At 46.2% G+C, this 56,619-nt stretch carries 41 protein-coding genes; 22 read left to right on the forward strand and 19 right to left on the reverse strand.

Features of this window, described 5'->3' with window-relative positions; genetic code table 11:
- From OEY64_08820 to OEY64_08875, 12 genes are all read left to right on the forward strand, one after another.
- Positions 1-1,285: tetratricopeptide repeat protein (locus OEY64_08820; GenBank protein ID MDH5543049.1), on the forward strand; the 1,285-nt coding region annotated here is incomplete at its 5' end.
- Positions 1,286-1,463: 178 nt separating this feature from the next.
- Positions 1,464-3,557 carry a tetratricopeptide repeat protein gene (locus OEY64_08825; GenBank protein MDH5543050.1) on the forward strand — a complete coding sequence of 698 codons (2,094 nt, stop codon included), beginning with the start codon at positions 1,464-1,466 and terminating at the stop codon, positions 3,555-3,557.
- A gap of 28 nt (positions 3,558-3,585) precedes the next feature.
- Complete coding sequence (locus OEY64_08830; protein MDH5543051.1) at positions 3,586-4,314, forward strand: gamma-glutamyl-gamma-aminobutyrate hydrolase family protein; 729 nt, start codon at positions 3,586-3,588, stop codon at positions 4,312-4,314.
- The gene (gene ald, locus OEY64_08835) at positions 4,311-5,417 is read left to right on the forward strand and encodes an alanine dehydrogenase (protein ID MDH5543052.1); all 1,107 of its coding nucleotides are present in this window, start codon (positions 4,311-4,313) and stop codon (positions 5,415-5,417) included. The genes OEY64_08830 and ald overlap by 4 nt, the downstream gene beginning before the upstream one ends.
- Before the next feature lie 89 nt (positions 5,418-5,506).
- The gene (locus tag OEY64_08840) at positions 5,507-6,652 is read left to right on the forward strand and encodes a mechanosensitive ion channel family protein (protein ID MDH5543053.1); all 1,146 of its coding nucleotides are present in this window, start codon (positions 5,507-5,509) and stop codon (positions 6,650-6,652) included.
- 102 nt (positions 6,653-6,754) lie between these two features.
- Positions 6,755-7,306, forward strand: a complete 552-nt coding sequence (locus OEY64_08845; protein ID MDH5543054.1) for a tetratricopeptide repeat protein — start codon at positions 6,755-6,757, stop codon at positions 7,304-7,306.
- Positions 7,307-7,310: 4 nt separating this feature from the next.
- On the forward strand, positions 7,311-7,757 hold the full coding sequence (gene aroQ / locus OEY64_08850) for a type II 3-dehydroquinate dehydratase (protein MDH5543055.1): 447 nt from the start codon (positions 7,311-7,313) through the stop codon (positions 7,755-7,757).
- Positions 7,758-7,761: 4 nt separating this feature from the next.
- Positions 7,762-8,844 (forward strand): aminopeptidase P family protein, encoded by a 1,083-nt coding sequence (locus tag OEY64_08855; GenBank protein MDH5543056.1) that lies wholly within the window; start codon positions 7,762-7,764, stop codon positions 8,842-8,844.
- Between the two features lie 160 nt (positions 8,845-9,004).
- Positions 9,005-9,622, forward strand: coding sequence for a TetR/AcrR family transcriptional regulator (locus OEY64_08860; protein ID MDH5543057.1), 618 nt, complete (start codon positions 9,005-9,007; stop codon positions 9,620-9,622).
- Positions 9,623-9,646: 24 nt separating this feature from the next.
- Positions 9,647-12,067 (forward strand): MMPL family transporter, encoded by a 2,421-nt coding sequence (locus tag OEY64_08865; protein MDH5543058.1) that lies wholly within the window; start codon positions 9,647-9,649, stop codon positions 12,065-12,067.
- Positions 12,068-12,098: 31 nt separating this feature from the next.
- A complete protein-coding gene (locus tag OEY64_08870; protein ID MDH5543059.1) occupies positions 12,099-12,926 on the forward strand; it encodes an outer membrane lipoprotein-sorting protein in 828 nt (275 codons plus the stop codon).
- Positions 12,927-12,930: 4 nt separating this feature from the next.
- Entirely contained in the window at positions 12,931-14,319 is a 1,389-nt protein-coding gene (locus OEY64_08875) for a DUF1302 family protein (protein MDH5543060.1), read from the forward strand.
- A gap of 47 nt (positions 14,320-14,366) precedes the next feature.
- Here OEY64_08875 and OEY64_08880 read toward each other — a convergent pair whose 3' ends face one another.
- Positions 14,367-16,415 (reverse strand): TIGR00300 family protein, encoded by a 2,049-nt coding sequence (locus tag OEY64_08880; GenBank protein ID MDH5543061.1) that lies wholly within the window; start codon positions 16,413-16,415, stop codon positions 14,367-14,369.
- A 294-nt stretch (positions 16,416-16,709) separates the two neighbouring features.
- Between OEY64_08880 and OEY64_08885 the strand changes: the two genes are divergently transcribed.
- The 3 genes from OEY64_08885 to OEY64_08895 all read left to right on the forward strand — a co-directional run bounded on the left by OEY64_08885 (position 16,710) and on the right by OEY64_08895 (position 21,741).
- A complete protein-coding gene (locus OEY64_08885; GenBank protein MDH5543062.1) occupies positions 16,710-17,471 on the forward strand; it encodes a hypothetical protein in 762 nt (253 codons plus the stop codon).
- 492 nt (positions 17,472-17,963) lie between these two features.
- Positions 17,964-19,559 (forward strand): tetratricopeptide repeat protein, encoded by a 1,596-nt coding sequence (locus OEY64_08890; GenBank protein MDH5543063.1) that lies wholly within the window; start codon positions 17,964-17,966, stop codon positions 19,557-19,559.
- A gap of 91 nt (positions 19,560-19,650) precedes the next feature.
- A complete protein-coding gene (locus tag OEY64_08895) occupies positions 19,651-21,741 on the forward strand; it encodes a PAS domain S-box protein (protein MDH5543064.1) in 2,091 nt (696 codons plus the stop codon).
- A 40-nt stretch (positions 21,742-21,781) separates the two neighbouring features.
- Here OEY64_08895 and OEY64_08900 read toward each other — a convergent pair whose 3' ends face one another.
- A complete protein-coding gene (locus OEY64_08900) occupies positions 21,782-23,929 on the reverse strand; it encodes a penicillin acylase family protein (GenBank protein MDH5543065.1) in 2,148 nt (715 codons plus the stop codon).
- A gap of 404 nt (positions 23,930-24,333) precedes the next feature.
- Here OEY64_08900 and OEY64_08905 point away from each other — a divergent pair, with 404 nt between their 5' ends.
- The 5 genes from OEY64_08905 to OEY64_08925 all read left to right on the forward strand — a co-directional run bounded on the left by OEY64_08905 (position 24,334) and on the right by OEY64_08925 (position 28,339).
- Complete coding sequence (locus OEY64_08905) at positions 24,334-24,543, forward strand: YjfB family protein (protein MDH5543066.1); 210 nt, start codon at positions 24,334-24,336, stop codon at positions 24,541-24,543.
- Between the two features lie 87 nt (positions 24,544-24,630).
- A complete protein-coding gene (locus tag OEY64_08910; protein ID MDH5543067.1) occupies positions 24,631-25,017 on the forward strand; it encodes a DUF2784 domain-containing protein in 387 nt (128 codons plus the stop codon).
- 60 nt (positions 25,018-25,077) lie between these two features.
- Positions 25,078-25,278, forward strand: coding sequence for a type II toxin-antitoxin system VapB family antitoxin (locus OEY64_08915; GenBank protein ID MDH5543068.1), 201 nt, complete (start codon positions 25,078-25,080; stop codon positions 25,276-25,278).
- On the forward strand, positions 25,275-25,679 hold the full coding sequence (locus OEY64_08920; GenBank protein ID MDH5543069.1) for a PIN domain nuclease: 405 nt from the start codon (positions 25,275-25,277) through the stop codon (positions 25,677-25,679). The genes OEY64_08915 and OEY64_08920 overlap by 4 nt, the downstream gene beginning before the upstream one ends.
- A 245-nt stretch (positions 25,680-25,924) precedes the next feature.
- Positions 25,925-28,339: an ATP-binding protein gene (locus tag OEY64_08925; protein ID MDH5543070.1), complete on the forward strand. Its 2,415-nt coding sequence runs from the start codon at positions 25,925-25,927 to the stop codon at positions 28,337-28,339.
- A gap of 47 nt (positions 28,340-28,386) precedes the next feature.
- On the opposite strand, the gene glpK is transcribed toward OEY64_08925, so the two are convergent.
- Both glpK and mgtE read right to left on the reverse strand, forming a co-directional pair.
- Positions 28,387-29,868, reverse strand: a complete 1,482-nt coding sequence (glpK, locus tag OEY64_08930) for a glycerol kinase GlpK (protein ID MDH5543071.1) — start codon at positions 29,866-29,868, stop codon at positions 28,387-28,389.
- A gap of 80 nt (positions 29,869-29,948) precedes the next feature.
- A complete protein-coding gene (gene mgtE, locus OEY64_08935) occupies positions 29,949-31,259 on the reverse strand; it encodes a magnesium transporter (protein ID MDH5543072.1) in 1,311 nt (436 codons plus the stop codon).
- A 188-nt stretch (positions 31,260-31,447) separates the two neighbouring features.
- Between mgtE and nhaA the strand changes: the two genes are divergently transcribed.
- Together nhaA and OEY64_08945 are read left to right on the forward strand one after the other, a co-directional pair.
- The gene (nhaA, locus tag OEY64_08940) at positions 31,448-32,629 is read left to right on the forward strand and encodes a Na+/H+ antiporter NhaA (GenBank protein ID MDH5543073.1); all 1,182 of its coding nucleotides are present in this window, start codon (positions 31,448-31,450) and stop codon (positions 32,627-32,629) included.
- A gap of 57 nt (positions 32,630-32,686) precedes the next feature.
- Positions 32,687-33,268, forward strand: a complete 582-nt coding sequence (locus tag OEY64_08945; GenBank protein MDH5543074.1) for a carbonic anhydrase — start codon at positions 32,687-32,689, stop codon at positions 33,266-33,268.
- Between the two features lie 140 nt (positions 33,269-33,408).
- Here OEY64_08945 and OEY64_08950 read toward each other — a convergent pair whose 3' ends face one another.
- The 15 genes from OEY64_08950 to OEY64_09020 all read right to left on the reverse strand — a co-directional run.
- Positions 33,409-35,946: a CHASE domain-containing protein gene (locus OEY64_08950; GenBank protein ID MDH5543075.1), complete on the reverse strand. Its 2,538-nt coding sequence runs from the start codon at positions 35,944-35,946 to the stop codon at positions 33,409-33,411.
- Positions 35,947-36,758: 812 nt separating this feature from the next.
- Complete coding sequence (locus OEY64_08955) at positions 36,759-37,763, reverse strand: porin (GenBank protein ID MDH5543076.1); 1,005 nt, start codon at positions 37,761-37,763, stop codon at positions 36,759-36,761.
- 160 nt (positions 37,764-37,923) lie between these two features.
- Positions 37,924-38,412, reverse strand: a complete 489-nt coding sequence (locus tag OEY64_08960) for a chemotaxis protein CheX (GenBank protein MDH5543077.1) — start codon at positions 38,410-38,412, stop codon at positions 37,924-37,926.
- 46 nt (positions 38,413-38,458) lie between these two features.
- Complete coding sequence (locus tag OEY64_08965) at positions 38,459-38,974, reverse strand: chemotaxis protein CheD (protein ID MDH5543078.1); 516 nt, start codon at positions 38,972-38,974, stop codon at positions 38,459-38,461.
- A gap of 4 nt (positions 38,975-38,978) precedes the next feature.
- Complete coding sequence (locus OEY64_08970; protein MDH5543079.1) at positions 38,979-40,040, reverse strand: chemotaxis response regulator protein-glutamate methylesterase; 1,062 nt, start codon at positions 40,038-40,040, stop codon at positions 38,979-38,981.
- Positions 40,030-40,941: a protein-glutamate O-methyltransferase CheR gene (locus tag OEY64_08975; protein MDH5543080.1), complete on the reverse strand. Its 912-nt coding sequence runs from the start codon at positions 40,939-40,941 to the stop codon at positions 40,030-40,032. Before OEY64_08975 ends, OEY64_08970 begins: the two co-directional genes overlap by 11 nt.
- 144 nt (positions 40,942-41,085) lie before the next feature.
- Complete coding sequence (locus OEY64_08980; GenBank protein ID MDH5543081.1) at positions 41,086-43,176, reverse strand: methyl-accepting chemotaxis protein; 2,091 nt, start codon at positions 43,174-43,176, stop codon at positions 41,086-41,088.
- The gene (locus OEY64_08985; GenBank protein ID MDH5543082.1) at positions 43,173-43,688 is read right to left on the reverse strand and encodes a chemotaxis protein CheW; all 516 of its coding nucleotides are present in this window, start codon (positions 43,686-43,688) and stop codon (positions 43,173-43,175) included. Before OEY64_08985 ends, OEY64_08980 begins: the two co-directional genes overlap by 4 nt.
- Positions 43,689-43,813: 125 nt before the next feature.
- Positions 43,814-46,381: a methyl-accepting chemotaxis protein gene (locus tag OEY64_08990; protein ID MDH5543083.1), complete on the reverse strand. Its 2,568-nt coding sequence runs from the start codon at positions 46,379-46,381 to the stop codon at positions 43,814-43,816.
- A gap of 13 nt (positions 46,382-46,394) precedes the next feature.
- Entirely contained in the window at positions 46,395-46,934 is a 540-nt protein-coding gene (locus OEY64_08995; GenBank protein ID MDH5543084.1) for a chemotaxis protein CheW, read from the reverse strand.
- Positions 46,935-46,967: 33 nt separating this feature from the next.
- Positions 46,968-49,256, reverse strand: coding sequence for a chemotaxis protein CheA (locus OEY64_09000; GenBank protein ID MDH5543085.1), 2,289 nt, complete (start codon positions 49,254-49,256; stop codon positions 46,968-46,970).
- Between the two features lie 16 nt (positions 49,257-49,272).
- Positions 49,273-49,743, reverse strand: a complete 471-nt coding sequence (locus OEY64_09005; GenBank protein MDH5543086.1) for a response regulator — start codon at positions 49,741-49,743, stop codon at positions 49,273-49,275.
- 299 nt (positions 49,744-50,042) lie between these two features.
- A complete protein-coding gene (locus OEY64_09010) occupies positions 50,043-51,443 on the reverse strand; it encodes a sigma-54 dependent transcriptional regulator (GenBank protein ID MDH5543087.1) in 1,401 nt (466 codons plus the stop codon).
- Positions 51,444-51,445: 2 nt separating this feature from the next.
- Entirely contained in the window at positions 51,446-52,588 is a 1,143-nt protein-coding gene (locus OEY64_09015) for a hybrid sensor histidine kinase/response regulator (GenBank protein MDH5543088.1), read from the reverse strand.
- The coding region (locus OEY64_09020; protein MDH5543089.1) for a PAS domain S-box protein at positions 52,585-56,619 on the reverse strand (4,035 nt) is incomplete at its 5' end. The genes OEY64_09015 and OEY64_09020, both read right to left, overlap by 4 nt.

Here is a 56,619-nt window from a genome sequence, read left to right on the forward strand (position 1 = left end):
AATATCCGAATATTTGCCAACACCAAACCAGGAGATAGGCAACCTTAGAATTACACAAGCCAGGGAGATGATCGCAAAAGGGGCCAATCCTGAAAATCCACAGGTAAAAGAACTTCTAAGAGATGCTATCGATAATTTTCAAACCGCATTTTCCAAAGCATCGCAGCTAAAACCGCTTGACCCCTACAAAGATACCGCTCCCGACAAAGAGGCAACCGCAAAGATCGCCAGCGATATCTTCAGGCTAAATCTGAACGCCGATTTCGGGCATGGGAACGATATTGTTAAAAAACTGAGCGGACTTGCAAATGAATCCTTGAAAAACAGCACCGGCATTGATCCCGAACAGCTGCACCCGTCACAAACTATCAGCCTTGGTCTTGGCGCGCTTGACCGCGGCGATTATGAAGAGGCTGAGAAACTTCTCTTCATGGCGGCTAAAAATCGGGACTATTTTTCCGATGCCACACATGAAATAAACTACTTGGGAACCAGAGTGAGAAGAGAAAAGGGGGAGGATGAAGCCATAAAACTATACAACAGACTACTCACCTTAAATCCTCCAAACAAAGCGGCCGTTTACTTTAACCTGTCCGTAGCATGGAACAGGAAAAAACAGAACGCCAATGCCACCGGAGCGATCGTTAAAGCCATCTACATTGACCCTACCCTCCCGCTGGATAACTCCTTTTATCAAAGTCCGGAGATCTTCGAAGTTCTAAAAAACATTATTCATGCCATAAATGAAATCGAAAAGAATTCCTCAAATATCACCGTTCCGGCTGAAACAAAGATCTACTATGAAATTGTTGAGAAATTCGAGGAGCTTATTCATGTCAACAAGGGTGAAGCTTTCAAATATCTCTATCAAATTGTGAACAGCACTCCAGGATTTTTCAAGAATTCCCGAACTTATGTCAACACTCACTTAACGAACTTGATGGGGCTTGCATACAGTAAATTTTCTGCCATTCAAAGGCCCGATGCTCAAAAATTTGCCAAATTCCTTTTTGCCGCGATAAATTATGGAAAAAAATTGAGCATTCCGCAGAATTCAGTCACATGTGGGAATCTGCTCTCTCAGGTGATGGAGATACTATACACTTCCGCCGATCAGGCGGAGGCCGCATACTTCCTGTCGCAGGCAATTATCATCGACCCCGACTTTATGAAAAAACCCGATTTCTACGCAAGTTCGACTTTTGTAAATCTTGCCAAGGAGATCCATAAAAAACTTTCAAGCGTAAAAGTTGAAAAACTGGTCATATCCGGCGAAACTGCATGACTGTACAGTAACGTTTGGAAATCCGCGCAAGTTGCATCCAAGCTCCCCCCGCTAAAATCCCTATCCATTCATAAAAACCGCACTAATTGCTGTAGAATACTTCGAGTAAGCAATAACTTGGTTTTGGCGGTCATGTTGCCGCAAAAACCTGTTAAATATCGATTTAGCATGAGGGATTATGGGCGCTGGGAACGAAGCTGTGGACGCGGAAGATCCTTTATCGGATTACCTCGACAGCAAAATCAGGCTTTTTATCAACGACAAGGCCATCCTTTCCCAAACCAAGCAGTTCCTGCTCGCTTTGAAATTCACGAACATCGAGGTAACCAATGTGGATCCGTCTTACACCGGAGCGCTTAACCAACTCCTGCCGTTGATGATGAAAGATACCGACCTGATACTGGTAAACTCCCCGACCGCCGTGAGAGCCGGAAGAACCACGATAAAAAAGAACATCCTCGTTTTCTTTCACGATTTTAAACGGTTGCTGGAAGACAGGTCAAAAAGAGATTCAATGACTTTGATTTCGAAATGCGTTCCGATATTTTCCGAAGCCTCGCTCCAGCAAATAAGGGAACAGCTAGTCGTCAATCTCTCCAAGTTCGGAGTCTCCAGCGCGTTCATTTTGAAGCAGCAGGAATCGCTGGTCGGCTTGAACCCCGGTGAACAAAAGGAGAAGAAAAACCAGCAGATGGTTGAAAGGTTCAATGAGATAAAAACCTACCTCATCGAATATTTTAACAAGGATCAGGACGCAGCGATTCAGAACATCAAATCCAAACAGAACGAAGTCGAGCTTTCCAGGAAAAAACAGGAAGCCGACAATCAAATGAAGAAGGGGGCCGAACTGAAAAAGGCCGGAAGATTTGAAGAAGCTATTGACTGCTACAGAAAAGCAATCGAATTGTACCCCGATGATCCAGAGGCATATATGGAAAGCGGGAGAGCCTATACGAGGGTGCAAAAATACTCAAGCGCCATGACCCGATTCAAACAGGCTTCGGAAGTTTCAGAAGACCTGCCAACGCCCAACAAGGAGATCGGAAACCTGATAATCTCACAGGTAAAAGAAAAGATCAGAAAAGGGGCCGACCCCGAAAGCCCTGAAATAAAAAAGTATTTGAACAGCGCCGTGCAGAATTTTGAGTCCGCCATGAAAAAAGCTGAAGGGCTTAAAAAACTTTCGCCGGACGACAGCAGAGAACCGAGCATCGAAGCAGTATCGAAAATAGCGGGTGATATCTTCAAAATGAATTTGGGGACACTTCTTGGTAAAGACCATGAGATGGTTCGTAAAATCGGCTCGCTGGCCCATAAAACATTAAATAACGCCGCTGGAGGAAATCCCGAGAAACTTCATCCTGCCCAGCAGATCACTCTCGGGCTTGGAGCTTTGGAAGCCGGGAACTACCAGGAGGCCGAAAAACTCCTTTTCCTTTCCGCCAAGGATGAAGAACATCTTGCGGACGCCGCCGAGGAAATTAATTTTCTTGGAACCCGCCTGAGGAGGGAGAAAGGGGCTGGAGAGGCTATTCGTCTTTATAAAAAATTGCTGGAGTTGAGTCCTCCAAACCAGGCTCCAATTTATTTCAATCTTGCTGTTGCCCTGAAAAAGATGGAAAACACGCTTGATTGTGCCGGTTCAATAGTGAAATCAGTTGTTCTTGATCCTGACCTGCCAAATGAAAACGCATTTTACCAAAGCCCGGAAATTTTCGAGTTACTGAAAAAGATCATGAATCTGTTTTCACAGGCTGAAAAAAATTCGGCCCAGGTTGAGATATCGCCCGAAAACGCCGCCTTTTACAAATTCGTGGAAAAACTCGAAGCCCTTTCCCTGAAAAATATGGATGAGGCAATAAAATTCCTTTACCAGATAGCCATGAAGATGCCTGCCTTTTTTAAAAATCCGAAAATCTATCTAAATAAAAGGATCATGGAGCTAGCCACCACCGCGGAATCCAGATTTTCTAAAGCCGCCAACGCTGATGCAAAAAAATTCGCCGAATATTTGGGATCTTTCATGGCACAAAGGGATCAGGCCAAATTCCCGCAGAATTTCGTGAACGCAATGCATTTTCTTGCGCTCACAAGAGAAGAATATTTCAAAAACAGCAATGAAGCCAATGCCTCCTATTTTTTAATACAGGCTTACATGAGCGCTGAAGAGCTTTTGGGAAAGCCGGACTTTTACGCAAGCCCGGTTATCGTCGGGATCATGAAGACCACCAGAACCAAACTGGTAAACGTTAAAATAGACCAGCTCGGATAATTCCTTCTAAAAGGTATAGAATTTAGACATGGGTGTAAATATTGGGATCACTTCCGATACCGGTACGTCGCCAAAACCGGTTCACAGGAAACATGAATACTTCTGGATCAAAAAGGACCTCGCCGAATCCGTTTTCAAGGCGGGCGGCATACCTTTCATAATTCCAGCATGTGGAACAAAGATTGAAGCTGAACAGATAATGAATTCTCTTGATGGCCTCGTCATATCGGGCGGCAATTTTGACATTGACCCCGCGCTTTACGGCGCAAAAAGGAAAAAAGTTTCCAACATCAGAAAAAAGGAACGTACCATTTCGGAGATACTCCTCCTTTCGGAAGCAATAAGGCAGAACAAACCTGTCCTCGGAATCTGCGGAGGTGAACAGCTAATCAACGTCCATTTCGGCGGAACGCTTTACCAGGATATTCCAAGCGAAATTCCGGGAGCGCTTGATCATGTTCAAAAAACACATTTCAGCAAAACATGTCACGCCGTCAGTATCGAGAGAGGAACACTCCTCGCCGAAATAATGGGAGTTACATCGGCAAAGGTGAACTCTACCCATCACCAATCGATAAAGGACGTTGCCGCAGGTTTGACAGTATCCGCAATGTCTCCCGATGGGGTGATAGAAGCGATAGAAAAGCCGGGCGACCTGTTCCTGCTCGGTGTTCAATGGCACCCGGAATTCCTGTCGGGCGACGACCGGCAGATCGCCCTGTTTAAAACGCTAGTCGGAGAGGCAAAGAAAAAATGATCATCGGAGTTCCAAAAGAGATAAAACCGGATGAATACCGCGTGGGAATAATCCCCGCAGGTGTAAGACAACTGGTTCTTGCGGGGCATACCGTACTTATAGAAGAGTCTGCCGGCGTAGGGAGCGGATTCCCCGATTCCGCCTATATCTCCGAAGGGGCAGAAATTGCAGAAAGCCCAAAGGATATCTGGTCGCGCTCGGACATGGTCATCAAAGTGAAGGAACCTGTCGAACCTGAATTTGAATACCTTCGAGAAGGATTGATCCTGTACACCTACCTGCATCTGGCGGCTGACAAAGAGCTTACCGAAGTTTTAGTAAAATCTGGAATTTCCGGCATAGCCTATGAAACGGTTCAGGAGAGAGACGGAAGTCTGCCGTTGCTGAATCCGATGTCGGAGATCGCGGGTAGGATGTCAATTCATGAAGGGGCGAAATTTCTCGAGAAGGAAAAAGGGGGGCGCGGGATTCTTCTTGGTGGGGTGCCGGGCGTCCCCTCCGGCCAGGTTGTTATTTTGGGGGGAGGCCTTGTAGGCCTTAACGCCGCAAAAATGGCGGTCGGTCTTGGGGCAAGGGTTACTGTGATTGATATTTCGCTACCCAGGCTCCGCTATCTGGACGATATCTTTGCCAACAAGATCGAAACACTTCACTCAAACCCCCATACGATAAGAGAAAGCGTATCAACCGCAGACCTGCTGGTTGGAGCAGTCCTTATTCCTGGCGCAAAGGCGCCGATGCTGGTAACCCGCTCGATGGTCTCCCGGATGCAGCCAGGTTCGGTGATAGTTGATGTTTCCGTTGACCAGGGGGGGTGTATAGAGACATCCCGCCCGACAACCCACCATGATCCGACATACACCGTAGACGGCGTTACTCATTACTGCGTATCGAACATGCCTGGGGCCGTTCCCAGAACATCAACCATCGCGCTGACCAACGCCACATTCCGATATGCCTATGATATCGCTCAAAAAGGTTTTGAAAACGCCATGCGGAATAGCGAAACTCTCAGGAAAGGGGTGAACACTCATAAGGGAAAACTGACATATGAACAGGTTGCTGTCTCGCACGGTTTAAAATACACCCCATTCGAGATATAGGCTCACCCCTCATTACCGCTTGGCTACCCGCTGTTTCTTGCGTTACAATCACATAAGATATTTTGCATACGTTTTCAAAAGGTTTTCATATGGAGCAATTTGATTTATCATTTCCGACAGATACTCTGCTTGCGTATAAGATCGTCGGGATAGAGGTGAAACTGCTCGCATTGAGCTTTATCATCCTCTTTATTACCTTTATCGCAAGGCGTTTCATTGTCAATAAAACAATGTCGGTCTTGACAAAAATCGCCGAAAAAACCCCCACCAAGTGGGATGATGATCTCGTTGTAATTTCGAAAGGGCCTTTGTCCGCATCTATCATGGTGGTCGGCGTATGGATCGCGCTTTCAATACTTCCTCTGCCAACAGCGCCGATCAATATCGAAATATTCGTTCAGCGAACAGCCAATCTCGCTCTGATACTTATTTTCACGCTGTTCTTTTTCAAGGCGACCGATATCATTTCCCAACTCCTAAAGGAGAAAGCCTCCGATCCCAAACACTGGATGGATACGAGTCTCGTGCCTCTGATAATTCTCACTATCAAGGTATTTGTCGGCGTGGTCATCGTTGTATTCATTTTTCAAAACCTCGGCTACTCCGTCAGCGCCCTTGTCGCCTCGCTCGGTATCGGCGGTATCGCGGTAGCGCTCGCCGCGCAGGGAACGCTTGCGAATTTTTTTGGCAGTCTCATGATCATGATAGACAGGCCGTTCCGTATCGGGGACTGGATACAGGCGGAAGGAGGAACCTATGAAGGAATAGTGGAAGAGATAGGCTTTCGCTCCACTAAACTGAGGACATTCGAAAAAACCGTCCAGGTGATACCAAACGACAAACTTGCGGCAATGGTTCTTGAAAACATGGATCGGAGGAAGGATCGGAGCCTAAACATAAGGCGTATCAAAATGACTATCGGCGTAGAGTACAAGACTGCGCCCGAACAGATAGAGAAAGCGGTCCTGGCTATCCGAAATATCCTGAAGGAGAGCCCAAGGGTTGATGACAGGCAAATCTATGTATATTTCTCCGGGTTTGGTGACTCCTCGCTCAACATATTCATCTATTTTTTCGCCAACTCCACGATCTGGCGGCAATGGCTGGAAACACGACAGACGATATGCTTTGATATCATGAAAGTATTTAAGGAACTCGGAATTGTAATGGCGTTCCCGACACGTACCATCTACCTGGAAAAATCCGACGATTTTCCGGACATTATCAATGAATGACCATCTCTCGGCAAGCTCCGGCTCCGTTCTCAATTCCACCGCATCATGCAGTGGCCATGGTACCTTATCAAAACCCAAACGGTATGATAGATTTATGGAAGTATGAAAACCAAACTTGCGAACTGGCGTAAAACACAGGGATATCTCGACCAGCTTATAAGCCTTTACGGAAAGATGATGGTGGGCAAACCACGTTCATTCATCTTCCTTCCTTTGGCGGACAGCTGTATAAAAGCCGGACGATTAAGGCTCGCCAACGAAGTTATAAACAGGGGGCTTTCGCATCATGCCGGCCTCACTTCAGGACTGCTCATGAAGGCCCGTATAATGATGGCTCAGGGGAAGCACGAAGCGGCAGAAAAAATGATATCCCCGATAATCGAAAAATCTCCCGACAACTTTCTCGCTCGAAAACTTATGGCGGAAACTTGCCTGAAGCTGAATAAACCAGGAATCGGCATCCAGCACCTTGAGCATGTGCGTAAAGCCGCCTGCGGAACCGGCATACGCGAGGATCTTTTTCGCATGCTTGAGGATGCCAGCCGGAAGAGGAACACTCCTGCGGAGGAGACAGGAGGGAACAGCAAGCAAAATATTGTAAATACTCTGGAACGGTGGCTCACCAATGCCGGAAAAATGATGATAAGGGAGTAAAGATATGAAAAATGTCCTGGTAATCAATGGACCTAATATAAATCTTCTTGGAAAACGTGAGCCGTCGATATATGGAAGCGCCACATATGAAGATCTTTGCAAAGACCTCCTGCGCGACGCCAAAGAAAAAAACCTCGGCCTTGAAATATACCAGTCGAACCATGAAGGGGAGATAGTCGACAAGATACAGGAAGCCTCGGAGAAAACCGACCTCATAATAATCAATGCCGGAGCCTATACCCATACAAGCGTGGCGATAAGGGACGCGCTGGCAGCGGTTTCAATACCGATAATCGAGGTGCATATTTCAAACATTTATAAAAGGGAAAACTTCAGGCATCATTCGTACCTCTCTGAAATAGTCTCCGGTATAATTGCCGGGTTCGGAACGAATTCCTACTTTCTTGCATTAAATGCCGCCTCAAGGATGCTCTCTAAATCAGAAAGCTGAAATTATGAAAACCGCCTCAATTCATCGTAAGAGGACGGCAAAACTCGTTAAAGAACTTTCGCTTCTCGGCCTTGACGCCTTTGTTACATTCAATATGAAAAACATAAGATATCTCACCGGTTTCACCGGCACTTCAGCGGCAGTAGCAATCGCCGACGGCAAACCGCTGTTCTTCACGGATTTCCGCTATGCCACTCAGGTAAAAAAAGAGGTGACATCAATGAAAACGGTGATCGTGAAATCCACATGGCACGATGTAGCGAGCTACCTAACTTCCAAAAAAGCGAAAACGATCGGCTATGAGGGGAACTCTCTTACAGTCGATGTGCTCACTTCCCTGAAAAAACTTCATAAGGGGCATTGGAGAGGGGTTCAGCCGGTAGAAAAGCTTCGCACTATAAAGGATGACCTTGAAATTAAGCTGATAGAAAAGAATTTCAGAATACTGGCAAAGGTCTTCAAAATGATCCCTGAAATGATACAGCAGGGCCGTATGGAGCGGGATATCGCATCCGAGATGGAATTCCGGCTCCGCCAGGCCGGAGGCGATGGAAAAGCCTTCGAATTCATCATCGCTTCCGGGAAACGCTCCGCGCTTCCACATGGCGTGGCTGGAATAAAAAAGATATCCAAAGGGGACAACATAACCGTCGATTGGGGTTGCGTGCTGGGAGGGTACCATACCGACAATACCCGTAATTTCTCCCTAGGCAAACCAAAAGCGGAGTTTTTGAAAATTCATGAGATCGTCCTGGAGGCCAACCGGCGGGCCACTGAAAAGGTGGCGCATGGTGTACCGCTAATGGAGATCGATGCGGCCGCCAGAAACTTTATTGCCGGAGCAGGATTTGCCCATCGCTTTGGACATGGTACCGGACATGGTGTCGGCCTCGATATTCATGAAACTCCGACAGTCGGTCCCCGTGCCGAAAATGTCATTGCTGAAGCGGGCATGGTATTTACGATAGAACCCGGCATATATCTCCCCGGCGTCGGGGGGGTAAGGATCGAAGATATGGTATTGGTTACAAAAACCGGTTGTCGCGTCCTTTCTCGCTCCATTCCTCAAGAGATCACATACATCTAAATCGATCTCTTACCGCCTCGCTTTTCGCTGTTTAAAAGAAGGTGTAGAAGTGTTTTTAAATTATCTTGACCTTGTGGCTTCGAAGGCATAATATTTAACCATCTGGTTATACTAACTGGTTAGTTAAGAATTTACCTTTTCGGAGCCGCAACTGAAGATTATGAAAAAAGAAGAAAAAAACGACAGCGTGACAGAGAAGATCCTTGAAACGGCGCGAGCAGTTTTCGCTGAGAAAGGATTTGACGGCGCACGCGTGGATGAAATTGCCCAAAAAGCAGGGGTAAACAAGGCTACGATCTATTATCACATTGGCGACAAGGAAAAGCTCTATAACAGTGTCATTAAAAATTCCATTACTGCGATGGCCGAATCCATGGAAGAAAACGCCAAAGGAAACGAAGAGATAACTAAAAAGCTCCGCGCCCATATCCTCTCTCTTTTAAAAACCACGGGCAGCGCCAAGGGCTTTTCCCAACTCATGCTAAGAGAGGTAGCTTCCGGCGCAAACCGTATTTCGGATGATCTTATCGACCAGATGTTCAGAACATTCTTGGCGACATCGGGGATACTCGGTGAAGGCGCAAGGAAAGGAGAATTGATAAAAGTAGAGCCAATGGTTCTTCACATGATAATAATGGGGAGCACGCTATTCCTTCATGCAAGCGCCGGGTTAAGACAAAAAGTGGCGAAAAGAAAAAATCTGGAGCAGGCTACTCTACCCATTGAAAAACTTGCAGAACAGCTAGCTGATTTTTTTGTAGACGCGCTTAAAAAATAAATTTTGCCAAAACAGGAGAAATAAATGCATTTGTATCGAAAAGCTATTGAGAACTGGTTCGAACAGCTCACAAAACTTGTTTACAAAAAGAGGTTAACCACTATCTTCCTTATTCTGGCACTCGTAGGGGCAATCGCCTCCAATCTCCCAAACCTGAAAATTGATACCGAAACTGAAGGGTTCCTCCATGAAAACGACCCGACGCGAAAAGTCTACAACGAATTCCGCGACCAATTCGGCAGAGATGAACTGATAGTACTGGCACTCCACCCAAAAGATGTTTTCGACATTACGTTCCTTTCCAAACTGCAAACCCTGCACAAGGAGTTGGAAGACAGCGTCCCGCACCTTGATGACGTAACCAGCCTCATCAACGCACGAAACACGCGAGGAGAAGGAGATCAGCTCATCGTGGAGGATCTCCTTGAGAACTTCCCGCAATCGCAAAATGATATAACTGAATTAAGGGAGCGTGTGCTGTCCAACCCACTCTACAGGAACACCATGATTTCCGAAGATGGAAAATTCACCACTTTGATCATCAAGACAAGCGCTTTTGCCCCCTCAGACAATACTGGGGACATGCTTGGAGGCTTTGAAGATACCAAGACGCCCGAAATCGGAACAGCGCCTAAAAGAAAATTCCTCTCGGCGGAAGACAACAGGGAAACCGTAAACAAGGTGAAGGAAATTATCGCAAAATACAAAAGTCCTGACTTCCCGATACTGATTGCCGGGTCACCCGTCATGACGAATGACCTGAAGGCCGCAATGATGAAGGATATGCAGAAATTCATGAAACTGCTTGTCGTTATCATCGCTATTTCTCTTTACGCTCTTTTCCGCCGGAAAACCGGCGTTCTAATACCTCTTATCATCGTGATCCTTTCGCTCCTTTCAACACTTGGCTTGATGGCACTCTTTGGAGCCGCTATCAAACTGCCTACCCAGATACTTCCATCTTTCCTCCTCGCGGTCGGCGTGGGCGCGTCTGTCCATGTGCTCGCCCTCTTTTTCAAGGAATTCGATCACGGAAAAAGCGAAGAAGAGGCCGTTGTATTCGCAATGGGGCACTCCGGTATTCCAATTTTTATGACATCGCTTACTACTGCCGTTGGCCTTGCCTCGTTCGCCACAGCGGAGGTCGCGCCGATAGCTGATCTCGGTCTGTTTGCCGGTATCGGCGTTATGTTTTCTCTTCTATACACAATAGTCCTTATCCCGGCCTTGATATCCATTCTTCCCGTAAGCAGAAAGAGCACTGAAAATGAAATAGAGCGGCACGCGTTTATGGACGGCATTCTCAGAAAAACCGCCGACTTTGCCACCGGAAATGCAAAGGCGATACTTTCTGTCAGCGGAGTGATCATAGTCCTGTCGTTAATATCCGCATCCGGAATCAGGTTCTCGCATAATCCGATGGCGTGGTTCCCGAAAACATGGGAAATAAGGAAAGCTACTACCGAAATAGATACCAATATGAGAGGCACCACATCGCTTGAGGTGATCCTTGATACCGGAAAGGAGAACGGGCTCCATGATGTCGAATTCCTGAACAAACTGCAGAATATGGAAGACAGATTCTCAAAACTGGACAGAGGGGAGCTGTTTGTCGGCAAGGTGATCACTCTTGTCGACATGCTTAAGGAGATAAACAAGGCTTTGAACGAAAACAGGAGTGATTTCTACAAGGTCCCGCAGGATAGGCAGTTAATAGCCCAAGAACTCCTGCTGTTTGAAAACTCCGGCTCGGATGACCTGGAAGATATCGTCGACTCCCAATTCAGCAAGGTACGTTTTACGATGAAACTTCCCTGGATAGATTCCGTAGCGTATTCCAGGTTCATCAAGGAAGTTGAGGCTGAATTTGAAAATGAATTCAAAGGACTCGCGACTGTCGAGGTTACAGGTCTCGCCACTCTGCTGGGGAGAACTCTCGGAGCAGCGGTTACAAGCGCCGGAAAAAGCTACCTGATCGCTTTCGCGATGATAACCATAATGATGATACTTTTGGTTGGCGATATCCGTATCGGTTTGTACAGCATGATCCCGAATCTCTTTCCAATAGTGGTGGCCCTTGGGATAATGATCCCGTTTGGCATGCCGCTCGATCTTTTCACAATGCTTATTGGAAGTATCGCCCTAGGACTTGCGGTAGACGACACCGTCCACTTCATGCACAATTTCCGCAAATACTATCACGAGAAGGAAGATGTATCAGACGCCGTAAGGCGGTCGCTGCACACAGCCGGAAGGGCAATGCTTGTTACCACAATAGTGCTTTCAACAGGATTTTTCATTTTCATGTTCGCGTCGATGAACAACCTGTTCAACTTCGGCTTTCTAACCGGCCTGACAATTATAATGGCGCTTGTCGCGGATTTCCTCATCGCGCCGGCATTAATGAAGGTGATAGACAAACCGGGAGCAGGTTATGACAACTAAACCATACGAATATTCAAAAGGAGAATCCGTAATGAAAAAAGCAATCTCTTTACAAAGGTTCCAAACACCTCTTTATTTAGCGGCGTTTTTTGCTCTACCCATGTTGCTAGGATATCCTGCCGCTTCCCACGCGGAGACCGCCGCGGAGATCATGCAGAAGGTGGAGGATCGCGACGAAGGGGACAACAGCATCGCCGAAATGGAGATGGTACTTATAGACAAAAGGGGGAATGAGAGGATTCGCAAAATCAAGAGCTTTACCAAGTTTAAGGGGAAAGACAGACAGCGGATCATGTTTTTTCTGCATCCTGCCGATGTCAAGGGAACAGGCTTCCTTACCTACGACTATGACGACCAAAAAGTCGATGACGACCAGTGGCTCTACCTTCCCGCGCTTCGCAAATCGAAACGTATCGCATCCAGCGACAAAGATGGTTCCTTCATGGGCTCCGACCTCACATACGCAGATATGACTTCGCGAAACCTCGGTGATTACGAATTCAAACTCATCAAGGAAGATGCCGTGGAGGGGAAACCGGTATGGATAATCGAATCCAATCCGAATGAAAGAGCAATCGAAGAAACCGGGTATACGAAGTCGATACTTTTCGTAAGGAAAGACAACTATGTCGTTATCCGGGGCAAACATTGGGTCAAAGACGGCAACAAGGAAAAATACCTGGATGTTAAAAAACTTGAGCAGATAGATGGGATCTGGGTGACAACGGAAATTCACGTTACGACAAAAAAAGGAAAAAATACGCTTCACAAAACCGTACTCAATTTCAGCAACGTGAAATATAACCAGAATTTCCCCGAAGACATCTTCACTATTAGAAATCTTGAAAAGGGACTTTGATAATATGACATTCAGCAAAATTTTTGCATTTGCATTAACAGCGGCAATCTTCAGCACGACATTCTTTATCAACACCGCGTTTGCGGAAGAAACGGAAACCGCTGGTAATGAAGACCTTCTTGGAGGTTTTGATGACGACACTTTTGACGGCACCGAAAATGTTTCCGGCGATTCAAAACCGAAAAAAAAGCTGGAGTGGCTCGATATCACCGGTCAACTGCTTCTCAGCTCTTCCTATAACTATTCCCACAAGGAACCTTCGACAGGGAAGACCGATTTTCGAGGTCTCAGCAGAATGCGTGCGGCGCTATTATTGGAATTTACTACCATCCTCCCGAACGAATGGAAGGGATTCGTGAGCGGAAGCGGTTTTTACGACTACGCATACCAGATCAATGGCCGAGATGAATATACACAGGATGTTCTTGACCTTCACGAAAGGGAGAGCGAACTGCGGGAGGCGTTCATCGAAGGTTCGATCTTGAAGAGCGTCGATCTCAAACTCGGCAGACAGATCGTCGTGTGGGGGAAATCCGACAATATCAGGATTACCGATATACTCAACCCTCTCGACAACCGTGAACCCGGTATGATAGATATCGAAGACTTGAGGCTTCCAGTGAACATGGCCCGCGCCAACATATATTTCGGGAGTTGGAACCTGGAGGCAATTTCAATACTTGAAAAAAGGTTTAACAAGAACCCCGCGTACGGAAGCGATTTTTACTACGCTCCTCAGAAGATGCCGGATGATGTCATCCCGTCCGAACCGGAATACGCACTCGCCCTGAAAGGAGTTTTCTCCGGCTATGATGTCTCGTTTTTCGCGGCAAAGATCTATGACGATATGCCGCACGCGGAAGGGAGTTTCCCAAAAATAACCATTGAACACAGCTACCTCACAATGTTCGGGTTCGGTTTCAACCTGGCATCGGGAAACTTCCTGTACAAATCGGAAGCTGCATATTTCGACGGACTGGAATATCTCAATGCAAAGGGTGAGACAAAATCCCGCGCGGACATACTCCTGGGCGTAGAGTATCAGGGTTTCACCGACCAGGTTCTCTCATTCGAAATAGTAAACAAACATATTTTCGATTTCGTTGACAGCATGAAGAACATGCCAGACTACGCGCAGGAAGATAGCGCGCAAACCGCATTCAGGTATTCCGGAAACTTCCTGCATCAGCGGCTTCACATCCTTCTGCTTGTTGCCGGATTCGGCTCGCAAAGCGACGAGGGGGGATTCCAGCGATTCTCTGCCGGATACGACATCGCGGACGCACTGCTGATAACCGCCGGGGTCATCAATTACGATTCAGGCAAACAGGGATTTCTGCAGAATATCGGAAATAACGACAGGTCATTCCTTGAATTGAAGTGGAGTTTTTAAAACATACCTGCGCCAGGCCGTTTTCCTGAAACGGCCAAAACAGTTTTTCAGTTGCTGAATATTTTCAGCTCCTTTACCAATTGCGAAAGGAACAGACCGACATCGGTGACAATGCCGACAGACTCAAGGCTCCCCCTGTCGGTCAACTTGGTAACGACGGCAGGATTGATGTCGACGCAAACCAGTCTTACGTTGGCAGGTGTCATATTCCCGGTCCCTATCGCGTGAAGCATGCTTGAGAGCATCAGGATCATATCGGCCCCCTTGATGAGCCTTGAATATTCAGCCTGCGCCTTTGTCAGATCCATTTCTGTATCAGGTAGCGGACCGTCATCGCGAATGCTTCCGGCGAGACAGAATGGGATATTGTTCTTCACAAGTTCATAGAACAGGCCGGACTTCAGCTCTCCGTTTTCCACAGCCTTGGCGATAGAACCGGCCCTCCTTATCCTGTTTATCGCGACGAGGTGGTTTCTGTGCCCCCCCTCAACGGAGCGCCCGGTTCTCAGGTCTATCCCAAGGCTGGTGCCGAGCATCGCCAACTCAATATCGTGCGCCGCCGTGCCGTTCCCCCCGAGCAAGGCGCTTATATAGCCGTCGCGAACCATCTGTGCCAAGTGTGCCGAACCGCCTGTATGCACAACCACCGGGCCAGCTACGACGACAAGGCGTCCATTAAGGTTCTTTATACGGTTCACCTCCCACGCAATCCTTTCAATCGTAAGTTCAGCCCGCCTTTCGCTTGAAATGTTCGCCCCCATGAAACTGAAAGTCTCCTGCCTGCTGTATTCACTCACAGGGCGCACTATCCTTATCCCTTCGCCGCCGGTAACCACCTTGTCCCCTTTTTCAAGCTCCCGAAACAGTTTGCATCTCGCCGTTTTCCCGGAAACGGCCACAACCCCGTCCATCCTGAGGTTTTCAACAGACACCCATTCTCCGTCCACTCGAATTTCCGTATGATAGATAGTCGTGCTGTAAAAATTTTCTGGCGCGACGCCATTTTTTCCCACTGCCGCCAGCAAGGCATCAGCTGATTCACCCTGCGGGGGAGTGGCCCCAAGCGGTATGATCTTGCGAATGATCTTATCGAGCGCCTGTTCGCTAGGCGCGCTTACCTCTATCTCCGCCGTGGAGAGCTCGTTCCTTTTTCGGCCAAGACGCATCTCGTGCAGTTGGAATGCGCCGCCGCCATAGATGATAGAATCGCAGACCCTGCTCATGAGGTGTGAATCTATCAACTGTCCTTCCATTTTTACTTTGCGGGTTGCAACAGTCGAATGCGCGGTTCTTTTTACTGATGTTTTTTCGTTAAGCCTGAGAGTAAGGCATTTGGCACTCCCCCCCGCTTTCATGAATTCCGTCAGCGGTGTTTCGATAGGCTCAAAACCGCACTCGCTCAATCTCTTCCTTAATCCGCTGGAACATCGGTTCATGATCACTTTTTTACCTATGTTTACGGAGTTGGCTGAAAAATCAACCGCTTCATCCATTCCCAACTCAATTCTTTTATCCGGCGGAACCCTCTCTTCCACTATCCTGTTTGAATTGGCGTCCAATGCGCCGGGATAGTACATCAAGTACCCATCTTCCATCGGCATGAAACAGGTATCAAGGTGATAAAATCTCGGGTCTGTCAATCTAAGGCTCAACACCTCTATGTTGAAGATCTTCGCCAGATACGGATGCGTTTCCAAAGATGTCCTATCGCCGTATGCTACCCATAGCCATCTGCCGCTCCCGTCCAGTAGCGCGTCACCGGCCCCTTCAAAAAGGAGGTTCGGCGGTATGAGATGAACACTTACCCCTCTCTCCTTAAACCATTTTTTAAACTGCGGTTCCTCCGGCTCTCTCTCCCTCTTGGCAAAGTGTGTCAGCACAAACTCATTTTCAATCAGAATTCCCGCGTTCGCAGTGAAAACCATATCAGGCAGTCCCGGCTGAGGCTCTATCAACTCCACCTCCGCAACGGATTTTAAAGCCTCGTACAATCTCTCCCACTGCATGGCCGCAACTTCCCTATCCGTGCGACCCACGTTCCCCTTCATCCACGGATTTATGACGTAATCGACTCCGAAATACTCCGGCCTGCACATCAGGAATCTCACGCTTTGCGTTTCTGCTCCAGGATTTTTCAACAAAACCTCCAAAAAAAGAGTTTTCGACTTGCGATGAATTAGATGACTGACTTCACACAAATATTATACGACATACCTGAAAAAGCGAAGGAAATGAATGTACCGCGGTACAAATCGAGGATAACACTTCTCAACAAAATATCGCCGATTGGTGTTAAACTTCTATTTAGGGAAACCGTCGAACAATGTGGGCTTGATTATTTCAAATCGGCGGACAGTCCAGACAAACTCTTTACTGGGACAGTTGAAATTATGAAAGCAAATACTTTTATTATGGCCCTGCTTCTATTGTTGCCAATATACGCCTTCGCGAAGGACTCCGGTTCTCCATCGGTTTTCAGGCATTACATGGTTGAAATATTTCAAAATTATCGAAACGTTTATCTTAGCGTACAGGAAAAAAAGTACGATGTTACCGACATTCATTTAAAACAGATGCAGGAGTATATCGCAAGAGCGCCGGGCATGACTCCCGATCTTCGAAAGGACGGGAAAAAGCTGGATAAAAAACTGTTTATGCAGCGGCTGAGCAGGCTTGAAAAAACCGTCGCGGATATGAGGACCGCGCTGGCAAGCTATGATTTCAAGGCTGTTGACAGAATGCCGATGGAGATTTTCAATATCTGCGTTTTATGCCACGCAGACATGAAAATGGAACAGCTTTTCCGAATACCGAAACATGCCACCCTTTTCGGAGAGTACATGCATGAGATATCAAAAATAATCGATACCGCCGAACTGTTTGTTGAAAATGGCGAACATAGCGAAGCGTATGATTACCTCTTGATCTCCAATTTTTACCTCGAGCTTCTTGAAAAAGTATTTCCGGCTGAGGGGAAATCAGGAATAATCATGGATAAAACCTCCTTTAATTCCCGCATCATGGAGGTCAAGAATTTCAATACCTCGCTTCAAGTAGACATAAAGGCAAACAAGCCTGTTGATATCTCCAAGCTTAAAGATAAATTCAACAATTTATGCGTAGCCTGCCATGAACCTGATCGAATATTGTAGCTAGAATTCCGCATTTTCAGGTCTATTTGTACTATTAGATAATGGTCTGCATCATGGAGGCTTTATCCCAAGCAGTCTACTTTAAAAGTGCCCACCTCTGCCGCATTGGCACATTCTCAAACTGGAAACAGGAGTGCCAAATCTTCAAATCTCCCAAGTGGCGTAAAATATTAATATTTCTGTTATTTTGGTATATTATGGGGAGGTAGAGGTGGAGAACTTTTCGTTGCTGGCAACCCGAATTGGGGACCGAAAATGAAATATTCACCCCCTATTTCTACATTTACAATTGCCGACGGAAGATCACTTAACCAGAGGAATCTTCCTTGGCATGAATAACTGATTGAGGAGTTTTGAAGCAGACAAGGGTATCATAATAAAATCCGGCAGACATCATCTTGCATGGCAATTGATTTATTAACCGTTGTCGCTACAAACGGCAAATTACCTTGATTACGCACTATATTAAAATGTGCTTTGTAGGAACTGAATATGAGAATTTTGATAGTAAGTGAAAAGAAATACGAAATCAGGCAGATTCGCGAACATATAGAGCAACTTCCATTTAAGGAATTTGCCAAGGACACAACAACCGAAATATTTGAGGAAACAGGGAGCAAAAACGCCTATGACCTGATCGCTTCCAAGCTAAAGCAGAGTTTTACCTTTGACCTTGTTATCGCGTCACATCGCATGAAACTGGTAACCGGATTTCAGTTGGCCGAAAAAATCCACAAGCTTGAATCGGATAAATTCATCCCTGTCGTAGTATTTGGAACCGGCATCATTGAAGACGCCAAAAATGAGCCAAACAGGGAGATCTTCGCCAATGGAAGAACCTATGTTTCCGAATTGCCTATTACATTTGACGGTTTTAAAAATGTTTTCACCTCCATAGCCGAAACACTCGCCCAGAACGAGGATCAGCATAGAAAAGAGGCAATAGAAAATCTGTTATCCTACAGGGACACGAATGATTTTCTTTCAACAATGGAAAATCTATACATGCTTTCTGCAAGAAAGGTGATCAACTATTCAGCCTATGCTCCATGGTCGCCTATACCTTTACTGAGCCTCGGCAGGATCTATATCGGCAGCAATATGTTCGACACTGCGATTCCCTATCTGAAAAGAGCGATCAATCTCGATTTTAGCCTGAAAGACGCGCATAAAAATTTGGCCATATGCTACAAAAAACTGGGGCAGGCCTATGAAGAACTGGAGGAGCTTAAACAGTTGCTCAAATCATCTCCTCAATCTTCATCTGTACTTTTCAAGGTAGGCGATTCGTATTTACGCGAGTCTGACTATGAAAAAGCTGCGGAGTACTTTAAAAAAGCAATCGCTTCATGCAAACCGGACGATGGAGTTCGTCACAAAGCCAGGATCCATGTCGGTCTTGGAAACGCCTATGTAAAAGAAGGCGATTTCAAAAAAGATATCTCCAAATACACCATGGCTGAAGGGGAGTTTAAGACTGCGATATCAGTGGACCCTACCCTTCTTGCGGCGTATAACAGCCTCGTCATCACTTATAAAAAACTGGGACAGGAAGAGCTGGCCAAGGAGGCAATGCAAAAAGCAATAAGCATCATGCCGGACAGTTCCGAAGGGTGGATCGCACTTTTTGAAATCTATCTGATAGATGGGGAATATGACAAGGCTAAATTTTCGCTTCAAAAGGCCATAAAATACGATCCTGAAAATCAGATCATTCTCTGCATAGCAGGCGAAACCTACGCAAGGCAGAATATGCTTCAGGAAGCGATAGAACTTTTTGAGAAGGCAATTGACATAAACCCGTCCGACCTCAGGCTTTACAATTATATCGGTATTTGCTACAGACGCCTGAATGAGATCGGCATGGCGATTGAATATTATCAGAAGGCCCTGAAGATCGATGACAAGGATCCAAATATTCACTATAACCTGGGCCGGGCTTATCAGCAGGGCAGCAATAATTCTCAAGCTGAAAAATCATACAAGAAAGCGCTTGCCCTGCAGCCTGATTTCAGCGAGGCAAAAAATGCGCTTGATAATCTGGCTAAATTCCCCGCCACTTCAAACAAGCGAAAATCAGTGCGATAACAGATGAGGTATCACCCTCTTTATGTCGAATAATAATTCAGAAATAGATTCTAGAAGGGGACATATTTACTGTTCTTTCCGTGTACTTTCTTTGACTCTTTTTTTCTGCATAGTCATCGTAGAAGCTATTTTCATTTCAGCCCTCTACTTTTTACCTGGATTGCCGCATGCCGTCCTTGTCGCAATCAGCGTTGGAGTATCCGCAATTATTATCCTGCCCGCCGTATATTTTTCCGTTTACCTCCCATCCGCACAACAGGCTAAATCACCTGTTAAAAGCGAAGCAGAGCTGAGGGAAATTGCGGACACGCTTGAAGATGAAGTCCGCGAGAGAGTGGACAAACTCGCTGGCTCTGCCGCTGAATCCCGGGCTGTCCTGGAATCTTCCGCAGACGCCATTGTGAGGATAGATACGGATGGAAAAATTTACTCGGCAAACCAGGCGACCTATAAAATATTTGGTTATCGCAGCAGGGACCTTATCGGAAAAAACATATCCATCATCCTTCCATCGGACTATCAGAAGATACTGGTCGACGGATTCCTCTCCACTCTGAGTGATTGGGGAACTGACAATGTAATCCCTTCCAATGAAGTGCAGGCTGTTACGCGCTTTGGCAATAGCATTCCGATAGAACTTACAATCTCCGAATGCATAATCAAACCGAAACTATATTATGTAATGAACATGCGTGACGTGTCGGAACGCAAGATTGTCGAAGAGGCGCTTAAAGAGAGTGAAAAGAGATATCGCGCTCTCGCCGAGAACAGCATCGTAGGCATATGGCAGGTAACACCGGACGGCAAAACTCTCTATTTAAATCCTGCAATGCGTACACTTCTGGAAGTGGACAAAGATTACAATTTTTCGGAAGCCTCCTATCATTCCTTCTTTACTCTTGATAGCCGGATTAAGATCAGGCAGGAGTTTGAAAAGAGACTGAAAAATATCGCCTCCACATACGATTCGGAAATTATCGGAAATCGCGGAACGATCAGCATCGTAAAGATCTCGGAAGCTCCGCTTCTTACGGATGATGGGGAAGTACACAGCCTGATAGGAACCTTTACCGATATCACTAGCATGAAAAAGGCAGAAGAAGAACTTCGCAAGGCAAAAGAGCTTGCGGAGGAAGCTACGCGTTTAAAGGACAAATACGTCTCGCTTGTTTCGCATGATCTCAAGGGACCGCTTGGAACGATGCTCGGGTATCTGGAGATGATCGAAGATTTTGATGAAAATGGGGCAGATTCACAGCGTAAAAACCTTATTAATTCCGCGCGAAAATCGGGTCAAAACATGCTGCTCCTTATCAACGATGTCTTGAATGTAAGCAGACTGAAAGCCGGACAAATGATCAAGGATAAGAGTTTTATCGACGCATTCTCCATCGCCAACGAGGTTATCGAGAATTTTTTCATTCTAGCGCAGCAAAAGGGGATTATTCTTAATAATGAGGTCAAGAAGCACAGCAGAATATACGCCGACGCCACCATGTATTTTGAAGTAATTCAAAATCTCGTTTCAAATGCGATAAAATTCTGCAATCGGGATGATAAAGTTACGCTTTTTACACCGGAAGGAAAACCGGCTACGGTCGGCGTATCGGATACCGGTGTCGGCATAGACCCATATTATATGGACAACCTTTTCAGCTACGAATTTAAGACATCCACAACCGGTACAGCCGGAGAAATCGGAACGGGATTTGGCTTGCCGCTTTCCAAAGATATTATGGAGGCCCATGGCGGTAATCTGACGGTTGAGTCCACGCAGGGAAAGGGAACCACTTTTCTGGCGTCACTACCCGATATCAAGCCAAAGATCATGCTGGTTGATGACGAAAAGGAGCAACGCTACCTATTTTCCCTATACCTCAAGGATCTTGATATTGAATTGATAGAGGCGGAAAACGGCGCAATCGCGCTAGACATATTGAAAGTATCTCCGCCTCATCTGATGATAACCGATATCATGATGCCGGAAGTCGACGGCTTTGACCTCCTCATCCAGGTTAAAAGCGTACCATCCACAAAATCCATTCCGGTTATGATGATCGCCTCTGATTCAGAGATCAAAACAAAGGAGAAGGCTTTAAGATTGGGAGCTGTCAGTTTCAATGTAAAACCGATAAGCCGCGACGATTTCCTGGCACAGGTACGAAAATATATCGGGTATTGACAACCCTGTCGATGGAAAAATTATAAACCAGAGAAGAGTGTTACACTGCGAGAATTTTATATTCTCCTTTTTCCCATCCGTCCTGTCCCGACAGATACCACTTGGAAAATCGACGGTCGGAAGGGCCTCCGGCCAGTGCAGTACGAATATAATTTTTATCCATTTCCGCGATCATCCGGAATGTAGGGCAAAAACTGGTGGTTCTCCCGCCTGAATTGTATAACTGCCCCTGATGAATACTTGCGCGCCCTCCGCGCATTTTTACCGGACCTCCGTCAAATCCAAACAAAGCCGGAAGCTTACCCCCAAAAAACATATTCGAAAGTTTATATTTTTTGCTTTCTCCCCACTCGACAGCTTCGCCTGAAAGCGCTTCCAGCGCACACTCGGAATATATCTCATTTCTTGACTTTCCATTGAACCACTCTGATCTTTCGGCCAGCAATACCCTGTCGAAGTTCCCGTAAAAATCGGCAAATATACCGGTCCCTTCGTGGAGCCAGCTGACCACCTCCTCACCCAAAGCGCTTTTACCGAAAACCTTGATCAACAGCTTCTTGTAAAACTCCTCAAACAGATAGGCACCTTTTGATTCCGGGTCATAACAGCAATCCCAATCGCGAAGAATATCCCCCTGCCGCGAAAACGGGAGGAGCGGACGCAAAATATCCATGATTTTTTTTGCCTGCAGGGAATATGTATCGAACTGCATTTTCTCGCAGTATTCCGGCGTTAATTTTTCCCTCTCGTCGATCAATTGCCTTATGCGGTCCGCCCTGTAGCTTTCCATCGAGATGTTGCTAGCAGTGACCTTGCCCAGATGATTTAGATCATCATTGGCAGTGACTATATATTGCTCATCCGGGTTATAGCTTCTTGGCAGATCGACATACTCAAAAAATCCCTGCCAGTCGTTCTCTTTTTTCCACCCCTCAAGCGGAACAAAGCCTGACGACCCCTTCCCCCTTTTCGGCAACAAGCCTGACATCTGATATCCGATGTTTCCGGCAACATCTGCAAATACCCAGTTAAACGACACCTCGAGATTCCCCAGGCAATTCATCCCCTCTTCAGCGCTCTTCGCGCTCCAGATATCCGTGAACGCCTTTAACGATTTTACTCCCGCCTCTGCCGTGGCCCATCGCGTAGCCAGGTATAATCCTTCTTCATAGGGGTCTCCATCCAGCACGCCATGTTCGTTTTCGTAAAATTTCACCTCTATCGGTTTCTTCCCTTTTCTTTTTATGATCTCCTTGCGTTCCGAAAAGGGAACCCATTTGCCGTCCTCTCGCTTAGCCTTCCCATCCTTGCACTCCTCCATCCATGAGTCGACGGAATCCATGAAACTGTAGGTCACCCCCCATGCAAGATCGTTTGTTTTCCCTATCACCAGCGCGGGAATACCCGGCATCGTTGCCCCCATACCGTAGCGTTCTCCCACGGAAAGCGATATCTCATACCACACGTTTGGCAGACGATTATTTTCGAGATGCGGATCATTCGCAAGCATCGCCTGGCCGCTGGCGCTTCTCGCGCCTCCTACCACCCAATTGTTCGACGCCATCACCCGCGGAACAATGGAGTTCCACTTCAGCCCTTCCGGCACTATCCTCTCGGAAAGTTTTATCCTCCGTATCAGCGCCTCATCCATATCCCCAAGAAGGCCGGGAAAAAGCTCTTCCAGTTTTTCCTTTTCAACGCCTCCCTGAACCATCTCCACCAGTAGCCGCTCTATCTCTCCCTGCGACTGTGCCAGCGTGAGATACCCGGTCATGCGGGAAAGAAGCATCGTATCGCCGATCGTCCACGCATCTGGTTTGTATCCCGCAAGCTTCAGCTCCCACGGATATTTTTTGGATAAATATTCGTTCACACCTAGACAGTATGAATCTGAAAACTCCTTCAGGTCGGGCGTAAGTTTTGTGACTTCAGAATCGACCTTCCCGCTCCAGTTCATCTTGCGGAAAAAGATATCTATCTCCTCCATCTCTTTGGTTGACTGCAGAAGTTCGGAAGCGCGCCCGAGGCCGAGGATCCGCATAAGAAGCATTTGAAGCCCCCTGTCCATCGCATGACAATAACCAAGCCCTTTATAAAGGTCTGCGATGCTGTCAGCTTTTACATGCGGTACGCCGTTTTCATCACGACGGATGCTTATTGGCCCCTTCCCCATTATCAACTTTTTCATTTACATATCCCCATCCGATAGTAATCATATGCTAAATGTTATTGGTTTTTCGACGCGTCTTGAAATTATACCATTATTACCTGTTATCATAACTAATAATTCGAGAACGATCAGCCGGAAAAGATGCATGCATCGAAATATGCTTTTCAACACCTACTGATCAAGTGTTTTGAATCATGCCCTGACATGCCGCCTATACAAATACTTTGGTCAATATATTTACAATAAGGGCGTAACAACTGCACCCCAATACATTATAAAGGATATGAAGTCGATTGAACTCCCATTAGATTTTCCATCCATCCCCTTGAAAGATATTTTGCCCACCCCCCTAATGTTTCCCGGTATTTCGCCGAATAGTCTTATAAGGGCAAATAACTGTACGTCAATCTGGAGGACATTTAATGAATATTGAGAGTTTATCAGGTGCGGTAAAATCACCGGTTGCCGGGGGAAAAGAGAATACTCCCGCCTTGAAAAAAGCGCTGGACGCTGAAAAACAGAATGGTTCACAGATCATGAAGATGCTGAACAGCGCTTCGAAAGTATCTGGAGCGCTTGGCGGCTCGAAAAAGCCCGAAGGCATCGGCAACGCGATCGACATGGTCGGCTAAAAACCCCAATTTATTTGTCTGTTTTACGGTTTCCGTAAAGCAGACAAATTCTTTTCAACTCTCCCCCTTTCATGGCAAAGTGGGGATATGTTGAATACCCTCCTCCCGTTTCTGGACAGCTTCTTTTTCATATTCCATACGCTTATTCTTTTTTTCAACCTCTTCGGCTGGATATGGCGGAGCACAAGAAAGGCAAACCTTGCATTGCTGTCGCTGACAGCCTTTTCATGGTTCGGTCTTGGGATATGGTACAGCTGGGGCTACTGTCCCTGCACCGATTGGCACTGGCAGGTCAAGAGGAGCCTCGGCCAGCAGGAGCTCCCTTACTCCTACATAAAATATCTTCTCGACACTCTCCTCGGCACCGACCTCGACGCCGGACTGGTGGACGCTACAACCGTCGCTCTTTTCCTTCTCGCCCTCTTCATTTCCGCCTACCTCAACTACAAAGAGTGGAAACAAGGCAGATTATAGTTTGGCATATACACATAATTATGCTAATTTATGTGTATAAACGAAGGGAGATATTTTCATATGACACGGACAAATATTGAATTGGACGAAATACTTGTTGCGGAAGCAATGAAGCTCACCAGGAAGAAGACCAAAAAGGAACTGGTAAATTACGCGCTGGAGGAACTTGTCCGAAAGAAAAAGAGGAAAAAACTCCTTGAGTTTGAAGGCAAGGTAAAATGGTCCGGTAATCTTGTCGAGATGAGAAAAAGCAGGGGATGATACTTGTTGATACCAGCGTATGGATCGATTTCCTAAGGGGCACCCCTTCCCCTCAGCGGCATCTCCTTCACAGACTTATAGAGGAAGAGGAGGATATTTCCATTACCGGGATTATTCTTACGGAAATCCTTCAGGCCATTAGGGAAGATAAACAATTCAATGCCGTTAAAAGCTATCTTATCGAACTCCCCATCTTTGAACCTGAGGGCGTCGATACATATCTGAAGGCGGCAAGCATCTACCGCGATTGCAGAAAAAAGGGGAAGACCGTAAGGAAGACGGTCGATTGCGTCATCGCCGCCATATGCATCGAAAACAGGCTCCCCCTCCTCCACAAAGACAACGACTTCACCAATATCGAATCATGTACCGACCTGAAATTGTTATCAACTAATCAGTAACGCCACCCGCATACTCTACGACTCTTTTGCAACTTTTCTATTCGCAAAGTGCATTAACTAGTTTGATAATTATGTATGAATATTTACAGCCATAAGCAGAAGCTGATACAGAATTCTCTTTTCTTTATTTTACTGTCACTTACATGTTATTCTTTAATTAACAAAATAATCGGCATATAAAATATATTATAAAAGGTCAAAATAATTTATAAATGTTTAAATTCTGTGTAAAATAATCGAAGATTATGGATTATGAAACTGGAAAAATAAATTTAATCAAATTAGGAAGTGATTATTCTGCATCAAACAGAAATGAAGCTTCAACAAGATTTCACCTAATTGATCGCCTTTTTTGTGAATGCTTAGGCTGGGAAAGGGAAGACTGCTCACTGGAAGAATCTTATGCTGGTGAGTTTACAGATTACACCTTCAAAATCAGCAGTAGAAGAGTCCTAGTTGTTGAAGCCAAGAAGGAAGGTGATTATTTCGAGGTCAGTGTTGAAAAAATTAGAAAAAAAGAATACTTAATTTCGACTTTATGCAAAGACAATCCTAACCTCAAGAAAGCAATAAACCAAACAATTAGCTATTGCCAAGCTAGAGGCGTTCCGGTCGGATGCGTTTGTAATGGACCTCAGATCGTAATATTTATTGCATGCAGAACAGATGGCATATCTCCTCTAGAGGGTCGAGCAGTAGTTTTTGTTTCATTTGACCATATGATAGATAACTCTTTAAAACTATGGAATTTCATGTCCAAGGAGGGCATAAAAGATGAAAGAATCATTTTTCATTTACTAGAAAAACCTCTACCTGTTGTACCTAATAAGCTTTCAAGTAGGTTGCTAAACTATCCTGGTCTTAAAAACAGAAATAGCTTTCAAATTGATTTACAAATGTTAAGCGATATCGTACTTGAAGATATGCCAAACACAAAATCAATGGAAAAAGAGTTTCTCTCGTACTGTTACTGTCCGAGTGGAGCACTTTCTCAACATGCAATGATTAGCAAATCTCTTTTGAGGGCACGACATACTGCGCTGTTTAGTTCTGATATTAAAGCTCCAAAAATTGAACAAATTAGTGGAAAAAAGGGAATTGCAGATAATTTTATTGCTGAAAGCATCAGCAAACGTCCAATTTTGCTGATTGGCTCTGTTGGCTCTGGAAAAACGATGTTTACTAGACATTTGATTAATATTGAAGCATCAGAAATATTTGAAAAAGCCATCACTCTACACTTAGACCTTGGTGAAACAGCAATACTTGGCAGAGATATAAAAGGCAGTATTGTAGATATTATAATCAAGCAACTTATAGAAATATACAATATTGACATATTCGAAGATACCAACATTAGGAAAATTTACCCAGATGAGATCAAGAGGTTCGATAAATCAATATATGGAAAACTTAAAAAAACAAACGACCTTACGTTTGTTAAAAAAGAAATTGAAATGCTCGAAAAACTTACCTCTCAAACCGAGAAGCATCTTAAAAATTCATTAACATTCTATTCCAACGTTAACAGGAAACAAGTTATTATCTTCCTTGATAATATTGATCAGAGATCTGAAGATGATCAGCAATCTGCATTTCTAGTTGCCCAAGAACTAGCGGCTAACTGGAAATGCACGGTATACTTAGCCTTAAGACCAGAAACATTTCATCGATCTGTAAAATCTGGTGCACTAGATGCTTATCATCCAAAAGCATTTTCTATTGCTCCACCTCGAATTGACGATGTAATTGAAAAAAGGTTAAATTTTGCACTCCAAATTCTAAGGAAAAAACTAATTAGTCGCGATGAAACACTGAATACACTGTTTGACGTAAATTATTCAAAAATGGAAATAATCATAAAATCATTTAAAACAACATTGCTACGAAAAAAAGATACAGTTGAGGCTATAGATAATATATCCGGTGGAAATGTTCGAAAAGCTTTAGGATTTGTAAAAACCTTTTTTTGCAGCGGACATGTAGATACTGAAAAAATAGTTGCTAAGGGAGAAGGGTATTCCGTCCCACTCCATGAATTCTTAAGGGCCATTATCTTTGGGGACTCCATCTATTACAATCCAGAAAGCTCACCAATAGCTAATTTATTTGATGCTACTAGGAATGATCCAAAAGAGCACTTTTTAATACCAGTTTTGTTATCAATACTTAATTCTCTTACATCTTCAAACAGTGAAGATGGATTTATCAACATGAGTAAAGTTATTGAAAGCTCACAAGGAATAGGCCTTACACCAACACAAATTAATGAAACAATCAACAGATGTATTAAGTATAGTTTGTTAAAATCATCTGGTTCATCTGATAAAAATGAAGAGGAACCTATCGCTGTCAGGATTACTACTGTTGGTGAGTATCATAGGAAAAAGCTTCTATTACTATTTGTTTATTATGACGCCATAATTGTTGACACCCCCATCTTAGATCACAGCTTTAAAAGTCAAATTAAAGACGAACAAACAATACTTGGTAGATTGAATCGTTGTGATATATTTTGCGATTACTTAGACCTAATGTGGGAACAGAGCAATCTACCTACGGATGTCTTTGATTGGAAAATCTATTCTAATGCCATTAGGAATAATATATATACTATAAGGAGAGAACTTTCGTCCCATAGAGCGCAGAAAAATGATTAATTAGAATTATACCTGCATTAACAAGTAGGAGTGCTCTCCCTTAAAGGCTATAGTAACACTCGTTTGATGGCGGAGAGCCAGCCGGAGTAGAGGGCGTCGCGTTTCGCGTTGTCCATCGACGGGATGAAGCGTTTCTCGGATTTCCATAGGTCGCGGATCTCATCGAGCGAACCATATACCCCCGTCTGCAATCCGGCAAGGAACGCCGCGCCGAGTGCGGTCGTCTCCGTTATCACCGGGCGGTCAACCTCCGCGCCTGAAATATCGGCAAGGAACTGCGATAGCCAGTCGTTCTTCACCATCCCGCCGTCAACTCGTATAACCGGAGGTCTAGCGGCGCCGTCCATTACAAGCGCTTCAATCAAATCCCTGCTCTGGTAGCAGACCGCTTCCAATCCGGCGCGGACGATATGCTCCTTCGTGCTGTCTCGCGTGAGACCGAAGATCGCGCCTCGCGCGTCCGGATCCCAGTGCGGAGCGCCAAGCCCGGTGAACGCAGGGACAAGATAAACGCCACCCGTACCATCAACCGATCTTGCCATCGCTTCGGTCTCGCTCGCGTTTGCGAAGAGTTTCATCTTATCGCGCATCCACTGCACGGTCGTCCCTGCGTTGAATATCGAACCCTCCATCGCGTATACGACTTTCCCGTCGAGGCGATAGCCGACCGTCGTAAGCAGGCGGTTCTTCGACGCGACCCCCTTCTCACCCGTATTGATTATCATGAAACAGCCGGTGCCGTATGTGCTCTTCACCATCCCCGGCTCGAAACAGCACTGCCCGAAAAGGGCCGCCTGCTGGTCACCCGCCATCCCGCCAATCGGGATCTCCGCTCCGAGGAGCGACGCGTCGGTCGTGCCGAAATCGGCGGCGTTATCGAGAACATCCGGCAACAGCTTTTCCGGAACATTGAAGATCTTCAACAGCTCCCCGTCCCACTCCTGCGTATGGATATTGAAGAGCGACGTGCGCGCCGCGTTTGTAGCGTCTGTCGCGTGGCTCTTTCCTCCGGTGAGACGCCAAAGGAGGAAAGTGTCGATAGTGCCGAATGCAAGCTCCCCCGCATCGGCCCTCTTCCGTGCGCCCGGGACGTTATCGAGGATCCATGCTATTTTTGTCGCCGAGAAGTAGGGATCGACGACCAGCCCGGCCTTTGCGCGGATGGTCTCCTCATGCCCGCCTTCTACGAGCTTTCGGCAAATCTCGGCTGTCCGCCTGTCCTGCCAGACTATCGCCTTATGAATCGGCTTTCCTGTTTTCCTCTCCCATATGACGGTCGTCTCCCGCTGATTCGTTATCCCGATAGCGGTAATATCCTTTGCCTTGACCGATTTCGTTGAAAGCGCTTTCCAGCAGACTTCAAGAGTGGTATTCCAGATCTCTTCCGGGTCGTGCTCCACCCAGCCGTCGCGGGGGAAATACTGCATGAACTCCTTCTGATCCTGCGATACCAGGTTTGCGTAGCCGTCGAAGAGAATAGCGCGGCTGCTGGTCGTCCCCTGGTCGATGGCAAGTATATAGTCCGGCATGAATAAATCGTATCACAGACGGAAACGAAACGCAGTCCCGCCCTTGTCAGGCGCCCCGGAAAGCGTTATGGAACCAGACGCTAAATAAGGAAGCGCTGAAAGATAACCGCAAGACCGAGAAAGGCGAAGAATCCTACGATATCGGTGATCGTGGTGAGGATGATGCTTGAACTTTGCGCTGGATCAAGGCGGAGGCTTTTCATGGCTATCGGGATGAACGCCCCGGCGAATCCGGCAACCACCAGGTTGATCAGCATGCCAAGACCGATGACGAATCCGAGCATCGGGTTCGACTTCCAGAACCACGCGACGAGCCCTGTAACTATACCGACTACCACGCCGTTGATAAGGCCGATGGTCGACTCCTTTATGATAAGGGCCTTCACCTTGGCAGGAGGTATCTCGCGCATTACTATCCCCCTCATTACAACGGCAAGCGATTGCGCCCCCGCGTTCCCCCCCTGCCCGGCTACGACAGGGAGATAGATAGCCAAGACTGTTATCTTCGCGATGATATCCTCAAACAGCGAGACTACTGACGCGGCGAGAAACGCAGTAGCAAGATTGATATGGAGCCAGGGGAGGCGGCTTTTTATCGAATCCTTGATGGGAGAGAAAGCCCTCTCATGACCGCTTGCGCCGACCATTTTCTGGATATCCTCCGTGGTGGATTCCTTTATCTCCTTTATAAGATTTTCCGTCTTGATGATGCCGAGGAGTCTTTTGTTTGCGTCGACAACCGGCGCGGCAAAAAAATGATGCTCCTTCAGCTTTGCCAATATTTCTGAACTGTCGGCAAAGCAGTCGATAGCTAGAACATCCGTGCGCATATGCTGAGCGAGCTTGTCCGTCCCGTGGGCGAGAAGCATGTCGCGCATGTTCATAACCCCTTTGAGGTGATTTCCTTCATCCACGACATATATATACGAATCGGGAAAACCTTTTGCCGACAGCCTTCGAATCTTCTGAATTGCGTCGCGCTGCAGGACGTTTTCGTTAAACGCTATTACCTTTGTCGTCATCAGCCTTCCGGCGCTCCCTTCTGGATAGGTTAGAAGCTCCTGTATCTCGCTTTTCTTTTTCTCGTCGATGATCCCCAGGAGAACTTCCCTTTTCTCGGAAGAGACCTGCATCAGGATCGAAGTTGTTTTCTCGGAATCAAGATAGGCGGTTATCTGCGCGAAATTGGCCTCAGGCAGGCGCTCCATCAGCGAAGCGGCGTATGAGTCATTCAGATATTTCATTGCTTCGGCTACAACCGAAGCCGGGAGGAACTTGAATATTTCGATCGCATCCTCTTCCGGCATTGTTTCCAGCGTCCTCGCCGCGGCGACCGGATCCTGCTGAAAATACTTTTGCGTGACAGATACAAAGGCCTGATTTTTTTTCATTTTACTCTCTATTGCCAGCCGGGATTTTCAACATCGGTCCGTCAAAGCACATGATAACCGATTTGTGAAACGCAATCACCTTCCGCCGGGCTTGCGATATAAGGATCCATATTTTATTTTCTGCCGGATATCCCTTATACTCTGTTAAGCAAGCAAATATTCTAAATACTATCTATGAAGATCGGCAAATGAAAATAATAGAAGATTTTATAAAGAAAGAATCCTCCAGCGGCATTATTCTGATAATTGTCACAATTCTGGCACTTATACTGAAAAACTCCCCACTTTCGGATATGTACGAATCTTTTCTCCATACACCTGTTGAGGTCCGCTTCGGAGCGCTTCACATAGACAAACATCTATATCACTGGATAAATGATGGCCTGATGGCAATATTTTTCCTTCTTGTAGGAATAGAAGTAAAAAGAGAAATTCTTGAAGGTCACCTCTCTTCCTTTTCACAGCTGGCGCTGCCCGGGTTTGCCGCCGCGGGGGGCATGATAGTCCCCGCTCTCATATACGCATCATTCAATTATTCCGATCCTGTTGCCTTGGCCGGGTGGGCTATACCTACCGCCACCGATATTGCTTTCGCGCTCGGCATTCTTTCTCTTCTTGGCGACAGGGTACCTATCTCGCTGAAAATATTCCTTATGGCGCTAGCCATTATAGACGATCTTGGAGCAATACTTATAATCGCAATTCTTTACACGACCGACCTCTCCCTACTCTCCATCACCTGTGCCGCGAGCGCCCTTGCTGTTCTTATCTCTTTAAATTGGCTGGGTGTCGTCAAAAAAACCGCCTATTTCATAGTCGGAGTGGCGCTATGGGTTAGCGTATTAAAATCTGGGGTGCATGCCACACTTGCGGGGGTAGCCCTCGCTTTCACATTACCCCTTAGAGGTACCGGAGAAAATGGCGTCGCGCGTTCGCCCGCTATAGAAGTTGAACACGACCTTCATTTTTGGGTGGCATTTTTCATTCTTCCTCTTTTTGCATTTGTGAATGCTGGGGTTACGCTTGGGAACATATCGCTTGAACAGATGGCCGGCCCTGTTCCTCTCGGAATAATGCTTGGCCTGTTTTTCGGGAAACAGGTTGGCGTATTCGGATTTACCTGGCTGTCGATAAAACTCGGCTTCGCACAACTTCCAAAAGGAGCCAATTGGATAAATCTATACGGTGTTTCCGTTCTAACAGGCATCGGTTTCACGATGAGCCTGTTTATAGACTCGCTTGCTTTCGAAGATGACCACACCTTCCTTTTCACCGACAAACTTGCCATATTGCTCGGCTCCTTCTTTTCGGCTGTGGTCGGCTATCTTATTATCCGAGCAGGGAGCATAAAGGGGAAAATAGAAAAATGAAAATAACCGGTTTTTCCCAACAGAGATTTGCCATATTTGAGGTTAAAATATATAGCTATGGAAAGACCAAAAGGGATACCGGCGGACAAGGCGCTTGAGATACTCCTCACTGGAAACAGGCACTTCGTAGAGAACCATCAGGAAAATGCAAGCCGCGCGAGTACCGTCGTGCGCAAGCTCGACCAGGAGCAGCGGCCTCTGGCGGTCATAGTAGGCTGTTCAGACGCGCGCGTTCCCCCTGACGTTATCTTCGATACCCATCTTGGGGATCTCTTTACCATCCGCACGGCCGGTCATGTCATAGGAGCCGTTTCGCTAGGAACAGTTGAGTACGCTGTGATGGTTCTTGGCGTAAACCTTGTTGTCGTGCTAGGTCATGGCTACTGCGGAGCTGTGACATCCGCTCTTTCCGACGCCGAAACTATCGGACTTGCGCCAGTGCTGGCGCCGATTCGCGAAATAGTGGAAAAAGCTGGAGGAAATATGACAGTTGACGACGCGGTACGTCTGAATGCCCGTCACACCGCAGAACTGTTAAAATCATCACGCCCCGCCTTTCAAAAAATGATGAGCGACGGTACGCTTAAGATAGTTGCTACTTACTACGACCTGAATACAGGGAAAGTGGAAATTCTATAATCATAAGGCCAATTGAGTTTTGACAACCTGCTACTTTTAACCATCGCTATCAGCGATCTAACACGAGGTTCCAGTTCCCTGCAAACTCGAGTTATCGTCATCGCCAGCGGTAATTTGAGCTCTCCATGATTTCGAGAGTATCAGCTATATCTACCCAAAGCTTCCATAAGTTTGGCTTTTCTTATTGGTTTTGTGAGATGGTCATCACAACCGGCTTCCCTGCTCTTGGTTTCATGCTCCATTAGCGCGTGAGCCGTCAGCGCCAGGATGGGGGTACGCTTCATTTTTTCCCTGCTTTCCCATTCACGGATCTTTTTAGTCGCAGTAAGTCCGTCCATCACCGGCATCTCAATATCCATCAACACAAGATCGTATTTCCCTGAAGTGAATTTATCAAATGCGATCTGTCCGTTTTCAGCTATATCTATTTTATGTTGTGTGCTTTTAAGGTATGCGAGGACAAGATTTCTGTTGTCCAAGTTGTCCTCTACTAGAAGAATTGCCAGATCGCGCATGCCTTCTCTCTCTCCAGCACTCTCCTTCGTCTCCACAACCGACATTTTCACCTTGCCGGAACTGGCCTTGTTCAAATCGAATATGGCGTTGAAAATAAAATCACTCCCCTTGCCGACTTCACTCTTAAGACCTATTTCGCCCCCCATCAAATTGATAAGAGTCTTGGAAATTGTCAGCCCAAGCCCCGTGCCACCATATTTTCGTGTCACACTGGCATCGGCTTGCGAGAATGCGTTGAAAATCGAATTCTGCATTTCAGGCGGAATGCCTATCCCTTCATCCTTTACCGAAAAGAGAAGATCTGCTTTATCATTCACTAATCGATTGATCTGCACTGTTATGCTGATGGCCCCCTTTTCCGTAAATTTCACCGCGTTACCAAGCAGATTAATGAGTATCTGCTGGAGACGCATGGAGTCACCTAGCAATTTGCGCGGCACATCCGGCTCTATGGAGTAGGCTATTTCCAGTTTTTTCTCTCTTGCGCGGAATTTCATTATCTCCACAACATGCAAGACGATCTCGCCAAGATCGAATCCGTTGTTCTCAAGCTCCAGATGACCTGCCTCTATTTTCGAGATATCTAGAATATCGTTGATGATCCCAAGAAGATTTTCTCCTGCGTTTTTAAACGTGTTTATGTAGTTTTTCTGAACCTCTGTAAGCTCGGTTTCAGACAGCAAGTCTGCCATCCCTATAATGGCATTCATTGGGGTCCTTATCTCATGGCTCATGCTTGCGAGAAATTCGCTTTTTGCCTTTGTGGCTGTTTCGGCCTCCCTTGCAAAACTTTCGGCTTCTTCCTTCGCTTTCTGAGCTTCTTCGCGCAAGCCTTCAGAGATTAAAAGTGTGTGTTTCAAATCGGCGGCATAGCTTTCTGCCGCTTTCCTTGCTTCGATGATCTCCTGCTCAGCTTTCTTCTGTTCAGAAATGTCCGAAACTATTCCCAGAAACAATCGCTTGTCATCCAAAATCATCTCGCTTACCGCCAGAGATATCGGAAAAGTAGAACCATCCTTGCGAAGCCCCACAACTTCGCGCCCTATCCCGATTATTTTCTTTACGCCAGTGTTGCGGTAATTAGCCAGATAGCCGTCATGACTCCCCCGATACGGCTCTGGCATGAGCATCTTGATATTTTTCCCGACAACTTCGGCGGCAGTATAACCGAATATCCTTTCCGCGCCTGGATTAAAGGTTTCCGCGATCCCATTTTCATTGATCGTAATAATGCCGTTTAACGCCATATTTACAATCGTAGAAAAACGTTTCTCGCTTTCACGCAATTCCCCGGTCATTCTTTGAGCCATCCTTAACGAACGCCCTTGCGATGTCACCACACTCCAGGTGAATGCGAAGATAAGGATGCTGAAAATTACACCGCCAGTAGCGGCTATTACAGGCTTGGTGAAATCCAGGCTTTTCATGAACTTTTTATTGCTAAAATACTTCAACGTCCATTCATGCCCGGCAATTTCTACAATCTCTTGTATGCTGAAAACCGGGGATACATCATGAGTCAATATCTCGTCCGAATCAAACATTAGGGAAGAAGGCTCTGGATCCTTTCCGTCAAAAATATGCACATCAATCAGGTCATATCCTGTGTCAAATATACCGACCATCAGATCATCTATCCTGAATGGGGCATATACATAACCGATTATCGCTTCTCTTCGCTCCTCCAAAGTTGAATTCGCCGGCATCGATTTATCGTACACCGGCAGAAACAACAATGTACCAGCCTGCACCTTTCCTTTAATTTCCTGCACAAGGGTCACCTTGCCGGAAAGCGTGGGGAGACCGGTATCCCGCGCATGCTCCATCGCTATTCGCCTTGTCGGATTTGAAAACATATCATAGCCAAATGCCTGGCGGTTACGCTCGTCAAAGGGTTCAAGGAAAATAATGCTTGTGTATATTTCTCTTTCCCCTTCCGGGCGAATTTTATAATCAGGAAAACCTTCCCCCCTTATTGCGACCAAATGCCCCTGCAAATCCTCCGGCTTGATAAAAATGGACAAACCATAACCTTGAATACCTGGAAATATCTTCTCTAAACGTAAAGATTCAACAAAGGTCCTCCATCCCTCCCGTGTAACTTTGTCGGAAGCATTGAAAAATGCGACGCCTCCCCGCAAGGCCTGCTCGTAAGTTTGCATACGATTTTTGACTGATCGGGTGTGTTCTCTAGCTATGTTTCTAAAAGCTTTTTCTGCCTCACGTTCCACTTCCTGGCTGGTGTATTTCCAGCCAAAATAAGTGATCAACAATCCGAACATGAGAACGAGTAGAGGCGTAATCCTCGATACATATATGGTTATGTTTTTTCTCACAAATTCCGCCCTTTATTCAGCTTGAACTGGCCGGCATCCTGTCGCCATGCATTTAAAATACCCAAAATCAAAAGCTCTCCAATCGCCTTCTATAAGTTGGTGGGTATGACAGTCTTCCTCAAATGAAAACCATGCAATATCACCCTCCTGGTTCCTGTGCATTGCCTATCCAACACTATGCATTTGAGTCCTAAATGTATCGCTATTTGCGTTAATGTCTCATAGTCTGAAATAGGAAGTATTTGGCGATATTTTACGTTCTGGCGCCGTTTCTCCTTCTATTATAAGAGGATTTTACCAAGCCCTGCAAATACGTCAAACATATTACTACAAATAATTTTGTATATATTATGCTTTTACAAACAGATGCTCGCTTCTTTGACTAATTGGGTTTAACTGGTAAAAAGAGCAGAAATGACTTTAACAGTTTTCCTGTTTTTACTTTTTTTCAACGGAAACTATAGCGCTGAAGATGCTGCAGTGGCTTGCACCGAGGCTATGAGATGAATGAAATTCGGCTATTTTACAGAGTGACGAAGATAATAGTTTATTTTGCTCACATTGAGCGGAGAAAAATAGCAGGATGGCCCGTTTAATTGGGCCATCCCGACCTCAATATCCTTTAACCCGGGCAGTTCTCAAAACGAATAGGTCATTTCAGCCGCGATTACAGACTGGCTTTTCTTTCCTGCTCCGTCCTTATCTACCCACGCTTCCTTGTCCGAACTTGTGGAGCGATATTCCACCAGCAGGCCAAGGCCTTCCGCGATAGACATCGAAGGAGATACGGTTATTGAACTCCTTTTTTCCTCCGAGCCGGAACCGAATACGGCGCCATTCGTGTCGTTGAACGTGTCATAGCGGAGAGTCAGCCCGAAAGTGTCGTTTATCGCGTAATTTGCCATCACCAGCATGCCGTCCCACTTCGATGTGCCGCCGCTTGATTCGATGACTCCCATATTGTATTCACCACCTATAAGGAGATTTTTTACAGACTTTATCGTAAAATCGACGTCAGTTATTGTAGTCTTGTCGAGCGTGGTCGTTACAGGATCCCCCTGCGCATCCTTGTCGTCGGATGTCGCACCTGTAAGGAAGCTGATACCGAGGTTTATCCCTTCCGCGGGAGAAAGCCCTACCCTCGTACCGACCGTTTTATCCTTGTTGTTGTCGGTATTATTATCCATCCCATTCACATAATAGGCCGCGATATCGAATATCCCGCCGTTGAAGTGCCCCATGAATCCGGTGAGGTTCGTCGGCAGGCCGTAATCGAACACCATAGCGTGGGAATACTGATACATATCTGGAGCATCCAGCAGCTCGAAGCCTATTGGAGCGTTAAACTTTCCAAGTGTGAGGGTAATTTTTTCTGAAGGAGTTACAGCGATGAAACCCTGTTCAACGCCGCTTTCCGTTTCAGTGAAATCGATATCTATCCTGAAAGAGGCTTTATCGCCCGTCTTGCCGGTAAAATCGATCTCGGCGCTGTCCATGCCAAAGGAAGCTCTATCAGTTGACGCTTTTGTTGCGGCCGCGTCGTCAGTGACAGCCGCCGTGTCGTTCGTGACATATGACATATCCACAAATCCGTGAATTCCAAGCTCAACGGAATTTTCCGCCGCCTGAGCATTTATTGCCAAGCCTCCGCCAATTGAAAAACATAGTGCAACTAAAAATATATATTTCCTCATAACTTCTCCTTCCACTATTTAAAAAAATGTTGACTGAACGAGAACTGGCGCACTGCGCGCAAAGGCTATGAAACTTGTTTTAGAGCTATTAATACTTCCTCCTTCTTTTTTAATTAATTTGCTCAAAGGTAAACTCAACCGAAAAACTCTCTTCCTTGTCGGTTTTCAGGGGGATTGCAACCGTTTTTGCCGACTCTGAAATATTTGAGTATATATTGCCACTGCCGTTCAGGAATATTTCAGGGATTCCAGCTTCAAGCTTCATGCCAAGCGCTTCCAGATTTTTACGCGAATCCCCGGCGATCATATTGGTAATTTCTCCAACTGCATCCTTTACCTCCGCGTCAATTTCGCTTTTTTCCTCATACAGCATTCTGGAAACAATGGTTATTATCGCCTCTTTGGAAAATGAAAGAACAACAATGCCGCGCTTATCGCCTGTCAGCGGTATCGCGCCGCTGATATCCCCTCCCGGCTCCCTTTCCGTTTTCAAGGAGGCCTTGCCGGACACAGGAACAGTCTGGCACATTGTTTTCAGGACATTGATCGTGCCTCCCAAAAAGGCGTTTACCATTTCCGCGTCAACCGCACCGCTCATTTTTCCTCCCCATCGACAATATAAATAATCATACTACAAAAACAATTTACAATTCCCGGCAGTTCCCTGAAGAGTCATAGATCTTTACCGTGCCAGAGGAAACATATGCCAATACAGTTCTACTCAAATGTCCGCCCGTATCAGCCGAAACAGGGCTCATATTGTTCATCCATAGGATCCTTTTAATCGCTGTGACATTCCGGTTGCCTATTTCAAACACATTATTTTCATCCAAGGTTTGCGCTCCACCAGCGATTTTCACAATCATTTTGCTAGTATTAATTGTGGATCCACAATCATGCATCATATTTATCAGCGCCGGGATACCTGTGTTGGCAAAATATCCAGGGCGCTCTTCGGCAATACCCCTGTCTATATTTGAATCCGGAAGCGCTACATGAACCATGCCGGTTATCCCAGAAATCGGATCCCGCACTATGACCGCAACGCAGGAACCAAGTCCATATGTTTTAATTTTCGTGCCTGCATCTCCCGACACAGCCATTTCCCCAACGCCAACTATTATATTATTTCCAATGTTTTCGCTTTTTCGCCCATCCATGCAGTTAATCATTTTTGCCTCCTGTAATCATGTTTATGACTGTGTGAGCAATATCGTCTATTGGAATGAGTTGATCTGCCCCTCCATATTTATAAGCCTCGTTTGGCATACCGAACACCACTGATGTTTTTTCATCCTGTGCGACATTTTTCGCACCGCTTTTTTTCATTGCGAGCATCCCTTCTGCTCCGTCACGCCCCATTCCGGTCAGCATTATTCCATACCCGTTTTTCCCGACATGCTGGGCCACAGAATGCATCAATACGTCCACAGAAGGCATATGACCGCTCACTTTTTCACCTTCCTTGCAAACCACTTCGTAATGCCCACCCGACCGTATTACCGTCATATGCTTTTCACCAGGGGCAATAAGAGCCCTTCCTGGAATTATCCTGTCTCCTGTAGTTGCTTCCCTGACCTCCATCGGCACTATCTTGTTTAACCGTTCCGCGAATAGTTTTGTAAATCCTGGCGGCATATGCTGAACGATAACCGTTCCTGGAGCATTTACTGGAAATTTCTCCAGCACCTTTCTTATGGCTTCGGTTCCTCCGGTAGACGCCCCGATGGCTATTACCTTGTCGGTAGATTCCGCGAGAGCCTTTGAGGCCTTTACGTCGACCTTGAACAGGTTCTCCCGTTTACCTTTCCAGTGAGAGACATTCGCGGTAGATGCTATTTTCACCTTTGTCCTTAGCTGAACCATCATACCGTTCAACCCGCGCGATATATTTGAGGTAGGCTTTGAAACAAAATCGACCGCGCCGGCATCCAAAGCGTCAAACGTTATCTGTTTCCCCTTCTGGGTGAGCGAGCTCACCATTACCGTTGGTATCGGATACTGAGGCATCAACAATTTCAAAAACTGGACCCCGTCCATTCTAGGCATTTCGACGTCAAGCGTGAGAACATCCGGCTTCAGTTCGATAATTTTATCCCTCGCAATAAAGGGATCAGCCGCGCTTCCCACAACTTCAATACCCGGATCCATTGAAAGCCCCTTGGAAAGCGTATCCCTAACAAGGGCGGAATCATCCACAACCAATACCCTGATTTTATGCGACATTATACGGCTCTTTTCTGTAGATTGCCGGCTTCACATATGTATAATCCGTAGCCCTTCTATCCAGAGTTTCAGAATGACCAACAAAAAGATATCCGCCGACTGTAGTAAAATCGTAAAGTTTGTCCACCAGACTATTGCGCGTTTCCTGGTCAAAATAGATCATCACATTCCGGCAAAAGATTATGTCGAATCTTTTCTTGAACGGAAATACCTTGTTAATGAGATTAAATCTTCTGAACGTAACCATTCTTTTGATATCACTAGATACCGCATACATATTGTTGCTCTGCTTAGTGAAATATTTCAGTTTGTAATTCTGAGGCACCCTGCTGACCTTATCAGCTGAATAAACCCCTTCCATTGCCGTTTTTAACGCTGTACCCGAGATATCAGTCGCCAGCACACCCGTATCCCATTGATGAAATTCCTGGCCAAGACTTTCTCGTAAAATCATCGCTAGAAGATATGGCTCTTCGCCTGTGGATGAAGCAGCGCACCAGATACGGATATCGCGCGAATTGCGTCTTTTTAATTGTTCAATTACATCGGGCAGTGCATGTTCGATCAGATATTCAAAGTGACCATGCTCGCGGTAAAAATATGTATAATTTGTGGAAATGGAATCTGCGAGATCCACTAGCGCCTGGCCGGACGAATCACCAAGAATATATTCGTAATACTGCTTAAAACTGCTGAAACCGTTTGTGCGAAGATTGTTTTGCAAACGGCCGACTACGAGCGCCCGTTTTTGATCGCTAAGATTAATCCCCATCTTTTCATAAACAAGCGTTCTGATAAGATTGAATTCATCTGAGGAAATGCCTGTCGACCTTACGGGGAACCCCTCAGGCAAGAGATTTTGTATGTCTGTTTTGTCGTTCATGATGTTACTCATTATCATTTCGATCTCTTTTTATAACTCTTCCCGGAAAACTTGGGGAGTTTTCCGACTGGAATACTCCCCATAAAAAACGCCATTAACTGAGTCGGCACAAGATCGCGTTGATCTTGCCATCGTTTAAAATTTTCACGGCTTGCACCTTTTTCAGTTGAAGCTTTCCTCCCTGTTTCCGTCACTTCCATATGCCGCCACAACTTCCTCATCAGTGCCCATATCCCACTCGTCATCCATAGCATTTTGTTCATGCGTATGACTCCTTTCATGGATCGGGTAATCGGAGCTTTCAGATCCGTTCCTGTTTTCTCCGTTTCTTCCATAATTTTGTTCCCTGGTCCTGAACCTGGAGAGCATTTCCTTGAGATTAATCGCCTGACCCGCCAACTCCTCGGAAGCCGCGGCCGACTGTTCGGCATTTGCAGTATTTTGCTGGGTCACCTGATCGATCTGACCAAGAGCCTGACTAACCTGGGATATTCCCTGCGCCTGCTCGTTGGAAGCCCCGGCTATTTCTTCAACCAGGTCGGCGACCTTTGTTACGCCACGGACTATATCGGTAAGCGATTTTGAAGTTCTGCTTGCGATGGTAGCGCCGTTTTCGGCCTTCTTTACGGATCCCTCTATAAGATCTGCCGTCTCTTCCGCCGCCTTTGCGCTCCTTGCCGCCAGATTCCTCACCTCTTCGGCGACAACCGCGAAACCTTTGCCATGACGCCCGGCGCGAGCCGCCTCAACAGCCGCATTCAACGCAAGCAGGTTCGTCTGGAACGCGATTTCGTCTATTGCCTTGATGATTTTCGAAATATTCTTGCTCGATTCATTGATCTCCGCGACTGCGGCGACCATCTCATCCATTTGCTGATTTCCATCCTCCGCCATTTTTCGCGCTTCAGTAGAAAGAGTGTTCGCCTGCGTTGCGTTTTCGGCGTTAAGCTTTGTCTGTGAACCGATCTGAGTTAGCGAACTGGTGATCTGTTCAAGCGAGGCGGCTGATTCGGTAGAACCTTGCGACAGTGATTGGCTAGCGGAGGAGACCTGGTCAGAACTGGTTGAGACCTGGTCTGCCGCCATATTTATTTCGCCAATCACATCGCTCAGGTTTTCGGCGAATGCGTTTAAAGACGTTACCATCATCCCAATTTCGTCTTTTCTTTCCATCTTTAAACTTACATCAAGCCTACCTTTGGAAAGCTCATCAATAAGCGACATCATTCTCGCTATCGGCCCGGAAATATCCCTGCCGATCACAACTCCAAGCGCGATAGAAATAACCAGGACAACAGCGCTTAACGTAAGATAGAAAAGCATTGCCTGATATGCTCCTTGCTTCAGATCTCCGGCTTTCTGTTTCAGATCTCCTGAAAGACGATCTTCTACCTCCTTCAATAGATTTATTTTTACCGTGATGGTTTCGAACCATTTGGTAGAGCTTATGCCGAACATCCCGGTATCGGATTTCTCAAAAAGAATATTACGCATATTTTCCACTTCGCTTACAGCCGGACTTTTCATTTTGTCATTGAAATACGCTATCTGGCCTTCAGTAGCTAGCAGAACAAACAGCTCCGTATAAACCTTTTGCTGTGATACCAGCTCACTATACTTGTTAAACATCCCTTTCCCGAACTTGTCGGCGGCAAAGGTATTGCTACCGACGGCTCGCTCAATCCCTGCTCTTTCTTTACCCTTAAGAAAATTCGAGTAAGTCATTGTCATCGTAGAAATCTCAGCGTTCGAACATATTTTTACCATGGATGCAATAATGTCGAGAAACCCAGCGTTCATGTCGGTGTAATATCCGATAGCTTTGCCAGTCTCTATATCAAGCTTGGCAACTGAGCTTCTTATACTTTCGATCTCCTCCAAGTCCTCCAGGTTATGATCAAGAGCTTTTTTCAACTCTGCGCCAAAGTATAACGCGTCAAAAGTTTCCAGAAACTGCTTTAACTCTGCGGTTTTAACGTCAGTTTGCTTTCTCTGGTCGCTTAATATCGTGCCAAAAGAGTTTCCCTTGCTCCCCAGAAAGCCCGCTGTGGCCCCTCTTTCTTTCTGAGTTTCGTGCACCAAAGCGCTTAACTTCACTGCCAGATCCGACAGTTCATAAAGCGCGCTCATCTCCTCCGATATGTTTTTCTTTTCAACTATTCCGTTAACTGCAAAGAAAAGAAAACTCATCAATAACGGTAACAACATGAGCGCTATTTTCTTTCCTATCTTCATATTGGCTACGTACTTCATTTTCTGCTCCCTTCAGCCGTGCGCCTATTTACAGATGCAAATAGTTCCTGCACATTTAACAACACTTTCCTCTTTTCCTTATTTTTTTCCATTCCAATTGCGTAATTCAGCACCGCATTATTCGAGTGATAATCCACCTGTTCAATATCAGAACCGGGGATTTTCACAACTTCCCTTACCCTATCCACAACAAGACCGGCGCTTAACCCGTCAATCTCTATGATGATTGCGCAAGAACAATAATCGTATTCACGGTGCGGCATTCCGAAAAGAGACCTGAGATCAATTAAAGGGATCGATTTTCCATGAAAACCGAGCCTTTCTGAAAGATACTTGTCTGTATTTGACCTTTCAACAATTCCCTGCAACCCGGTTATTTCCGCGATGTTGCATATCGCAATGCCAAATATTTCAGATCCCAGTTCAAATGTAAGGAACAGATCTTTTTGCGAATCATCTCCAGAGTGAGACACAAACAGTTCATCTGCCAATTCATTGTTGCATTCCATCATCTTGCTTCCTTATCACTCCTAATTTCGTAATGTTCATGTCCCAAACGAAGTTCATGATCCGTATTTCAAATCACACTTGCATGTAGCGCCGGGCCGCAAGGCCCGGCACATATGCTCTGAATAAATTAAAACTTCCCAAACTCCTCGTCCGTCAAGGCGATCACCAGGTTCTCCTTTTTGCCGTTACCTGTTGAACGCACCTTCTCCTTCACACCGGGGTGGAAGCCTTTACCATTTCCGCTTTTTACTGGAGCGCTATGGCTGATAACCACATTCCTGCTGTTCCGCTTATGGTTTGACTCCCTGTCCATGCCTTTTTCGTTCGGGTGGTTGTATGCGGGAAGACTTCTCCTGCCGTTCTCCGCCTTTAGCGTAAATCTTGCAAGCATTTTCTTGAGGTTAATTGCCTGTCCTGCAAGCTCCTCAGCCGCCGCCGCAGACTCTTCGGCATTCGCCGTATTCTGCTGTGTAACCTGATCGATCTGCCCTAACGCCTGATTTACCTGCGAAATACCTTGCGCCTGTTCGTTTGACGCTCCAGCGATCTCTGCAACCAGATCAGTCACCTTGGTGACGCCGGAAACTATTTCGGCAAGAGATTCCGAAGTTCTGTGGGCCATGGCAGTGCCATTTTCCGCCTTTTTCACGGAACCTTCGATTAGTTCGGCGGTCTCCTCAGCCGCTTTCGCGCTCCTTGCCGCCAGGTTTCTAACTTCTTCAGCGACAACTGCGAATCCTTTTCCGTGACGCCCCGCGCGAGCCGCTTCTACCGCGGCGTTCAGAGCGAGCAGATTTGTCTGGAAAGCGATCTCGTCAATCGCCTTTATGATCTTCGAGATGTTTTTGCTGGACTCATTGATCTCCGTCACAGCCGAAACCATCTCTTCCATCTGCTTGTTGCCGCCCTCTGCCATTTCTCTCGCCTGAGTTGATAGGCTGTTTGCCTGAGACGCGTTTTCTGCGTTCAGTTTCGTCTGCGATCCTATCTGGGTAAGCGAGCTTGTAATTTCCTCAAGGGACGCGGCTGACTCTGTAGCTCCCTGGGAAAGCGACTGGCTTGAATCCGAAACCTGCGCCGAGCCTGTGTTTACCTGCTCCGCCGCCATATTGATCTCCCGAATTACACTGCTGAGATCGCTTGAAAATTTATCCACGGCGCTAAGCATCTGGCCGATTTCATCCTCCCTGTCCGTCTCGACAGAAACATTGAGGTTTCCTTTTCCAAGCTCATTGAGAACCTCAACCGCCTTGATTACCGGATTGGATATCGACCTGGCAATAACCAGCGCAACGGCGATGATCGAAGCGACGCCTATTATCGCTATTATCGCCATCAATGTCTTCAGGGCGTTGATGGCCGAGAACGCCTCTGATTCATCTATCTCCGCAAGAAGCCCCCATGTTGTCGAGCCTACCTTCACAGGAGTATACGCGGAGAGAACAGGATTACCGTTGTAATCGATAATGATCTTTGCGTCGGTATTCCCTGCGACCGCCTCTCTTGCAGCTTCGGTATCCACTTTACCCTTTGCCGGGTTCGCGAATGACGCCGATACGGTATGATTGACCGGATCAAGAAACGAATCGGACCTCATAAGAAGGTCTGAGCCTACCAGATAGGTTTCTCCAGTTTCCCCCATTCCTTCCCTCTGCTTCATTATCTTATTGATCGCTTCGAGAGAAAGCTGGAGAGCGATAATCACTTCAATCTCATTGTCTTTTTTATGCACTAGAGGAATAGCGATAAATGAAGCTGGCTCCCCATTGCTCGGTTCGTATGGCTCAAAATCGGCCAACGCAAACTGCCTGGTTTCAAGAACCTTTCTTGTCAATTTACCCAGATTCGAGCTCGCGTATTTTCCGTTTACCATATTGGTCTGGTAGTCCGGCTCCCTGGAGGCTGAGTAGAATACATAGCCTGAAGGGTCTATAAGGAACATGTCGTAGTAGCCGTACATCTTTACATATTCCGCATAAAACTCCTTCCCCTCTTCATCAACAGGGCTGAATGCCTCGGCCACATCCATTTCCGCTATTACTATCCATCTTTCTCCGTTTACATTCAAAGGAGAAAATATGGAAAGCACCGGATTACCGTTGTAGTCGACAATTACATCCGACCCCGATTCTCCGGCAAGCCCACGCCTTACGGCTTCGGTGTCTACTTTGCCTTTTTCAGGATTCGCAAACGACGCTCTGACTGAGTGGTTTACCGGATCCAGAAAGGAGTCCGAGCGCATCAGCTTGTCCGGCCCGACGAGATATGTCTCGCCAGTTTTGCCCATACCATCACGTTTCTGCATTATTTTGTTAATGCCGGCGAGTGTTTCCGGGTACTTAAAGAGATTTCTATTATCTAGCTTGTTCGCTCTTAGAAATTCCCTGATCTGATCAACTTTTATTGAGTGCACCGCCTCAAGTCTCTGGAAAGCGCGATCCCTAAGCGTATTCACCGTCAGTGTCAGCACTCCGATATCGCCCTGTCGCTCAGCAAAGAACTGCTCTATCTGGGTTTTCTTTATCTCCCTTACCGCTTTGAGCTGGTTAAACGCGTTTTTTTCAAGCGCGGCGCTTGATTTTTCCAGAGCGATGTAGCCCATGATCGAAAAGGGGAGAAGACCCACCGTTAAAAAGGCTGCAAGCAGTTTTGTCCCCAGCTTTGCGTTCTTGTACCATTTTGAGAAACTGTTCATTTTAATATCTCCCTTACTTACCGGTTTTGTCTTTATTAGGTTCTTCCGCTATGGAGCCGACAAGCTCAAGCTCCTCCTCTTCCAACAGCTTGTTCACATCAAGAAGTATTTTCACTTCATCTCCTACCTTGCCCATTCCCTGCACATACATGCTCTTTCGCTGTTTCTGCATCCTTGGGGCTGGTTCAATTTCTGATTCCGGGATGTTTACAACTTCCCTTACTCTGTCTACGATCAATCCCGCGCTGTTGTCGCTCATATTCACGACTATTATGCAGGAGCGGTTATCGTACTCCCTGAAAGGGAGACTGAACCTTGTCCTAACATCCATTACCGGTATAACCTTGCCTCGAAGATTGATCATCCCTTTAATGAAGTCGGGCATATCCGGCACCGCTGTTATTTTCTGCAGACCGATAATTTCTGTAACGTACCTTATCTCTATCCCGTACACCTCTTCCTGGATTTGAAACGTCAAATACATATCCTTTTGGGTATCTTCGTCTTCGTCAAAAATATCGTCCAGAACCATGTCCTCACTCGCTTTTGCCATACCATTCCTCCTTATAACTATTTTTATGTCTGTTTAAACGTACTCTAAAGATTTTGTTTCATCCGGCGTCCTCTTTCTTTTTTCAGTAATTGACCACAGGGTGCCTACATCCAAAACAAGACTGACGTCTCCATTTCCGAGGATCGTGCATCCTGATACGCCTCGAACATCTTTCATGTAGCCTGGAAGACCTTTTATCACCGTCTGTTGCTGTCCTATCAGCGAATCAACAAAGATGGCAAAATTCATCTCCTGGAAGTCAACTATGACAAGGATGCCCTCATGTAGATTTTCCTTATTCGCTTTTACTCGATGCAATTCACCTAATCTGATAATCGGCAGGAATTTCCCGCGCAGATTAACAACCTCTTCTCCATCAACCAGCGTTATCTGTGACGGATTCGGCCTGATCGACTCCCGAATGGCCAACAGCGGGATCGTATAGCTTGAGTCCCCAATTTTCACCAGCATCCCCTCAATAATGGCGAGCGTCAGGGGAATTCTTATCGTGAACTTGCTGCCAGTTCCGGGAGTGCTTTTTATTTCCACGCGCCCCTTGATCTTTTCAAGGTTGCGCTTTACAACATCCATACCTACCCCGCGCCCGGAGATATCCGAAACATTGTCCGCTGTCGAAAATCCCGGCTCGAAAACAAGTTTGTAAATGTCATCATCGCTGAGATTTGAACCGTCGCCGCTGACCAAGCCGCGCTCGATCCCCTTTTTCAATATTTTTTTCTTATCCAGGCCTCTTCCATCATCGGTTACCGCTATCAAAACCTCTTCGCCTTCATGACTTGCCTGGATTGTGATCGTTCCTTTTGGGTTTTTCCCCGCCAATTTTCTCTTTTCCGGCGATTCAAGACCGTGATCTATAGCATTCCTTACTATGTGCACAAGGGGATCAGAGATCAGCTCGATCACTGTTTTGTCTACTTCCGTGTCTTCACCAACAAGATTCAACTCCACTTCTTTCCCTACTTTCTGGGAAAGATCGTGAACCAGCCTGATCATTTTCCTAAAAGTATTGGATACTGGGATCATCCTTATCGACATCGTTATATCCTGCAAATCACGGGTAATCTTGTGAAGATGCAAGGAGGCCTTCTCAAATGATTCAAACTCGTAGCCTTCCAGGTCAGGATTTTGAATTACCATATTTTCAGCGACGATAAGCTCTCCAACAAGTTCCATCAAGGCATCAAGTTTTTTAAGGTCGACTCGTATATCCTGCCTTCCGGAATTTTTTCTGTCGGTGGCCCTTCGGTCATACGTTCCCGTTTCAAATTCCCTGCCCGGCTCCGGCACATCCTTTGAGCTTGTCCGGGCCGAACCGGTATCATCCGACATCAAGATATTGAGCCCGGCATCTAAATCAATGTTAATGTCCTCCTGCTCTTTATCACTTTTGCTTTTGTTTTTTTTCTTTCCGCTGTTTTTGTGTTTGTCAACCAGCTCGCCCAGGAATTTTGTAAATACAAGGAGTTCCTTTATCTCCCCATCTTCGTTTTCCGAAATCCCTTTCAATGCCTTGCGAAGCGAATCTATGACAGAGAGAAATATTCTGGAAAAATCCTTGTCGAATTTCCCGGGATTGGTTCTTGCGAAATCAAGCGCGGTTTCGGCGCTATGGGCCAGCTTCTCCATATCGGAATAGCCGAAGAATCCGCAATTCCCCTTTACCGTGTGAATGCACCTGAATATATTCTCGACCAAATCACCGCTTCCGGGATCTTTTTCCAACGCGATTATCATCTGTTCTATCTCGTCGAGAAGCTCCGTCGTCTCCCTGACAAAATTGCTTTTCATGTCAGCCGTAACTTCCATCTCTCGGACAACTTCACTGTCTTTTTCAATGGCATCATCAGGCTCAATCGTCTGTTCGCCCATGATTTCTGCGAATTTGGAGCCTCCGTCCAAGATAGCCTTGCTCAATTCCTTCATTACTGTCGTCGCGTCCTCTTCAGCGCCGCTGTCGTTAAGCTGCATCTCTACTCTATGCAACAGTCCGCGAAGAAAGTCTGCAGTGCTTACCATCAGATCAACATGCCTTGGAGTAAGCTGCATCTCCCCTTTTCTCAACATATCCAGCAGGGTTTCGCCTTCATGCGTAACCTTCTGAATAGTGTTGAAATTCAGAAAGCCAGCGCCCCCTTTTATTGAATGGAACAACCTGAAAATCGAATTTATGAGCTGATCATCTACGGTGCCATCTGCTATGCCTTTGGTCATTTCGATTAATTGCGGCTCTATCTGGTCAAGCATCTCCTGGCTGTCCGCAACAAACTCCTGGACAATATCATCTGAAAATTCGCCTGACATATTCCTTACCCCCTGCTCACTTTAGTAAATGCGATATCTCTTTTGACAATGCTTCATAGGCGTTGTGCAGTTTTTTGTATTCTTCCATCCAGACTTCATTTGGCACCATTCGCCTTCCCATATTTTCGCTTTCATGAATGATTTCTTCGATGGTGGCCAACATGTCATTTATGTCAATCGGCTTTCTGAAAAACGCGTAGGCGCCATAATTGACGGCGTCTATGGCGCTTTCAACATCTGCGTGCCCCGTAAGCATAAGAACACTTACCGACGCATACTGTTTCTTTATCAGTTTCAATAACTGTATTCCCGTCATTCCGGGCATCTGGATATCCGATATAACAATCCCGATTTTAGGGATGTTATCTATCATCTCGATCGCCTCTTCAGCCAGTGAAGCGATGTGGCATATGTATCCCTTCTGCCTTAAAAGCCTGCTAAGGGAATCCCTGATAACTTCTTCGTCGTCAACAATTAAAATTTCCATGGCATGGGTAAGAGCAAATAGAGTGCCGAACTCAAACTAACTGTAATTACAGCCTTTTTTAATTGCATAGATGAAGCTCGGTTAGGCTTTAACCGCGACCGGACAACTGACTATCCGTTTTCGGAGAATAGGTCAAAAAGTAAGAGAAAAACGCTGTCCGTTTTCGGACAATTTTTCTGCTCGATTTGTTACTATTCTGTTTTTATAACATTAGGAGAAAAAGTGAATCGCCTTTTTACAGATATAATTCAATACAAAAGTGAGGCTGAAATAATTCCGGTGACAAAGAGAAGTTCAATTCAATCAACAGTTATTCCGTATTTTTCCATTCTTCTGTAGAGCGACTGAGTTGTAATTCCAAGAGCCCTTGAAGCGCTGGAAAGATTATTTCCTGATTCTTCGATAGCGCGGATTATCAGCAATTTTTCATTTTCTTCGATTTTCAGGCTTTCTGGCAATCGTGAACTACTCCCGTTGCCACCATTAGAAATGGAATCATTTTTTTTCAATAACCGCAAATCACTGTAATCGATCTTCTCTCCCGCGGATAATATCGCCGCGTTTTGCAGTATATTCCTTAATTCTCTTACGTTTCCCGGATAATCATATGAGAGGAGAACCTTCTCGGCAGAAGGGGTTAGTGAAATATTTCTCCCCTGAAACAATGTTCTCAAGATATGCCTTGCCAGCAGCAAAATATCTTCTTTCCTCTCCCGTAGCGGCGGTATTTCAATTAACAGCACATTCAATCGATAAAACAGATCTTGCCTGAAGTTCCCTTCAGCTACAAATTTACCAAGATCCCTGTTGGTTGCGCCGATTATCCTAGTATCTCCAAGACTTATCTCCGACGTTCCGCCAACTCTCTTGAATGTTCTTTCCTCCAGAACGCGTAAAAACCTTGTCTGAGCAGTCATGCTCATTTCTGATATTTCATCCAGCAGAACCGTGCCACCGAGAGCTATTTCAAAAAGCCCAGGCGATCGTTTTTCCGCGCCGGTAAACGCACCTTTCTCATGCCCGAAGAGCTCCCGTTCCAGAAGATTTTCGGCAACGCCTCCGCAATTGAAAGCCACGAACTGCTTCTCTTTATCCTTGCTCATCTTGTGGAGCATTTGAGCAACTACCTCTTTCCCCGTTCCGCTCTCGCCTGTCAAAAGAACCGTCGCATCGGGATACATGGCTATCTTTTTCATCTGTTCATAAATTTTATTAAACGCCGGCGACTCGCCAATAAAATCTCCCTTTCCTTCATATGTCAGGCGCGACACAAGGCTCGACAGCAAAACATTCTTCGATTTCAGTTCCAGCATTCTTTTTGCTCTGTTAAGCGAGGCTAATATTTCACTTCCATTAATCGGTTTCCTGAAATAATCAAATGCTCCAAGCCTCAGGGCTTCAATCGCCGTCTCTTCAGAACTAAATCCGGTCATCATTACAACTTCTACGTCAGGATCGGTTTTGCGGATAGCCTCCAGCAGGGTCAATCCGTCCATATCAGGCATGTTGATATCCGAAATTACCAGCCGTATATCAGTCGTGCGAATCTTTTCGATAGCCTCATTTGCCGTATTGGAGCAAACGGGATGCCATTTTTCCTGCGTTAAAAAACTGGAGAGACTGTCCAAAACAGCATTGTCATCATCTACGACCAGCACCACCGGTCTACCTTCCGCAATCACTTTCCCATCCTTCGGCATTTTTATTTCGCCTTCTTGAATATCACTCTAAAGGTTGTTCCTTCAGGCCCGGTCTCAAGCAACTTGATCTCGGCCTCAAAATCCTCAAGTATTCTTTTACATATTGAAAGCCCCAGACCGGTTCCTTTCCCGCTATTCTTTCCGCTAACAAATGGCTCGAAGATTCTGTCCTTTATCTTTTCAGGCACTCCGTTCCCCGTATCGGTTATATCAACGTTTATGGACTCGCCGTCCTCTCTCCCCTTAATGCATATTTTCTTTTGAGGCTGGTTTTCCGATGAAGTTCCGGCCTTTTCCAAAATGCTGTCCCTGGCGTTGTATACAAGGTTTATCAGCACCTGCTCGAACCTTCCGGGATTTGCCCTTATAGCCAAATCCTCCGGGATATCCACCTCCAGGCTTATCCCGCTTTTATTCATCTGTACGTTGAACAATTCTGAAGACCTTTTCACAATTGCCAGAAGATTTACTTTCCATATCTCCTTGTTTTTCGTGTCTGATGAAAATTCTCTCATGTGTTCAATAATTCCCGACATTCTTTTGATCTGCGACTCGATTTTCTCCGCTATCTCCACAACCTGGGAGGGATTCAACAACTCACCACTGGAGGCCATGCTCTTGAGAGTAGCAACATACAATCCAATCCCGCTAAGAGGCTGGTTTATCTCATGGGTGATACCGCCGGCGATAACCGCAAGAGACGCGAGTCTTTGCGTGAAAAGCGTCTGCATCAGCAGTTCATTTTTCATATTTTCAACTACCTCTTTTTCCATCTCACGACCATGAATGACCGATACCGCCTGGTTCAGCCTGTGCAGCAAATATTTCACATCAACAGGCTTGGTAACAAATGCGAAAGCTCCTTCGTTCAACGACTCTGTAACGGCACTTATGTCGGCAAAACCTGTCATGAGGATAATTTCCGTATTTTCCGATATCTTTTTCAGAGTCCTCAGAATATCCACTCCCCCCAGGCCAGGCATGCGCACATCGGTCAGAACAATGTCAAAATCACCTTCTCCGAACATCGCTAACGCGCTCGCTCCGCTTTCGGCGCACTTTGTTTCATAATGCTCGCGAAGCACCTTTTCCAAATACTCCCGAACAGGTTGATCGTCATCCACAATAAGAAGTTTACGTTTCATTTCATTTGTTCTCTGGATTCCGTGACAAGCAGGCTGACGAATTTATCAAAGCCGTCATCTATGAGAGCCTTGCATAGTTCGCTTGAACCATTAACGACGATATTTTTCCCGCTCTTTTTTGCATTGGCATACAAGTTCAAAAGCGATGCCTTTTCCGAGGTGTTCAAAGCGATGTTTCCTGTTATCGTCACGACATCTTTATCATCCCGGCTTTCAAGCTGTAACCTCGATTTTTTTTCTCCCTCAACGTAGGCTTTGTCCTCACTCCTCTTCTTGATCCCTGATTTCTCCGCGGAGTGTGTCCTGTTCTTCTCCTTTACGGCATTATCGATAGTTTTTCGCACCAGCATCCCCATCTCCTGCAACCCGATAGGTTTGCGCGCGATTTCGCTTATACGGATACTTCCACGCTCCGTATCCTCTATCCCTATAATGGAGCCGGTAAACAGAATGCTCGGCAGATTATTCCTTGATGCGGAAATCTCACTGAGGAACTGGGTTCCTTTCATTTTGGGCATATTCTGATCGCATATAACGAGATCATACTTTTCAGGGTTTTCCATAAATGACTCAAGCGCCTTTGCCGGGTCTGTAAAGCCGAAGACTTTATATCCCGAAGCTTCCAATGCCTTTTTGCACATCTCCACGATCGACGCCTCATCATCAACTACCAGAATCGTCTCCTTCCCCGAAATATCTTTCTTGATCGACTCAGTTTTCTTATTTTCGCAGTTAGCAATTGCGGGGAAAGTGAGCCTGAAAGTGGTTCCCTTTCCAACTTCGCTCTCAACGGCAATATCTCCTCCAGCTTGCTGTACAATTCCAAATACCAGCGATAGACCAAGCCCGGTTCCTTCGCCGACGCTCTTTGTGGTGAAGAACGGTTCAAATATCCTGTCAAGCACATGCTTTTCCATACCGGTTCCCGTATCGCTAACCTCCAGTAGCACGTTCATCTCTGTATCCGGAGATCCGGTTTCCGGATTTTCCACGGCGATTTCAGAATTGGAAACGGCTATTTTCAGCATCCCCCCGTTCGGCATAGCCTGAGCGGCATTGATACACAAATTCATCAATACCTGCTGGATACTGGAAACCTCGGACATGATATTTTTTATCCCTTTCTCTATCGAGGTATGGAGCAGTACGCTTTTAGGGAGGTACGATTTAAGGAGCTTTGTATTTTCCGAAACAACATCGCCAAGATTTATGGGATACGCCACCCCGCCGCTTTTTCTGCCAAACTGAAGCAACTGAGCGACAATGTCCTTCGCCAGCCTTGCCGGCTTTAAAACGGCGGCAAGGTCCTTGTATTCTTCCGAATCCTTCGCAAATATCTTTTGAGTTACTTCTGTATAACCTATGATCGGCGTAAGGAGATTGTTAAAGTCATGCGCTATCCCTTCAGTCAGAGTCCCTAAAGCGGTCATCTTTTCCGACTGGCGCATTCTGGCTTCATTTTTATTCAGCGCAGTTTCTATTCGTTTCCGTTCTGCCGTTTCAAAAGCGAGGGAGATCATGTCAGCGACGGATATTGCGAAATCCTGCTCTTCACCGGTCCACTCCCTTTTTTGTCCGATGTGCTCATGGCAAATAACGGCAACCACCTTTCCGTGGAGCCACACCGATACATCGAGCATTGAGGTTATCCCATGCCTCAACGCATATCCATCTCGAAACTCGCTTGTTCGGGGATCATTAAACGAGTCATTTACCACAAGACACCTGTTTCTCCCCATCGCCTTGAAATACTCAGGAAACTCGGCCCTATTCAAGGTTTCACCGTAATCATGGCGCCTGCTCTTGCGGTCATAACTGTCCATACATACAAGCTCTGAGTAGTCGTTTCTATACGACCATATGCTGGCTCTGGCTACGTTAAGCGTATCCGAGCTTGCCTCCGTCAATGTGTGAAGCATCATATTAAAATCGGTAGAGTCTATTTTCGCCAGCTCTATAAGTGTTTTCTGGTTTTTAATTATCTGCCTCGCCCTTCTCTCCTCTTCCTGCCATGCGAGCCTTCTTTCCGTAATATCATGGACTGCCATGGTGAAGAATCTGTCGTTGCTGTCGACAACCGTTTCTTCGATCCTCATCTCTACCGGGATCGCGGATTCGTCTTTTCTCATGCCGTCCATCTCGATCCATTTGCCGATTTTTTCCTGTTTTCCTTTAGCAAAATATTTTTCAAATCCGGGAACATCTTTTTCACCTGCTCTTTCGGGGAACAGCATTCCGATCCTCTTCCCAAGCAGCTCTTCTTCCGTATATCCAAACATCCCGCAAAGCTCCCGGTTCACAAACCGTATGCCGAAATCCTCCCCAAAACTGATGACCCCTTCGCCTACAGTGGACAGGATCGCTTTGCTCTTCTGCTCCGACAATCTCAGCTTCTCTTCAGTGGCTTTCCTTCGCGTAATATCAGTGACGAGACCTTCGACGATCACATCCCCGCTCTCAGCGACGATCGATATGCTTCTGTCACTAAACCACCTCCAACCCCCCTTCGCATCCCGAATCCGGTACTCGATATCGAATCCATTCATGTCGGTAATCGCATTTGCGACCTTGAGTTTGTCATCGGGGTGTATGCTGTCGTCCCAAAGCGACTTATGCTCCAGCAGGTATTCGGGCGTATATCCGAGAATATCTTTAACTCTCGATGAAAAGAATATCCCGGCATTCTTGTGCGAATAGCGGTAAACAATATCAGGCGAATTTTCTACCAATCTGCGGTATTGCTCCTCGCTCTCGCGAATTTTTCTTTCAGCCTTTTTTCTCTCCGTTATATCAGTCGCCATTCCCTCTATTTCCGAATACCCGTCCTTGCTCAGAATGGATATGCACCTGTCCCGAAACCAGAGCCACTCCCCCCGCGCGTTCCTGATGCGGTATTCAATGTCAAACCCCTTTCCGTCACCCAGCCCTTTAACAGCCTCCTCGGCTATACGTTTGTCTTCCGGATGAATGCTTTCGTTCCATAACTTCGGCCTTTCGATCAGATATTCAGGCGTGTAGCCAAGGATGTCGAGAACACGCGGAGAATAGAAGGTTCCAAAATCGAGATTTGAAAAGCGGTAGACAATATCCGGGGAATTCTCTACCAGTCTGCGATATTTATCGGCGCTTTCCCTGATCGCCTTTTCCGATTCGAGCTTCTGGCTGATGTCGCGCAGAATTCCGTATGTAACCCTTCTCCCTCCATGATTGATTACGTTGCCGCTGATCTCCACAGGGATGCGGCGCCCATCCTTCCTGTTCAATATCACTTCGTCTGAAAGATTGCGCTTCCCCTCGCCGTATTCTCCGAACTGCTTTTTTGACGTTTCCCGCAACTCTTCAGGGTGCAATTCCGTTTGGTGCATTCCAATGATCCTGTCGGCAGGGAGACCGACCATCTCTTCAGCTTTTTTATTCAACTCCAACACTATACCGGTTTCTGTGTCCGCGGCGATTATGGCATCGTAGGCGTATTCTATGATCGTTCTGTACTTCTCTTCCGATGTTCTCAGCATTTCGGTAAGGCCGGAATGCTCTGCTCTTGCCCGGATGGACATTATCCCGTATGAAAGTTCTTCAGCCAGATTTTCAAGGAGTTTTATCTCTTCTTCGTCAAAAGCGCCAGGCTCCTGGGCATACATGTTCATCACCCCGAATACCTTCCCTCCGCTTATCAGAGGAACACTGATCACTGAAGCGAAACCCCGCTTCTCCGCCTCTTCCCGCCATGGTTGAAACCTCGGATCGGAATGTATGTCCCTCGTGACGCAATGCTTCCCCGTCCTTATGGCTGTGCCTGTAGGGCCTCGCCCCCTTTCAGTATCGGCCCATGTCACGTTCAGCTTTTCAAGGTAGCCGGATTCATAACCTGAATGCGCTACTGGCACCACCCGCTTCAAAAGGTCATATTCGGCATAGCCGACCCAGGCAAGCTTATATTTACCTGTCTCTGTAGCTATCTCGCAAATCTTTTTCAACAGCGCGTCTTCCGATTCCGCGTGAACAAGCGCCTTGGTGGACTCATTCAAAAC

It is taken from the genome of Nitrospinota bacterium, assembly GCA_029881495.1.
Classification (GTDB): domain Bacteria; phylum Nitrospinota_A; class UBA7883; order JACRGQ01; family JACRGQ01; genus JAOUMJ01.

Coding starts and splice junctions, on each gene's coding strand:
- OEY64_08980 (MDH5543081.1), bottom strand. CDS start 43,176: ATGAAGTACGTAGCCAATATGAAGATAGGAAAGAAAATAGCGCTCATG.
- aroQ (MDH5543055.1), top strand. CDS start 7,311: ATGAAAAATGTCCTGGTAATCAATGGACCTAATATAAATCTTCTTGGA.
- mgtE (MDH5543072.1), bottom strand. CDS start 31,259: ATGAAAAAAAATCAGGCCTTTGTATCTGTCACGCAAAAGTATTTTCAG.
- OEY64_08990 (MDH5543083.1), bottom strand. CDS start 46,381: ATGAACAGTTTCTCAAAATGGTACAAGAACGCAAAGCTGGGGACAAAA.
- OEY64_08875 (MDH5543060.1), top strand. CDS start 12,931: ATGACATTCAGCAAAATTTTTGCATTTGCATTAACAGCGGCAATCTTC.
- OEY64_08880 (MDH5543061.1), bottom strand. CDS start 16,415: ATGTGCAGGCCGGAGTATTTCGGAGTCGATTACGTCATAAATCCGTGG.
- OEY64_08890 (MDH5543063.1), top strand. CDS start 17,964: ATGAGAATTTTGATAGTAAGTGAAAAGAAATACGAAATCAGGCAGATT.
- OEY64_08900 (MDH5543065.1), bottom strand. CDS start 23,929: ATGAAAAAGTTGATAATGGGGAAGGGGCCAATAAGCATCCGTCGTGAT.
- OEY64_08975 (MDH5543080.1), bottom strand. CDS start 40,941: ATGATAATGAGTAACATCATGAACGACAAAACAGACATACAAAATCTC.
- OEY64_08870 (MDH5543059.1), top strand. CDS start 12,099: ATGAAAAAAGCAATCTCTTTACAAAGGTTCCAAACACCTCTTTATTTA.
- OEY64_08840 (MDH5543053.1), top strand. CDS start 5,507: ATGGAGCAATTTGATTTATCATTTCCGACAGATACTCTGCTTGCGTAT.
- OEY64_09010 (MDH5543087.1), bottom strand. CDS start 51,443: ATGCCGAAGGATGGGAAAGTGATTGCGGAAGGTAGACCGGTGGTGCTG.
- OEY64_08910 (MDH5543067.1), top strand. CDS start 24,631: ATGTTGAATACCCTCCTCCCGTTTCTGGACAGCTTCTTTTTCATATTC.
- OEY64_09015 (MDH5543088.1), bottom strand. CDS start 52,588: ATGAAACGTAAACTTCTTATTGTGGATGACGATCAACCTGTTCGGGAG.
- OEY64_08970 (MDH5543079.1), bottom strand. CDS start 40,040: ATGTCGCATAAAATCAGGGTATTGGTTGTGGATGATTCCGCCCTTGTT.
- OEY64_08995 (MDH5543084.1), bottom strand. CDS start 46,934: ATGGCAAAAGCGAGTGAGGACATGGTTCTGGACGATATTTTTGACGAA.
- OEY64_08830 (MDH5543051.1), top strand. CDS start 3,586: ATGGGTGTAAATATTGGGATCACTTCCGATACCGGTACGTCGCCAAAA.
- OEY64_08960 (MDH5543077.1), bottom strand. CDS start 38,412: ATGAGCGGTGCGGTTGACGCGGAAATGGTAAACGCCTTTTTGGGAGGC.
- glpK (MDH5543071.1), bottom strand. CDS start 29,868: ATGCCGGACTATATACTTGCCATCGACCAGGGGACGACCAGCAGCCGC.
- OEY64_08925 (MDH5543070.1), top strand. CDS start 25,925: ATGGATTATGAAACTGGAAAAATAAATTTAATCAAATTAGGAAGTGAT.
- nhaA (MDH5543073.1), top strand. CDS start 31,448: ATGAAAATAATAGAAGATTTTATAAAGAAAGAATCCTCCAGCGGCATT.
- OEY64_08865 (MDH5543058.1), top strand. CDS start 9,647: ATGCATTTGTATCGAAAAGCTATTGAGAACTGGTTCGAACAGCTCACA.
- OEY64_09005 (MDH5543086.1), bottom strand. CDS start 49,743: ATGGAAATTTTAATTGTTGACGACGAAGAAGTTATCAGGGATTCCCTT.
- OEY64_08855 (MDH5543056.1), top strand. CDS start 7,762: ATGAAAACCGCCTCAATTCATCGTAAGAGGACGGCAAAACTCGTTAAA.
- OEY64_08845 (MDH5543054.1), top strand. CDS start 6,755: ATGAAAACCAAACTTGCGAACTGGCGTAAAACACAGGGATATCTCGAC.
- OEY64_08945 (MDH5543074.1), top strand. CDS start 32,687: ATGGAAAGACCAAAAGGGATACCGGCGGACAAGGCGCTTGAGATACTC.
- OEY64_08985 (MDH5543082.1), bottom strand. CDS start 43,688: ATGATGGAATGCAACAATGAATTGGCAGATGAACTGTTTGTGTCTCAC.
- OEY64_08915 (MDH5543068.1), top strand. CDS start 25,078: ATGACACGGACAAATATTGAATTGGACGAAATACTTGTTGCGGAAGCA.
- OEY64_08825 (MDH5543050.1), top strand. CDS start 1,464: ATGGGCGCTGGGAACGAAGCTGTGGACGCGGAAGATCCTTTATCGGAT.
- OEY64_09000 (MDH5543085.1), bottom strand. CDS start 49,256: ATGTCAGGCGAATTTTCAGATGATATTGTCCAGGAGTTTGTTGCGGAC.
- OEY64_08860 (MDH5543057.1), top strand. CDS start 9,005: ATGAAAAAAGAAGAAAAAAACGACAGCGTGACAGAGAAGATCCTTGAA.
- ald (MDH5543052.1), top strand. CDS start 4,311: ATGATCATCGGAGTTCCAAAAGAGATAAAACCGGATGAATACCGCGTG.
- OEY64_08920 (MDH5543069.1), top strand. CDS start 25,275: ATGATACTTGTTGATACCAGCGTATGGATCGATTTCCTAAGGGGCACC.
- OEY64_08905 (MDH5543066.1), top strand. CDS start 24,334: ATGAATATTGAGAGTTTATCAGGTGCGGTAAAATCACCGGTTGCCGGG.
- OEY64_08885 (MDH5543062.1), top strand. CDS start 16,710: ATGAAAGCAAATACTTTTATTATGGCCCTGCTTCTATTGTTGCCAATA.
- OEY64_08965 (MDH5543078.1), bottom strand. CDS start 38,974: ATGGATGGGCGAAAAAGCGAAAACATTGGAAATAATATAATAGTTGGC.
- OEY64_08950 (MDH5543075.1), bottom strand. CDS start 35,946: ATGCAAACTTACGAGCAGGCCTTGCGGGGAGGCGTCGCATTTTTCAAT.